55 protein-coding genes (2 of these 55 only partly in view) are annotated in these 56,507 nt (G+C 65.9%); 37 read left to right on the forward strand and 18 right to left on the reverse strand.

The window, feature by feature from the left end:
- Both FHR96_RS05955 and FHR96_RS05960 read left to right on the forward strand, forming a co-directional pair.
- Positions 1-152, forward strand: partial view of a formate--tetrahydrofolate ligase gene (locus FHR96_RS05955; RefSeq protein ID WP_221195721.1) — the end only. Its footprint begins 1,606 nt before the window's first position; only the last 152 of its 1,758 coding nucleotides appear in the window; its start codon lies beyond the left edge, outside the window; the stop codon is at positions 150-152.
- 186 nt (positions 153-338) lie between these two features.
- The gene (locus FHR96_RS05960) at positions 339-2,069 is read left to right on the forward strand and encodes an EAL domain-containing protein (RefSeq protein WP_183386746.1); all 1,731 of its coding nucleotides are present in this window, start codon (positions 339-341) and stop codon (positions 2,067-2,069) included.
- A 31-nt stretch (positions 2,070-2,100) separates the two neighbouring features.
- Here the strand turns inward: FHR96_RS05960 and FHR96_RS05965 are convergent, their stop codons facing one another.
- The 3 genes from FHR96_RS05965 to flgA all read right to left on the reverse strand — a co-directional run bounded on the left by FHR96_RS05965 (position 2,101) and on the right by flgA (position 3,607).
- The gene (locus FHR96_RS05965) at positions 2,101-2,550 is read right to left on the reverse strand and encodes a flagellar export chaperone FlgN (RefSeq protein WP_183386747.1); all 450 of its coding nucleotides are present in this window, start codon (positions 2,548-2,550) and stop codon (positions 2,101-2,103) included.
- Positions 2,547-2,837 carry a flagellar biosynthesis anti-sigma factor FlgM gene (gene flgM / locus FHR96_RS05970; RefSeq protein ID WP_343066340.1) on the reverse strand — a complete coding sequence of 97 codons (291 nt, stop codon included), beginning with the start codon at positions 2,835-2,837 and terminating at the stop codon, positions 2,547-2,549. The genes FHR96_RS05965 and flgM overlap by 4 nt, the downstream gene beginning before the upstream one ends.
- 95 nt (positions 2,838-2,932) lie before the next feature.
- Positions 2,933-3,607: a flagellar basal body P-ring formation chaperone FlgA gene (gene flgA / locus FHR96_RS05975; protein WP_183386749.1), complete on the reverse strand. Its 675-nt coding sequence runs from the start codon at positions 3,605-3,607 to the stop codon at positions 2,933-2,935.
- Positions 3,608-3,769: 162 nt separating this feature from the next.
- On the opposite strand from flgA, the gene flgB reads away from it, so the two are divergent.
- From flgB to flgL, 11 genes are all read left to right on the forward strand, one after another.
- Entirely contained in the window at positions 3,770-4,183 is a 414-nt protein-coding gene (gene flgB, locus FHR96_RS05980; protein ID WP_183386750.1) for a flagellar basal body rod protein FlgB, read from the forward strand.
- Positions 4,184-4,198: 15 nt separating this feature from the next.
- Positions 4,199-4,606: a flagellar basal body rod protein FlgC gene (flgC, locus tag FHR96_RS05985; RefSeq protein WP_183386751.1), complete on the forward strand. Its 408-nt coding sequence runs from the start codon at positions 4,199-4,201 to the stop codon at positions 4,604-4,606.
- A gap of 4 nt (positions 4,607-4,610) precedes the next feature.
- On the forward strand, positions 4,611-5,315 hold the full coding sequence (flgD, locus tag FHR96_RS05990) for a flagellar hook assembly protein FlgD (protein ID WP_183386752.1): 705 nt from the start codon (positions 4,611-4,613) through the stop codon (positions 5,313-5,315).
- A 71-nt stretch (positions 5,316-5,386) separates the two neighbouring features.
- Positions 5,387-6,688, forward strand: coding sequence for a flagellar hook protein FlgE (flgE, locus tag FHR96_RS05995; RefSeq protein WP_183386753.1), 1,302 nt, complete (start codon positions 5,387-5,389; stop codon positions 6,686-6,688).
- A gap of 16 nt (positions 6,689-6,704) precedes the next feature.
- Positions 6,705-7,460, forward strand: coding sequence for a flagellar basal body rod protein FlgF (locus tag FHR96_RS06000; RefSeq protein ID WP_183386754.1), 756 nt, complete (start codon positions 6,705-6,707; stop codon positions 7,458-7,460).
- 26 nt (positions 7,461-7,486) lie between these two features.
- Positions 7,487-8,269: a flagellar basal-body rod protein FlgG gene (flgG, locus tag FHR96_RS06005; RefSeq protein ID WP_183386755.1), complete on the forward strand. Its 783-nt coding sequence runs from the start codon at positions 7,487-7,489 to the stop codon at positions 8,267-8,269.
- Positions 8,270-8,297: 28 nt separating this feature from the next.
- On the forward strand, positions 8,298-8,981 hold the full coding sequence (locus tag FHR96_RS06010; protein ID WP_183386756.1) for a flagellar basal body L-ring protein FlgH: 684 nt from the start codon (positions 8,298-8,300) through the stop codon (positions 8,979-8,981).
- 10 nt (positions 8,982-8,991) lie between these two features.
- Complete coding sequence (locus tag FHR96_RS06015) at positions 8,992-10,128, forward strand: flagellar basal body P-ring protein FlgI (RefSeq protein WP_281378375.1); 1,137 nt, start codon at positions 8,992-8,994, stop codon at positions 10,126-10,128.
- Positions 10,128-11,147, forward strand: a complete 1,020-nt coding sequence (gene flgJ, locus FHR96_RS06020) for a flagellar assembly peptidoglycan hydrolase FlgJ (RefSeq protein ID WP_183386757.1) — start codon at positions 10,128-10,130, stop codon at positions 11,145-11,147. Before FHR96_RS06015 ends, flgJ begins: the two co-directional genes overlap by 1 nt.
- 82 nt (positions 11,148-11,229) lie before the next feature.
- Positions 11,230-12,873 carry a flagellar hook-associated protein FlgK gene (flgK, locus tag FHR96_RS06025; protein ID WP_183386758.1) on the forward strand — a complete coding sequence of 548 codons (1,644 nt, stop codon included), beginning with the start codon at positions 11,230-11,232 and terminating at the stop codon, positions 12,871-12,873.
- An 18-nt stretch (positions 12,874-12,891) separates the two neighbouring features.
- On the forward strand, positions 12,892-14,118 hold the full coding sequence (gene flgL / locus FHR96_RS06030; RefSeq protein ID WP_183386759.1) for a flagellar hook-associated protein FlgL: 1,227 nt from the start codon (positions 12,892-12,894) through the stop codon (positions 14,116-14,118).
- A 159-nt stretch (positions 14,119-14,277) separates the two neighbouring features.
- Here the strand turns inward: flgL and fliR are convergent, their stop codons facing one another.
- The 13 genes from fliR to fliF all read right to left on the reverse strand — a co-directional run bounded on the left by fliR (position 14,278) and on the right by fliF (position 25,614).
- Positions 14,278-15,072, reverse strand: coding sequence for a flagellar biosynthetic protein FliR (gene fliR, locus FHR96_RS06035; protein ID WP_183386760.1), 795 nt, complete (start codon positions 15,070-15,072; stop codon positions 14,278-14,280).
- 6 nt (positions 15,073-15,078) lie between these two features.
- Positions 15,079-15,348, reverse strand: a complete 270-nt coding sequence (gene fliQ, locus FHR96_RS06040) for a flagellar biosynthesis protein FliQ (RefSeq protein WP_183386761.1) — start codon at positions 15,346-15,348, stop codon at positions 15,079-15,081.
- Positions 15,349-15,364: 16 nt separating this feature from the next.
- A complete protein-coding gene (fliP, locus tag FHR96_RS06045; protein ID WP_183386762.1) occupies positions 15,365-16,114 on the reverse strand; it encodes a flagellar type III secretion system pore protein FliP in 750 nt (249 codons plus the stop codon).
- Positions 16,111-16,545, reverse strand: a complete 435-nt coding sequence (gene fliO, locus FHR96_RS06050; protein ID WP_183386763.1) for a flagellar biosynthetic protein FliO — start codon at positions 16,543-16,545, stop codon at positions 16,111-16,113. Before fliO ends, fliP begins: the two co-directional genes overlap by 4 nt.
- A complete protein-coding gene (gene fliN / locus FHR96_RS06055; protein WP_183386764.1) occupies positions 16,542-17,054 on the reverse strand; it encodes a flagellar motor switch protein FliN in 513 nt (170 codons plus the stop codon). The genes fliO and fliN overlap by 4 nt, the downstream gene beginning before the upstream one ends.
- Positions 17,047-18,090, reverse strand: a complete 1,044-nt coding sequence (fliM, locus tag FHR96_RS06060) for a flagellar motor switch protein FliM (RefSeq protein ID WP_183386765.1) — start codon at positions 18,088-18,090, stop codon at positions 17,047-17,049. The genes fliN and fliM overlap by 8 nt, the downstream gene beginning before the upstream one ends.
- Before the next feature lie 19 nt (positions 18,091-18,109).
- Positions 18,110-18,592: a flagellar basal body-associated protein FliL gene (gene fliL / locus FHR96_RS06065; protein ID WP_183386766.1), complete on the reverse strand. Its 483-nt coding sequence runs from the start codon at positions 18,590-18,592 to the stop codon at positions 18,110-18,112.
- Between the two features lie 239 nt (positions 18,593-18,831).
- Positions 18,832-20,220: a flagellar hook-length control protein FliK gene (locus FHR96_RS06070; RefSeq protein ID WP_183386767.1), complete on the reverse strand. Its 1,389-nt coding sequence runs from the start codon at positions 20,218-20,220 to the stop codon at positions 18,832-18,834.
- Between the two features lie 19 nt (positions 20,221-20,239).
- On the reverse strand, positions 20,240-20,695 hold the full coding sequence (gene fliJ / locus FHR96_RS06075) for a flagellar export protein FliJ (protein ID WP_183386768.1): 456 nt from the start codon (positions 20,693-20,695) through the stop codon (positions 20,240-20,242).
- Positions 20,692-22,086 (reverse strand): flagellar protein export ATPase FliI, encoded by a 1,395-nt coding sequence (fliI, locus tag FHR96_RS06080; RefSeq protein ID WP_221195722.1) that lies wholly within the window; start codon positions 22,084-22,086, stop codon positions 20,692-20,694. Before fliI ends, fliJ begins: the two co-directional genes overlap by 4 nt.
- A gap of 1 nt (position 22,087) precedes the next feature.
- A complete protein-coding gene (gene fliH / locus FHR96_RS06085; RefSeq protein WP_246392816.1) occupies positions 22,088-22,858 on the reverse strand; it encodes a flagellar assembly protein FliH in 771 nt (256 codons plus the stop codon).
- Complete coding sequence (fliG, locus tag FHR96_RS06090; RefSeq protein WP_183386769.1) at positions 22,851-23,852, reverse strand: flagellar motor switch protein FliG; 1,002 nt, start codon at positions 23,850-23,852, stop codon at positions 22,851-22,853. The genes fliH and fliG overlap by 8 nt, the downstream gene beginning before the upstream one ends.
- Entirely contained in the window at positions 23,842-25,614 is a 1,773-nt protein-coding gene (gene fliF, locus FHR96_RS06095) for a flagellar basal-body MS-ring/collar protein FliF (RefSeq protein WP_183386770.1), read from the reverse strand. Before fliF ends, fliG begins: the two co-directional genes overlap by 11 nt.
- 248 nt (positions 25,615-25,862) lie before the next feature.
- Here fliF and fliE point away from each other — a divergent pair, with 248 nt between their 5' ends.
- Positions 25,863-26,192, forward strand: a complete 330-nt coding sequence (gene fliE / locus FHR96_RS06100) for a flagellar hook-basal body complex protein FliE (RefSeq protein WP_183386771.1) — start codon at positions 25,863-25,865, stop codon at positions 26,190-26,192.
- A 241-nt stretch (positions 26,193-26,433) separates the two neighbouring features.
- Here the strand turns inward: fliE and FHR96_RS06105 are convergent, their stop codons facing one another.
- On the reverse strand, positions 26,434-26,793 hold the full coding sequence (locus FHR96_RS06105) for a flagellar protein FlaG (protein WP_183386772.1): 360 nt from the start codon (positions 26,791-26,793) through the stop codon (positions 26,434-26,436).
- Positions 26,794-27,024: 231 nt separating this feature from the next.
- On the opposite strand from FHR96_RS06105, the gene FHR96_RS06110 reads away from it, so the two are divergent.
- The 3 genes from FHR96_RS06110 (at position 27,025) to FHR96_RS06120 (ending at position 33,045) form a co-directional block, all read left to right on the forward strand.
- On the forward strand, positions 27,025-28,668 hold the full coding sequence (locus tag FHR96_RS06110; protein ID WP_183386773.1) for a methyl-accepting chemotaxis protein: 1,644 nt from the start codon (positions 27,025-27,027) through the stop codon (positions 28,666-28,668).
- Between the two features lie 10 nt (positions 28,669-28,678).
- Positions 28,679-30,448, forward strand: coding sequence for an EAL domain-containing protein (locus FHR96_RS06115; protein ID WP_343066341.1), 1,770 nt, complete (start codon positions 28,679-28,681; stop codon positions 30,446-30,448).
- Between the two features lie 125 nt (positions 30,449-30,573).
- Positions 30,574-33,045, forward strand: a complete 2,472-nt coding sequence (locus FHR96_RS06120) for an EAL domain-containing protein (RefSeq protein WP_246392818.1) — start codon at positions 30,574-30,576, stop codon at positions 33,043-33,045.
- Here FHR96_RS06120 and ftsZ read toward each other — a convergent pair.
- Positions 33,042-34,154 carry a cell division protein FtsZ gene (gene ftsZ / locus FHR96_RS06125; protein ID WP_183386775.1) on the reverse strand — a complete coding sequence of 371 codons (1,113 nt, stop codon included), beginning with the start codon at positions 34,152-34,154 and terminating at the stop codon, positions 33,042-33,044. The two genes, FHR96_RS06120 and ftsZ, sit on opposite strands and share 4 nt — an antisense overlap.
- A 209-nt stretch (positions 34,155-34,363) precedes the next feature.
- Here ftsZ and FHR96_RS06130 point away from each other — a divergent pair, with 209 nt between their 5' ends.
- From FHR96_RS06130 to cheW, 20 genes are all read left to right on the forward strand, one after another.
- Positions 34,364-36,235: a methyl-accepting chemotaxis protein gene (locus tag FHR96_RS06130; RefSeq protein ID WP_343066342.1), complete on the forward strand. Its 1,872-nt coding sequence runs from the start codon at positions 34,364-34,366 to the stop codon at positions 36,233-36,235.
- A gap of 209 nt (positions 36,236-36,444) precedes the next feature.
- Positions 36,445-36,846: an MbcA/ParS/Xre antitoxin family protein gene (locus FHR96_RS06135; protein WP_183386776.1), complete on the forward strand. Its 402-nt coding sequence runs from the start codon at positions 36,445-36,447 to the stop codon at positions 36,844-36,846.
- Positions 36,847-36,849: 3 nt separating this feature from the next.
- On the forward strand, positions 36,850-37,530 hold the full coding sequence (locus FHR96_RS06140) for an RES family NAD+ phosphorylase (protein ID WP_221195723.1): 681 nt from the start codon (positions 36,850-36,852) through the stop codon (positions 37,528-37,530).
- Between the two features lie 359 nt (positions 37,531-37,889).
- Entirely contained in the window at positions 37,890-39,257 is a 1,368-nt protein-coding gene (fliD, locus tag FHR96_RS06145) for a flagellar filament capping protein FliD (RefSeq protein ID WP_183386777.1), read from the forward strand.
- Positions 39,258-39,526: 269 nt separating this feature from the next.
- Positions 39,527-40,420: a flagellin N-terminal helical domain-containing protein gene (locus FHR96_RS06150; protein WP_183386778.1), complete on the forward strand. Its 894-nt coding sequence runs from the start codon at positions 39,527-39,529 to the stop codon at positions 40,418-40,420.
- Between the two features lie 140 nt (positions 40,421-40,560).
- Positions 40,561-41,472 (forward strand): flagellin N-terminal helical domain-containing protein, encoded by a 912-nt coding sequence (locus FHR96_RS06155; RefSeq protein WP_183386779.1) that lies wholly within the window; start codon positions 40,561-40,563, stop codon positions 41,470-41,472.
- 233 nt (positions 41,473-41,705) lie between these two features.
- On the forward strand, positions 41,706-45,215 hold the full coding sequence (locus FHR96_RS06160; protein WP_183386780.1) for an O-linked N-acetylglucosamine transferase family protein: 3,510 nt from the start codon (positions 41,706-41,708) through the stop codon (positions 45,213-45,215).
- On the forward strand, positions 45,212-45,823 hold the full coding sequence (locus tag FHR96_RS06165) for a sulfotransferase family 2 domain-containing protein (protein ID WP_183386781.1): 612 nt from the start codon (positions 45,212-45,214) through the stop codon (positions 45,821-45,823). Before FHR96_RS06160 ends, FHR96_RS06165 begins: the two co-directional genes overlap by 4 nt.
- A 179-nt stretch (positions 45,824-46,002) precedes the next feature.
- The gene (locus FHR96_RS06170; RefSeq protein WP_183386782.1) at positions 46,003-46,221 is read left to right on the forward strand and encodes a DUF2835 domain-containing protein; all 219 of its coding nucleotides are present in this window, start codon (positions 46,003-46,005) and stop codon (positions 46,219-46,221) included.
- Between the two features lie 106 nt (positions 46,222-46,327).
- Entirely contained in the window at positions 46,328-48,034 is a 1,707-nt protein-coding gene (locus tag FHR96_RS06175) for a PilZ domain-containing protein (protein WP_183386783.1), read from the forward strand.
- A gap of 231 nt (positions 48,035-48,265) precedes the next feature.
- Entirely contained in the window at positions 48,266-48,670 is a 405-nt protein-coding gene (fliS, locus tag FHR96_RS06180) for a flagellar export chaperone FliS (protein ID WP_183386784.1), read from the forward strand.
- Position 48,671: 1 nt separating this feature from the next.
- Positions 48,672-49,064: a flagellar protein FliT gene (fliT, locus tag FHR96_RS06185; RefSeq protein ID WP_183386785.1), complete on the forward strand. Its 393-nt coding sequence runs from the start codon at positions 48,672-48,674 to the stop codon at positions 49,062-49,064.
- Positions 49,061-50,338 (forward strand): flagellar hook-length control protein FliK, encoded by a 1,278-nt coding sequence (fliK, locus tag FHR96_RS22680; protein WP_183386786.1) that lies wholly within the window; start codon positions 49,061-49,063, stop codon positions 50,336-50,338. Before fliT ends, fliK begins: the two co-directional genes overlap by 4 nt.
- Positions 50,335-50,616: an EscU/YscU/HrcU family type III secretion system export apparatus switch protein gene (locus FHR96_RS06195; protein ID WP_183386787.1), complete on the forward strand. Its 282-nt coding sequence runs from the start codon at positions 50,335-50,337 to the stop codon at positions 50,614-50,616. The genes fliK and FHR96_RS06195 overlap by 4 nt, the downstream gene beginning before the upstream one ends.
- A gap of 310 nt (positions 50,617-50,926) precedes the next feature.
- Entirely contained in the window at positions 50,927-51,259 is a 333-nt protein-coding gene (gene flhD, locus FHR96_RS06200; RefSeq protein ID WP_183386788.1) for a flagellar transcriptional regulator FlhD, read from the forward strand.
- Complete coding sequence (flhC, locus tag FHR96_RS06205; RefSeq protein ID WP_183386789.1) at positions 51,249-51,818, forward strand: flagellar transcriptional regulator FlhC; 570 nt, start codon at positions 51,249-51,251, stop codon at positions 51,816-51,818. Before flhD ends, flhC begins: the two co-directional genes overlap by 11 nt.
- Positions 51,819-52,044: 226 nt before the next feature.
- On the forward strand, positions 52,045-52,917 hold the full coding sequence (motA, locus tag FHR96_RS06210) for a flagellar motor stator protein MotA (protein ID WP_183386790.1): 873 nt from the start codon (positions 52,045-52,047) through the stop codon (positions 52,915-52,917).
- Positions 52,914-53,873, forward strand: a complete 960-nt coding sequence (motB, locus tag FHR96_RS06215) for a flagellar motor protein MotB (RefSeq protein WP_183386791.1) — start codon at positions 52,914-52,916, stop codon at positions 53,871-53,873. The genes motA and motB overlap by 4 nt, the downstream gene beginning before the upstream one ends.
- A gap of 29 nt (positions 53,874-53,902) precedes the next feature.
- The gene (locus tag FHR96_RS06225) at positions 53,903-56,332 is read left to right on the forward strand and encodes a chemotaxis protein CheW (RefSeq protein ID WP_246392819.1); all 2,430 of its coding nucleotides are present in this window, start codon (positions 53,903-53,905) and stop codon (positions 56,330-56,332) included.
- On the forward strand, positions 56,329-56,507 hold the 5' end (the start) of the coding sequence (cheW, locus tag FHR96_RS06230; protein ID WP_183386792.1) for a chemotaxis protein CheW. The gene runs 319 nt beyond the window's last position; only the first 179 of its 498 coding nucleotides appear in the window; the start codon lies at positions 56,329-56,331; its stop codon lies beyond the right edge, outside the window. The genes FHR96_RS06225 and cheW overlap by 4 nt, the downstream gene beginning before the upstream one ends.

Consider the following 56,507-nt stretch of genomic DNA (forward strand, 5'->3'; position numbering starts at 1 on the left):
TGCTGCCGATCCGCGAGGCTGAGCTGGCCGCCGGGGCCGGCTTCGTGGTGGTGCTGTGCGGGGCCATCATGCGCATGCCCGGCATGCCGCGCCGTCCGGCCAGCGCCGGCATGCGGCTGGACGAGGCCGGCGAGATAGAGGGGCTTTCCTGACGCCAACTGTCGCTCAATAGAATTAGATCGCCTGATACACTGTGCATGAGAGAACCGATCCGCTGCTTGGCCGCGCCGCACGATTCCGTGGGCAGAAAGGGTGAGCTGCTGTGCGGTTCGCACTCAAGAATGTCCTGGCCCGGCCGACATCCGGAGTTCAGGCACAGACGCTTCGAGGCGGCAGCGATGACGGGCAGCGGCAGGGAACCACCAGGCAACCAGGACGAACGGCCGCCGGCGTCGGCGGTGCGCTATTTGCCTGCGGTACTGTCGCGGCTCGCCGTCGAGCACGCCCCGGTGGGGCTGGTACTGGTGGATGGCCAGGGCCTGATCCGCTGGGCCAGTGCGGGATTTCGGCGCTTGCTCGACCGGCATGATGAGGCCCTGGAAGGGCACTCGATCGAGGAGTGGTTCGACTGTCCCGGCTTTCTGGCCTTCCAGCGTGATGTCCTGGCGTCACTTGAAGGGGGATGGCAACAGGTGCGTCTCGCGAGTCAGGGGGCTGCGAGTCAGGGGGCAGACCGGGAGCCGGGGCGGTTGGTGCTGGTGTCCGTATCAGCGGTCGAGCCCGAAACGGGGGATGCCCTGCGTCTGTTGAGCGTTATCGACCCCCTGGAGGCCCCTGAGGTCGCGGCGGCGCCGGAGACGGCCCCATACCTGGCCAGCGTCTGGCGATTCGAGGATCGCCTGCGCCATGCCCTGGAGCGTGCCGACCGATTGCAGGGGCAGGTCGGCCTGCTGATGTTGCGCCTGGCACGTCCAGCGGCCCCGGACGCTGCGGATGACGACGAGCTGGGCGGGCGCGTCGGGCGGCGCCTGGCTCACACGCTGCGACGCGAGGACAGCCTCGCCAAGCTGGCGCCCGGCTGCTGGGGGGTGCTGATCGAGCCGCCGCTGTCGCCCGAAGGACTGCAGACCGCGGCGCTGCGCTGCCTCGAAGCGATGGAAGCCCCGGTGCTGGTCGACGAGCGGGCGCTCCTGCCTAGCCTATCCATCGGCATCGCGATCCATCCCGAGGACGGCGAAACGCCGGAACAGCTGTTGGCCAGCGCCGAATCGGCCTTGAGGCGTGCCGGCCCGTCGCGATATGCCTTCTTCGACGATGGCCTGCGACGGCGCCTTGCCGCGTCGCTGAATTTTCGCCAGCAGCTTCAGGCGGCGCTGCTGGAGCCCGAGGCGCATTTCCAGCTGCTCTTCCAGCCCCAGCTCGAGCTGCGCAGTGGCCGCTGCGTGGGCCTGGAGGCCCTGGTGCGTTGGCGCCATCCGCGCGACGGCCTGCTGACGCCCGAGCACTTCCTGCCGACGGTGGCCGAGCTTGGCCAGCAGGTACGCCTGGACCGCTGGGTCATCACCGAGGCGATCGCCCAGCGGACCGCCTGGCGGGCTGCCGGCTCGCGACTGGCCGAGCTCGGTGTGGCGGTCAATGCCCATGTCGACCTGCTCGACCAGGCGGTGTTCGACCGGCGCCCGCTGGATGTCTTCCTTCGACAGCAGGGCCTCGAGCCAGGATGGCTGTGCCTCGAACTGGCCCAGCAGGGGCTGATCGATCGCGCCGGGCCCCAGGCGCACCTGCTGCGCCGGCTGCAACGGCTGGGCGTCGGGCTCGCGGTCAACGATATCGGCACGGGGCCCCTGGACTTGCTCAACCTGACGAGCCTGCCGGTGTCCCGGGTCAAGCTGAGCCCGGTGCTGCTGGATTCCTTCGATGCTCTCGAAGCGGGAAACGCCCTCGAGGCGCTGCTGCGCTGCCTCGAGGTGCTGTGCCTGGAGAGCGTGCTGGTCGGTGTCGAGACGGCGCCTCAGTTGGAGGCGGCGCGTCGGCTGGGGGTGACCCTGGCTCAGGGGCGCCTGTTGGGAGCGCCGCAATCGGCAGAAGCGCTGGAAGCCTGGTGGGCGGCCCGCGCCGTCTCTGGTTGATCAGGCTCGGGGCTTGCTTGGGGAGCCCTGGTCAGGCGCGGGCGTCGAGGCGCCGTGGCTGGAGGCCGGTACGGCCGTCGGCGGCGTAGACGTCGGGATCGGCGAGGCGGTGAATGTAGTCGAGCATCTGCTGGTTGTGGCGCATGCGTAGCTCGAGCAGGCGCCCGTTGCGCTCGTTGAGACGCGCAATGTGCCGGGCCTTGTCCAGCATGGCATGCCACCTCTCGTGACAGCCCGCATCCTCGGCCGCCCGGCGCGCGCCCTCGACGCCTTCGGAATAGCCCAGCTGGCGCTGGACCCGAGCGCGTAGCGTCTCGGTGTCTTCCAGCGCCTGCTGGAGGCCGGCCTTGTCGGCGGCCAGTTCGTTGAGTCGCCGGCCATCGATGTCGCCGGCGACCAGCAGTGCCTGCTCATCCTCGAGCAGGCCGCTCAGGTCGTTCAGGCGGCTGACCTGGTCGTCGAGCAGGCGTTGCAGGCTCACTCGGTGTCGCCTCCATCGGCCAACAGGTCCTGGACGCTGGCGATCAGGCCGTCGGCAATGCGTTCCGGATTGATCTCCAGGTGTCCCTCGCGAATGGCCTCGCGCAGCTCGGCAACCCGCGCGGTATCGATATCGCGGCTGGCGTCGGTGCCGGCCTGGCGAAGGTGCGTCATGGTCGCCGATTCCGGCGCGTCCTGGCCCGCCGTCGGCGCTTCCTGGGACTTGCGGGCCGGGTCGCGTGGCTCGACCTGTCCGGGGCGCAGGGGGTGATGATTGTCGACTTTCACGGTGAATAGCCTCGTGAGCGGTGCGTTACCCGAGCTATCGGCGGATGGAGGCATAACTTTAATCCCCCGGCGGGGCCGACTTCCAGCCTGACGTCCTAGCCGTCCACGGCGAGCCGGCGTGGGCCAATGACCCTCGCCTCGAGGATGCGGCGATCGTCCAGGCGTACCCGGATGCGTTCGCCGCGCCCGCCCGGCGAAAGGGCTTCGGCCTGGCGCGTGACGCGAAAGCCCTGCCCGCCGGCCACCAGGGTGACCCGGTCGCCGCGGTGCACCAGCCGCGGGGCCTGCAGCTGATGGGCCTGGATCACTCGCCCCGCGGCCAGCGGTCGCCGGGTCACCTGGCCGATGATCTGCTCCGCTTCGCGCAGTGCCTGTCGGGGCAGGCGATTGAGCTCGCCGCGGCGTTCCACAAGGTCATCGCGGGTGAGCCGCTCGCCGGCGGCGATCTGCCGTGCGGTTTCCAGGTAGCGGCCGATCACGGCCACCTCGGCCTGCAGGTAGCGCGTCCGGCGTCCTTCCTCCCCGCAATGCACTCCTACCGAGAGTCGACCGAGCGGAGGCCGCGAGGCGTCTGGCAGGAAGGGCGCCGGCTGCCGGCAGGTCGGAAACTGGGCGGCGGGGGGGTAGAGCGTCACCTGCACCTCGTCGCCCAGCGGTGCGGCCTCGGTTTCCAGAAAGGCACGCACTCGCTCGAGCATGGCCGTATCGGCGGCCTGGCCTTGGGGCACGACCAGTATCAGCAGCAAGGCAAGCAGCAGCGATCGGGACATGGGCTCGCTCGGCGGTTTGGGTTCCTCGCTGCAGTCTAGCGCCCGCGCCCGATGGGAAGGCGGTGAAATGGCCGACCTATCGTCGGCTGTTCGGTCCTTTGGGATGACACCACCCTGGCTATTCTCCAACGTCGACGAATTTCCTTTTCCGGAGCGCACCGGATGATCGACCAGCTCGAAGCCGCCTTCAACTTCCAGCAGCAGGCCCTGAGCCTGCGGCACGAACGCCAGAAGGTCCTGGCCAGCAACATCGCCAACGCCGATACCCCCGGCTACAAGGCCCGCGACATGGATTTTGCCGGTGAGCTCGCCAAGGCGGTCCGCCACGGCCAGGGCGCATCGGGAGGGCTGCACCTGTCCCGCACCGATGCCGGCCATCTGGCCGGCCAGGCTCCGACCGCGCCGGACCGGGAGCTGCTTTACCGGGTACCGGAACAGCCGAGCCTCGACGGCAATACCGTCGACATGGATCGCGAACGCGTTGCCTTCGCGGACAATTCGGTGCGCTACCAGGCGTCGCTGAATTTCCTCACCAGTCGTATCCAGGGCCTCAAGAAGGCCATGCAACCCGAATAAGCCAGGAGCGGATCCATGTCGATGTTTTCCGTGTTCGATATCTCCGGCTCGGCGATGAGCGCCCAGTCGCAACGCATGAACGTCACCGCCAGCAACCTGGCCAACGCCGATAGCGTGGCCGGCCCCGACGGCGAGGCCTATCGCGCCAAGCAGGTGATGTTCGAGAGCCGTGCCGCCTCCCGCGACGGTATCGGCGGCGTCGGGGTTCGCGAGGTGGTCGAGGACCCGTCGGCGCTTCGCAAGGAGTACCGCCCCGAGCATCCGCTGGCCGACGAGCAGGGTTACGTGAACATGCCCAACGTCGATCCCGTGGCGGAGATGGCCAACATGATCTCCGCTTCCCGTTCCTATCAGGCCAACGTCGAGGTCATGAACACCAACAAGCAGTTGATGCTCAAGACCCTGACCCTGGGCGAGGGCTGATCCCATGGCGACGACCATCGATTCCGGCGTGCTGAACGCGCTCAATAGCGGCGCCAAGGGCGCTTCCGGCGCCGCGCTGAGCGCCGGCCAGTCGGACGAGCTGCGCAACAACTTCATGACGATGCTGGTGACGCAGCTGCAGAACCAGGATCCGCTGAGCCCGATGAAGAACGAGGAGATGACCTCGCAGCTGGCCCAGATCAATACCGTCAGCGGTATCGAGGAGCTCAACGAGTCCCTGTCGGCGATCACGGACCAGATCGATGCCGGCCAGACGCTCCAGGCCACCAGCCTGATCGGCCAGGGGGTGCTGGTGCCCGGCAATCGCGTGCTGCTCGACAAGAGCGATGAGGGCGATGTGACCACTACCCCGCTGGGCATCGAGCTCTCGGCCCCGGCCGATGACGTCACCGTAACGGTCACCAACGGCACCGGTGAGGTCATCAACCGCTATGAATTGGGTGCCCAGGATGCCGGCGTGCAGTCCTTCAACTGGGATGGCCAGACCAGCGGCGGCGAGACCGCGGCCGATGGCGCCTACCAGTTCCGCGTCGAGGCGACCCGAGACGACAAGCCGGTGACGGTCGACGCCCTCAACTATGCCGTGGTCAACCGTGTCACGCCGCCCACCGAGGGCGGTGAGGTGCAGCTCGACCTCGGCGTCGTCTATGGCCAGGTGGGGCTCGCCGATATCAAGCAGATTCTGTGATGCGCCGGGGCCGGTTCGATGGGCGGGTCGGCTCACCACATTTCATGATGCGATAACGCAGGGATAACGACATGGGTTTCTCACAAGCGCTCAGCGGCCTGAATGCCGCCTCCTCCAGCCTCGACGTGCTGGGCAACAACATCGCCAACTCCCAGACCGTGGGCTACAAGGGCTCCAGCGTCCAGTTCGCCGACGTCTTCGCCGGCAGCACCGGCCTGGGTACCAAGGTCGCCAACGTCCTGCAGGACTTCGGCGACGGCAACATCGAGAACACCGGGCGCAACCTCGACCTGGCGATCAGCGGCGAGGGCTTCTATCGCTTCCAGCAGGAAGGCGAGGTGGTCTACTCGCGTAACGGCCAGCTGAGCATGACCGCCGACGGCTTTCTGGAGAATGCCCAGGGCGCGCGGATCATGGGCTATGGGCTGAGCGATGCCAACGATCCCTTCTCTCAGGTGGTGACCGGTGGCCAGCCGGTGCCTCTGAACGTGCCGTCCGCGGACATGCCGGCCCTGGCGACCGGCACCAGCACCGGTGACAACCCGGGCGTCCAGGCGGTCTATAACCTCGATGCGAGCATCGACGAGACGGATGCCAGTAAGCTGAACACGGCCCAGGTCTTCACGGATGCGACGCAGGGCACCTCGGCAGAAGTGAGCTATCACTACTCCAACTCCTATACCGTCTACGACTCCCTGGGCACTGCGCATAACGTCACCGCCTATTTTACCAAGACCGGGGCGAATACCTGGGACGTCACGACGGCCATCAATGGCGTGGCCGGTAGCGTCGATGCCGCTGGTGCGGTCCAAGCGCAGGGAACCCTGACCTTCAATGCCGATGGCACCCTGGCTGACGACACCCCGATCAACCTGGCCTATGCCAACGCCAACGATGGCTCTGCCCAGATCGCGACAGGGGCGGACAACCTGAACTTCGATTTCGACCTGGCGGGTACCACCCAGTTTTCCAACGACTCCACCAATACATCCCTGACCCAGGATGGCTATACCTCGGGTGCCCTGGTGGGCATCACCATCGAAGACGATGGCACCGTGATGCGCAACTACACCAACGAGCAGTCGATGGCGGCGGGGCAGATCGTGCTGGCCAACTTCCGCAATCCGGAAGGGCTCGAGGCGGTGGGCGATAACGCCTGGAAGGCGACCGGTGTTTCCGGACAGGAGCTGGTGGGCGAGGCAGGCACTGGCATGCTGGGGTCTATCAACTCCGGTGCCATCGAGACTTCCAACGTGGATCTGGCCAAGCAGCTGGTGGACATGATCGTCACCCAGCGCGCCTACCAGGCCAATTCCCAGACCATCTCGACCCAGGACGAGGTCCTGCAGGCCGCCATCAACCTGAGCCGCTAAGCCCGGGAGCTGACGCATGGATCGCATTCTCTATACCGCCATGAGCGGCGCGCGGCAGAGCATGGAGCAGCAGGCGGTGGTCAGCCACAACCTGGCCAACGCCTCCACCAGCGGCTTCCGCGCCCAGCTGCAGGCCATGCGCGCGGTGCCGGTGCAGGGCGACGGGCGCCTGGACACCCGGGCCTCGGTCGCCGCCACCACGCCCGGCGCCGACTTCTCGCCGGGCCCCATGAATCGCACCGGTCGAACCCTGGACGTGGCGATGCAGGGCGATGCCTGGCTCGCCGTCCAGGCCCCCGACGGCAGCGAGGCCTATACCCGTCGCGGCGATCTCCAGGTCGACGGGGACGGCCTGCTGCGCAGCGCCGGTCGTCCGGTGATCGGCGAAGGCGGCCCCATCCAGGTGCCGCTGGGCGCCGAGCTGTCGATGGGCAGCGACGGCACGCTCAGCGCCATCGCGCCTGGGCAGAATGCCGATGGCCTGGTCACGGTGGGTCGCCTCAAGCTGGTCACGCCTGGCGAAGGGGGGCTCACGCGCGGCGAGGATGGCCTGTTCCGTGGCCCCGTCAATCAGGATGGCGTTCCCGGCGCACTGCCCGCCGATGAGGACGCGACGCTCGTCAGCGGGGCCCTGGAGGGCAGCAACGTCAACCCGGTGGACGCCATGGTGTCGATGATCGACGTGGCGCGTCGCTACGAGATGCAGACCAAGGTCATGAGCACCGTCGACGAGAATGCGCAGCGGGCCGATCGCCTGCTGTCCATGAACTGAGCCGTCGCCAACACGAGGAATTTCCGATGATCAAGTCACTATGGACGGCCAAGACCGGGCTGGAATCCCAGCAGACGCAGCTGGACGTCATTTCCAACAACCTGGCCAACGTCAACACCAACGGCTTCAAGCAGTCCCGGGCGGTGTTCGAGGATCTGCTGTACCAGAACCTGCGCCAGCCCGGCGCCCAGAACAATGCCCAGGACCGGCTGCCGTCGGGCATGCAGGTCGGCACCGGGGTGCGCCCGGTGGCCACCGAGCGGCTGCATACCCAGGGCGGGCTCGAGGAGACCGGCAACAGCCGCGATCTGGCGATCGAGGGCAAGGGCTTCTTCCAGGTGCTGATGCCGGACGGCACCACCTCCTATACCCGCGACGGCAGCTTCCAGCTCGACGCCAACGGCCAGATGGTCACCGCCAACGGCTATCCGATGGAGCCGGCAATCATCATCCCGCGCAACGCCCTCTCGGTGCATATCGGCGAGGACGGCATCGTGTCGGTGAAGGTGCCGGGCGACAGCGAACAGCAGGAGGTCGGGCAGATTACCCTCTCGAGCTTCGTCAACCCCGCTGGCCTTGAGAGCCTGGGCGGCAACCTGTATGCCGAGACGACGTCCTCCGGGCCGCGCAATGAGGACATCCCGGGCATGAACGGTACCGGAACGGTGCTGCAGAACTACGTCGAGACCTCCAACGTCAACGTGGTCAAGGAAATGGTCAGCATGATCCAGACCCAGCGCGCCTACGAGATCAACAGCAAGGCCGTGAAGACCAGCGACGAGATGCTGGCGCGCCTGGCCCAGCTGTGAACACGATGATGGACCGGAGAGTGATGGCATGAGTGGGGCGAGCCTGGCCAGGACATGGCGCTGGCTGCTGGTGGGCGCACTGGTGGTGCTGGGAGGCTGCGCGCAGATTCCCCATGCCTCGGTGGTCGGCGAGCAGGAGAGGATCGACATTCCCGAGCGGCCGATGGCCCGTGCCAACGGCGCCATCTACCAGCCCCGCAGCGGCTATCAGCCGCTGTTCGAGGACCGCCGTCCGCGCATGCGGGGCGACATCCTGACCATCGTGCTGGACGAGCAGGTCAGCGCCAGCAAGAACTCCCAGTCCAATGCCGATCGCAACGGCTCCTCCAGCCTGGAGCTCGCCCAGTTGCCGGATGCCCTCGACACCCTGGCCGAGTATGGGTTCGACGTCTCCGGCCAGAGCGACTTCGAGGGCGGAGGCGGCTCGCAGGCCAACAACTCCTTTACCGGCACCATCACGGTGACCGTGGTGGACGTAATGGGCAACGGCAATCTGCGGGTGCGCGGCGAGAAGCAGATCGCCATCAACCAGGGCACCGAGTTCATCCGCTTCGGCGGGGTCGTCAATCCGCGAGACATCACCGGCGAGAACACCGTGCCTTCCACCTCGGTGGCCGATGCGCGCATCGAGTACGTCGGCGACGGCTATATCAACGAGGCGCAGCACATGGGCTGGCTGCAGCGGTTCTTCCTCAACGTTTCGCCCTTCTGAGGTGAGTGGCATGATGACCGGCACCCGACGCGCGCGCGGCGCATTTTCCTGGCTGGCCCGTGGGCTGGCGCTGTTCCTGTTGGCCCTGGTCGCCTTGCCGGCCCAGGCCGAACGGCTGCGTGACATGGCCAGCTTCGCCGGCGTGCGCGACAACGCCCTGGTCGGCTATGGCCTGGTGGTCGGGCTCGACGGCACCGGCGACCGCACCACCCAGGCGCCCTTCACCGGCCAGAGCCTGACCAACATGCTGTCCCAGCTGGGCATCACCGTGCCGCCCGGCACCAACATGCAGCTGCGCAACGTGGCGGCGGTGATGGTCACCGCCGAGATGCCGCCCTTCGCCCGGCCGGGCCAGAACCTCGACGTGGTGGTGTCCTCGGTGGGCAACGCCGACAGCCTGCGCGGCGGCACCCTGCTGATGACCCCGCTCAAGGGGGCCGACGGCGCGACCTATGCGCTGGCCCAGGGCAACCTGCTGGTGGCCGGTGCCAGCGCGTCGGGCGGCGGTTCCAGCGTGCAGGTCAACCAGCAGAGCGGCGGGCGGATCGCCAATGGCGCCACCGTCGAGCGCGGCGTGCCCCTCGACCTGGGCGCCAAAGGTGGGCTGCTCGAGCTGCAGCTGCAGACCGACGATTTCGGCACCGCCCAGCGCGCCGTCAGCGCCATCAACCAGGAGTTTGGTCGCGTGGTGGCCTCGGCGCGCAACGCCCGGGTCATCACCCTCGACGGCCCCCGTGACGCCAACGCCCGAGTCAATTTCATGGCGCGCATCGAAAACGTCCAGGTCACGCCCACCGAGGAGCCCGCCAAGGTGGTGCTCAACTCGCGCACCGGTTCCATCGTGCTCAATGGCCAGGTGACCCTGCATCGGGCGGCGGTGGCACAGGGCAACCTGTCGATCGTCATCGACAGCAGTTTCGGCGTCAGCCAGCCCAATCCCTTCACCGACGGCGACACCGTGGTGGTGCAGGACACCCAGGTCAGCATCCAGCAGCAGCCGGGCACCCTCAAGGTCGTCGAAGGCGCCGACCTGCTCGAAGTGGTGGATGCGCTCAATTCGCTGGGCGCCACCCCGAATGACCTGATGTCGATCCTCGAGGCCCTCAAGGAAGCGGGCTCGCTGCGCGCCGAGCTGGAGATCATCTGATGAGCCTGGACACTCCTGGAGGCATGAGCGGCCAGTTCGCCCTGGATATCCAGAGCCTCGAGCGCCTCAAGCACACCGCTAGCAGAGCGCCTGGCCAGGGGCTCGAGGGCGCGGCCAAGCAGTTCGAGGCGCTGTTCGTGCAGATGATGATGAAGAGCATGCGCGATGCCGTGCCCTCATCGGGGCTGCTCGACAGCCGCCAGGGCGACTTTTATCAGGAGCTGCTCGACAAGCAGTGGTCGCAGACCGTCGCCGAACGCGGCGTGGGGCTGGCCGATCAGCTGGTCTCGCAGCTCCAGGGATCGCTTGGCGAGCGCCAGCCCTCGGGCGGCGGTCAGGATATCGAGGCGCTGATCGCCGGTATCCCGCGCGGCACGCCGCGTCCGCTGACGGATGCCCTGCGCCCGGATGCCGGCGCGGAGGCACCGGACGAGGCTGCCGCCGAGGCCGGCTTCCTGGACGCGCTCCAGACAGTGGCCGCCGATGCAGCGTCGGAGACGGTCGCGCCCGTCGACGTATCGCGCCCGGATCATGTCCAGGCCTTCGTGTCGCGGCTCTCCGCCCCGGCCCATGAGGCCAGCCGGGCCTCCGGCGTGCCGGCCGAACTGATCCTCGCCCAGGCGGCGCTGGAGACCGGCTGGGGGCGTCGCGAGATCGCCACGGCCGACGGCGGCAACAGCCATAACCTGTTCGGCATCAAGGCCGGCAGCCGCTGGCAGGGCGAGACCACCGAGATCCTGACCCACGAGGTCATCGACGGCCGGCGCCAGGCGGTGCGCGACCGCTTCCGCGTCTACGGCTCCTTCGAGGAGGCCTTCACCGACTACGCCCGGCTGATCGGCGACAACCCGCGCTATGCCGGCGTCACGGCGGCGGCGACGCCCGATCAGGCGGCGCGTGCCTTGCAGCGCGGCGGCTACGCCACCGACCCGGCCTACGCCGACAAGCTGATCGCGGTGATGGATACCCTGGGGCCGCTGGCCGGGGGCGACATGCTGGCTCGGGCCACTACGCCCTGAGCGAGGGATTCGTCGGGGCGATGGCCTCAAGTTCGGCCCGGCGTGGCCGATAGCCTGATAATCGGCATAAGGGAATACCGTCATGAGCATCTTCTCCACGGGCCTCAGCGGCCTCAACGCCGCCCAGAACGCCCTGGCCACCACCAGCAACAACATCAGCAACATCTTCACGCCGGGCTACAACCGCGAAGTGACCATGCTCGGCGAGAGCAGCACCGGCAATGGCGGTGTCCAGGTCAACGATATCCAGCGCCAGTTCAATCGCTATATCGCCGACCAGCTCAACTCGGCGACCAGCAAGACCAGCGCCCTGGAGACCTACGCTGGCCAGGTGGAGCAGATCGACAGCCTGCTGGCCGATCGCGATGCCGGCCTGTCGCCGCTGATGCAGGACTTCTTCTCCTCCATGGAAGACCTGGCCAGCGCCCCGGCCGATCCGGCGGCCCGCCAGGGGGTGCTGGGGTCGGCAGACACGCTGAGCGCCCAGTTCCGTTCCTTCGACGGCTATCTGCAGGACATGCAGGAAGGGATCAACGGCCAGATCAGGGATGAAGTCACCCAGATCAACAACACCACCGAGCAGTTGGCCGGCATCAACCGCGAGATCGCCCTGGCTCGGGCCAAGCAGGGCGAGGCGCCCAATGCCTTGCTTAACCAGCGCGACCAGTTGGTTCACGAGCTCAGCGAGCGCATGGACCTGCGGCTCAACGTGCAGGATGGCTCGTCCTACAACGTCAGCCTGCCCAACGGCCAGCCGCTGGTGCTGGGTGATCGCAGCGTCGACCTGAAGGTCATGGAATCGCCCGAGGATCCCCAGCGAATGGTGGTCGGTTACCCGGATTCCGGCGGCAACGTCATTGCCCTGGACGAAGATACCATCAGCGGCGGTTCGCTCGGCGGCCTGATGGGGTTCCGTGCCGAAACCCTGGACAAGGCCCAGAACCAGATCGGCCAGATGGCCGTGTCGCTGGCCGTGGCGATCAACCAGCAGCATGCCAACGGCATCGACCTGGACGGCGAACAGGGTGGCGATCTCTTCTCCATCGGAGAGCCCCGGGCCTTCGGCGTGGAGGGCAATGGCGGCAGTGCCCAGGTGGATGCCATCGCCTTCGATGCCGATAACATCGATCAGTTGAAGGCCACCGACTACACGGTGCGCGTCACCGATGCCGCGGCACCCTCCTTCGAGGTGATTCGCCAGGACACCGGGCAGGCGCTGGATGTCGCCGACGTCGAATATGACAGCGGAGAGCTCAGCTTCGGCGGCGTCACCCTGACGTTTGACGATGCCACCCAGCTGGCCGGCAACGACCGCTTCGTGGTCCAGCCGGTACGCCATGCGGCGGCCGACCTGAGGACGGCCATCGCCGACACCGACAAGATTGCCGCGGCGGGAGCCGGCGGAGAGGCCGGCAACAACGAGAATGCCCTGGCCCTGCAGGATCTGCAGCAGGAGAGCGTTGTCGGTGGCTCGGCGTCGCTCAGCGAGGCCTATGCCTCGATGGTCAGCGACGTCGGCAACCGGACCAATATCGTCCAGGTCAACCTCGACGCGCAGCAGGGGCTCAGCGAACAGCTACGGGCCGCCCAGCAGTCCGAATCCGGCGTCAACCTGGACGAGGAGGCGGCCAACCTGATCCGCTACCAGCAGTTCTACCAGGCCAATGCCAAGGTCATCGACGTCGGGCGCACGGTCATCGATACCGTGCTTGGCCTGGGCACTTGATAGAGGGAGCCTCGAGAGATGCGCATCAGCACCGTCACCATGTATGAGCAGAGCGTCGGCTCGCTCAACCAGCAGCAGTCGGATTTTCTCAAGGTTAGCCAGCAGCTCTCCAGCGGGCGTCGCGTGGTCAATCCTTCCGATGATCCCCAGGCGGCTTCTCGCGCCGTGGGCGTGGATCAGGCCAAGGCCATTACCCAGCAGTACACCGACTCTCGAGTCAGCGCCCGCAATTCGCTGTCCCAGTCCGAGAGCGTGCTCAACAGCGTCAGCGACGCCATCAGCAGTGCCAAGACGCTGCTGATCCAGGCCTCCAGCGATACCCTGAGCGATGCCGACCGGCAGTCGGTCGCCTCCGAGCTGCGCGGCGTCTACGAGACACTGTTCGGCCAGGCCAATGCTGCGGATGGCAACGGTAACTACCTGTTTGGAGGCTACTCCGACGACAGCGAGCCTTTCGTCAAGGGCTCTGACGGCCAAATCGGATACGTGGGTGCCAGCCAGGTTCGCGAGCAGCGCATCGACGCCTCGCGGCTGATGAAAGTCAGCGACAGCGGCGAGGCGATCTTCCAGAGCGTGCCCAGCGGCGCCGGCTACGTGGCCACCGCCGATGCGGCCAACGGCGGCAGCGTTACCTTCAAGGGACCCCAGATCGTCGACGACCAGGCCGTCACCACCGACGAGGCCTACACGCTCAGCTTCGATGGCGATGCCGCCTCAGGCTATACCTATGAGGTTGAGGACAGTGACGGCAACCCCGTCGCCTCGGGTAACTATGTCCCCGAGAATGGCGAGACGACGCGGGTCGAGTTCGGGGGGCTGGTCATGGAGCTCGACGGGGAGCCGTCGGCCGGCGACAGCATCGCGATCAATCCCGCCGACCAGGGCAACACCGATCTGTTCTCGACGCTCGAGAGCGCGCTTGGCGTGCTGGAATCTCCCGCCGGGACGCCGGCCGAAAAGGCGGCCCTTCGCAACACCTTGGATACCTCCATGCGCGAGCTGGACAATAGCCTGGACAATGTCCTGACCGTGCGGGCCTCCATGGGCGCGCGACTCAACGAGCTGGACGTGGTGGACGGGGTGAGCAGCAACCGCACCCTCAACTACGAGCAGACCCTGTCCGACCTGGTCGACCTGGACTATGCCGAGGCGATCTCCGAATACAGCCTCCGCCAGGTGGGCATGCAGGCCTCCCAGCAGACCTTTGCCAACATGAAGGGCATGTCGCTTTTCCAGTACCTCTGATATCCCGAGCCCTGCCGGTCATGGTCTATCCCGGCCATGACCCCTTGTCCCGCCCTGTCGCATCCCGTCAGGGCGGTTTTTTTGTGTCGATGATCCTGGCGACGGGCGACGGGCGACGGGCGACGGGCGACGGGCGACGGGCGACGGGCGACGGGCCGATCAGTGGGTCAGCGGAGCCAGTGTGTCGATAAAGCCCCTCAGGAAGGCCAGCCCCTGGCCGAACAGCCGCTCGAGGAAGCGGTCCAGGTCGGTCATCAGCACCATCAGCAATGCCACGCCCATGGTCAACTGTGCGGGGAAGCCGATGCTGAAGATGGTCAACTGAGGCGCCGAGCGATTGAGGATGCCCAGCGACAGGTTGATGATCATCAGCGCGGCCACCAGCGGCAGCGCCAGCAGCATGCCCGACGAGAAGATGGTGCCGCCGTAGCGGGCCAGCATCTCGAAGGCGGCGGGGTCGTAGCGTCCCAGGCCAATGGGCAGGGTCTGGAAGCTCGAGGCGAGGATCTCGATCACCACCAGATGGCCGTTGAAGGCCAGGAACATCAGCAGCGTGATCATGTAGAGGATTCTCGACAGCACCATCATGTTGGTGCCGCTCGAGGGATCGAAGAAGGTGGCGAAGGCCAGCCCCATCTTCAGGCCGATGAACTCCCCGGCGGCCTGGACCACGACCAGGGTCACGCGCATCACCAGCCCGATGGCGGCGCCGATCAGCAGCTGCTCGACGATGATGCCGAATCCCGCCCAGGACATCAGCGGAACCTCCGGCATGGCCGGCAGCACCGGCGCCACCACCACCGTAAGCGCGCCGGCCAAGCCGATCTTGGCCTGGCGTGGCACGCTGGAGTGTCCCCAGATCGGCGAGGTCATCATCAGCCCGGTGATGCGACAGAAAGGCCACAGGAAGGCGATCAGCCAGCCATGCAGCTGGGCGAAGGTGATCTCGACCATCGGCGGCTACATCACCAGGTTGGGAATATTGCTGAACAGCTCGCGGGTGAAGGTGGTGATCAGGTTCAGCAGCCAGGGGCCGGCAAGCACCAGTACGGCGAACACCGCCAGGATCTTGGGGATGAACGACAGGGTCATCTCGTTGATCTGGGTGGCGGCCTGGAACAGGCTGACCAGCAGGCCGGTGAACAGCGCGGTCAGCAGCAGCGGGCCGGCCAGCAGCAGTGTCACCCGCATGCCCTGGTAGGCGATGGTCATTACCGTCTCGGGGGTCATGGCAGTCTCCGGGCGCTCACATGTAGAAGCTTTCCGCCAGCGAGCCGATGATCAGCTGCCAGCCGTCGACCAGTACGAACAGCATCAGCTTGAAGGGCAGCGAGATGGTGATCGGCGGTACCATCATCATCCCCAGGCCCATCAGGGTGCTGGCCACCACCAGGTCGATGATCAGGAAGGGAATGAAGATGGTGAAGCCGATCTGGAAGGCGGTCTTCAGCTCGCTGGTCACGAAGGAAGGCACCAGCACCCTGAGCGGCACGTCCTCGGGCCCCTGGAGCGGGCCGATATCGGCCAGGCGTGCGAACAGCGCCAGGTCGGGCTCTCGGGTCTGGGCCAGCATGAATTCCCGGAACGGGCCCTGGGCCTGGGTCAGGAACTCGGGGAAGGCGATGTCGCCGTTGGACAGCGGTACCCAGGCCTGGTCGTACACCTCGCCGAACACCGGCGCCATGATGAAGAAGGTCAGGAACAGCGCCAGGCCCAGCAGGATCTGATTGGGCGGCGTGGCCTGGGTGCCCATGGCGGTGCGCAGCAGGCTGAGCACGATGATGATGCGGGTGAAGCTGGTCATCATCAGCAGCGCCGCCGGCAGGAAGGCCAGCGAGCTGAGCAGCAGCAAAGTCTGCAGCGACAGCGACCAGCGCTGGCCGCCGTCCTCCATGGGCTGGCTGATCAGGCCGGGGATCTGCTGGGCCAGCGCCAGGCCGGGCAACAGCAGCAGCGCGAGGACCAGCCAGCGGGCGTGACGGGGGGAGAGCGTCATGAACGCCCCCGGCCGTTGCGACCCAGGCCGGCGTTATGGCGCAGCGCCTGGGCGAAGCGGGTGGCGAAGCCGTCGTCCGGGGATACCGGCGATTCGGCATCGGGCGCCGATGACTCGGGGGCGGGCATCTCATGCAGTTTGTTGACCTGGCCGCCGCCGACGCCCAGCACCAGCCAGGTCGACTCCACCTCGACGATCACCACTCGCTCGCGGTGGCCAATGCCGGTGCTGCCGATCAGCCGCGGGCGATGTCCCTGGCCACGGCTGGCACCGCCGAGGCGCCTGAGCAGCAGGCTGCAGCCCAGGATCACCACCAGCACCAGGGCCAGTGCCGCGGCCGTCTTGCCCAGGGTGGCCATGCCCATCAGGGCTTCACCGCCGGAGGCCAGGCCGTCGACGGTGGCGCTTGCGCTGGAGGCGGTCTCGCTCATCGGTTCAGCTTCTGGACCCGCTCGGAGGGCGTGATGATCTCGGTGATGCGGATACCGTACTTGTCATCCACCACCACTACCTCGCCCTGGGCGATCAGATAGCCGTTGATCAGGATGTCCATGGGTTCGCCGGCCAGGCCCTCGAGCTCGATCACCGAGCCCTGTGCCAGCTCCAGCAGCTGCTTGATGGTCAGCTTGGTGCGGCCCAGCTCCACGGTCAGCTTGACCGGGATGTCCATGATCATCTCGAGATCGCGCGGCACCGGGCTGCCCTGGCTGTCCTGAAGCGGCCGGAAGACGCTCTCGCCGGCCGGCTGCGCCGGCGTGTCGTCAGCCTGTTCGCCCGCTGCCTCGTCGCCCTCGGTCGATTCGGAGGCGGCCTGTTCGGCCATGGCCGCCGCCCAGGGGTCCTCGTCCTCGTTGGGGGTCGCATCGCCCTCCTGTTCGGACATGGCGGCCGCCCACTCGTCGTCGAGTTTCCGATCGTCGGGCTTGTTGGGATCAGTCATGCTTGGCTTCCTTGGGTTTCGGCTGGGCCGCCCTGACGAAGGCACTGGACGGCGCATGGCCTGCGGCATGGTCGAACAGGCGCAGCACCCTCAGGGCCCGCTGCTCGTGCTGGCTGCCGTATTCGCACTCCATCACCGGCACGCCGTCCACGCTGGCATTCACCGTCGCGGGCAGCTCCAGCGGCAGCACATCGCCCGTCTTGAGGGCCAGCACCTGGGCGATGCGGGAGGGAATGTCGGCGAAATTGGCCACCAGCTCGACCTCGGACTGCCGTAGCTCGCCGGCCATGCGCTTCGACCAGGTACCGTCCTGATCCTGATGACCGTCGTTGAGCGGATTGGTCAGCAGGTCGCGCAGCGGCTCGATCATCGAGTAGGGCATGCAGATCTGGAAGCTGCTGGCCAGGTTGCCCACCTCGAGGTTGAAGCTGGTGTTGACCACGATCTCGTTGGGCGAGTTGGTGATGTTGGCGAACTTCGACTGCATCTCGCTGCGCAGGAAGTTGATCTCCAGCGGATAGACCGACTTCCAGGATTCGCCGTAGGCGTCGATGGCCAGCTGCAGCAGGCGCTGGATGATGCGCTGCTCGGTGTTGGTGAACTCGCGGCCCTCGGACTTGGTCAGGAAACGACCGTCGCCGCCGAACAGGTTGTCCACCACCATGAACACCAGGCTGGGGGGAAAGACGATCAGCGCCGAGCCCTTGAGCGGCTTCATGGCGATCATGTTGATGTTGGTGGGCACCGGCACGTTGCGCGAGAAATCGCTGTAGCTCTGGTACTTCACCGAGTCCACGGTGATGTCGGCGCTGCGCCGGATCAGGTTGAACAACCCCATTCGGAAATAGCGGGCGAAGCGCTCGTTGATCATGTCCAGGGCATGCAGGCGCTCGCGAATGATCCGGTGCTGGGAGGCCGGATCGAAGGGACGCACCTGGGGCTGGCCGTCATTGCCGGCGCTGGGCTCGTCATCCCCGCTGACACCCTTGAGCAGGGCGTCGATCTCGTCCTGGGAGAGCAGATCGTCTTGGGACATGGGTGTCGCGACCCCGGGGTTATTGCACGATGAATTCGGTGAACAGCACGTCCTCGATGGCCAGCTCCGGCTGCGTCTCGCTCATCGGGGCTTCGAGGGTGGCCTTCACCTGTTCGGCGAGGCGCTGCTTGTCTTCGGGCGTGGCCAGATCCGCGGCCTGCTGGCCGGACAACAGCATCAGCAGGCGGCTGCGCACCTCCGGCATGTGCGCCGTCAACAGCGCCTGGCTCTGCTCGTCGGGCACCTTGAGCGAGATGCCCGCGTACAGCAGGCGTGACCCGTAGTCGTCATCGGCCAGATTGACGGTGAAAGGCGCGATTTCCACGAAGATCGGCTCCTGGTACGCAGGCGCCGAGGGCTGCTGGGCAGCGACCTGCCCGTCGTCCTGCTGGTTGAAGGCCATGAACAGGGCCGCGGCCGCCGCCGAGGAGGCGAGCACGACCAGCACCACCAGCAGCCATAGCAGTTTCCGAGAGCCCGTACTGGATGTTGCCGTCGCCATTGCCTTTCCTATGCTGAGCTATCTGCCGATAGCGGTGGATTATGCCGTCCGAGAGGCCGTCACGATGATTCGAACAGGCCCGATGAACGGGCCTAACTCCGGATTTTGCGGGTCGAGTGCAGCCTGTCGGACTTAACGCTGATCTGCTGCGACACCCGGGCTTTTGGCCAATGTCATTCGATCGGACGCGTTAAATAGCGGGCTATTCGCCTGGCCCGATCGATCAAATCCGGCCACTGCTAAGCGTAGAGATCGACCCGGCCGTCGAGCGGGATGTCCCGGCCTCTGGCCGACTCGCTGACCTGGGGCGCCAACGCAGTCTCGTCGTCCTCGCCGCTGCTCGAGCCGCCGGTGCCGGCGAATGACTGGCCGTCGGCGTCGCCCTGCCGCTGCTCGCCTACCGAGGTCTCGCCAAGGGCGATGCCTTGTTCGGCCAGGGCTTCACGCAGCTGGGGAAGCGCCTGCTCGAGGGTCTGGCGAACCTGGGCATGGGCCGAGAGGAAGTGCGCCTGGGCGCCCTGGTCGCCGATCTTGAGCGTGACCGACAGCGGCCCCAGCTCGGCAGGGTGCAGCTTCATCTCGATGTGCTGTTCGCCGCCGCCGCGACCGAAGCGAATCAGCTGCTGGCCCAGCTGTCGGGGCCAGGCCGGGCTGTCGACCGGGGCGCTCAGTGTTGCCTGCTGCGGCGTGGCGGGGGCGCTGGCATTGCCGGGGGGCGTCATCGAGGCTGCCTGGTGACTGCTGCCCAGCGGGCCGGCCATGGGGGGCGGATGACCCTGGCCGCTGCCACCCTGGGGCTCGCGGCGTGCCGCGAGGGCCTCCAGCAGGGCTTGCGGTGAGGCCTGCGGCGAGGTCGTGGACGTCGCTGTCGCGTTGCCTTGGCCGCCGCTGGCCTGTTGGGTGGCCTCGGCACTGGCCAGCGCGGCCGCCGTGATGGCGGGCGCGTCGGCGCGTGCCTGGGCCGCCTGGAGCAGCGGATTGCTGGTCCCGGTGGCGGGGGCATTGGCCGCCGCCTGCCCGCCCTGCTGGGCGGTGGCGAGATCCCGGAGCGAGAGTGAGGAGGGCGCGAGCGCTGCGGCCGAGGCCGGCAGGGTCGTCGCCGTTGGCGCGCCACGGTTCCCGGACAGCGGCTGACCCGCGCCCTGGATCAGCGCCAGGCGCTGCATGACCCCCTGCAGCTCGGCCGCCATCTCGGGGGACGCGGTCTCGTCGCCGCTGTCCATGGCCGGGTGGGCCTGCGACAGCGACACGCCGGACGCCCCGGATAGCAGGTCCTGGAGCCCCTCCGGCAGCGTGTTCTCCCCGGCGGCGGAGGACAGCAGTGCCTGGAGTCGCTGCGCTAGCGCTTCGCTGTCGTCGGCCCGTGACAGCAGGGCCTGCAGCTCGTCGGGGATGGCCTGGCCACTGTCTTCCAGGGCCGTGACGGCACGCCGCAGGGCCTCGAGCGACGCCTGTGGGGCAGCCTCGGTCGGCGTGCCCTGGACCGCCTCGGCACCGGCCGCCGGCGACAGCGAGGCCAGCGCCTTGGCGAAGTCGGCGCCGGTGAGGACGCCGGCGGCTCCCTCTTTCGCGCCCTTCGATGCCGAGGCCTGGGAAGACGTCGCGGCGAGTATCTGCTGAATATCCATGAGCCTTTTCCTCGCTGTCCTAGTAGCCGCTCGGCACGGTGTTCCGGCGCAGCCAGCGCTGGGTCACCAGCTCGTCGGTGTCGCGCTGTTCGCGACGCTGTTCGGCTCGCCGCTGGGCGTCGGCCCGGCGCTCGGCGAGCGTGTCGTAGGAGCTCAGGCGGCGCTGCTCCTGCTGCCAGTGGCGCTGGCTGTGGGCCACGCGGCGGTGCTGCTCCTCCAGGGCCTGGCGGGCGCGCACCAGGGCGTCGTCCAGCGAGGCCAGGAAGCGCTGGTAGTTGTGCATGCTGGCCGGATCGATGCCTTCGCGCAGCGCTACCTGTAGCTGGGCGGCGTATTCCGCCCGGTAGCGCTGCAGGGACTCCAGCTGGGCGACGATCTGGTCGACGCTGCGGCGATCGCCGGCGAGTCTCTGGCCGGCCAGGTCGCGGGCCTCGCGGGCCAGCTCGGTGAGGTTGTCCAGTGCGGTGCGGCTCATGACTTGCCTCCAAGGGCGCCGACGAGTGCCTGGCGCGAGGCATCGAGGTCGGCGCACTCTCCGATGCCTTGTTGCAGGAAGCCTTCCAGGGCCGGGTAACGATTCACCGCCTCGTCGAGGTGAGGATCGTGGCCCGGGTGGTAGGCGCCCACGCTGATCAGGTCGCGGTTGCGCTGATAGCGCGAGAACAGGCTCTTGAAGCGGCGAGCCTGATCGAGTTGGGGGGCATCGACGATGGCGGTCATCGCGCGGCTGATCGAGGCCTCGATGTCGATGGCCGGATAGTGGCCGGCCTCGGCCAGGGTGCGCGACAGCACCACGTGCCCGTCGAGAATGGCGCGTGCCGAGTCGGCGATCGGGTCCTGCTGATCGTCGCCCTCGGTGAGCACAGTGTAGAAGGCGGTGATCGAGCCGCCGCCGCGCTCGGCGTTGCCGGCGCGTTCCACCAGGCCCGGCAGCTTGGCGAACACCGAGGGCGGATAGCCCTTGGTGGCCGGCGGCTCGCCGATGGCCAGGGCGATCTCGCGCTGGGCCATGGCGTAGCGGGTCAGCGAGTCCATGATCAGCAGCACGTTCTTGCCCTGATCGCGGAAGCCCTCGGCCAGCCGGGTGGCGTAGGCGGCGCCCTGCAGGCGCTGCAGCGGCGAGGTGTCGGCCGGCGCCGCCACCACCACGGCGCGGCGCCGGCCCTCGGCGCCGAGGATGTTGTCGATGAAGTCCTGGACCTCGCGGCCACGCTCGCCGATCAGTCCCACCACGATGACGTCGGCCCGGGTATAGCGCGCCATCATGCCGAGCAGCACTGACTTGCCGACGCCCGAGCCGGCGAACAGCCCCATGCGCTGGCCGCGGCCGACGCTGAGCAGGGCGTTGATGGCGCGAATGCCGACATCGATCTGGGTGTCGATGGGCGCCCGGGACAGCGGATTGAGCGGCGGCGTGGCCAGCGGCGCCCGGGGCGCCTCGTCCAGCGGGCCCTGGTCGTCCAGCGGAGTGCCGTTGCCATCGACCACGCGCCCCAGCAGGCGCTCGCCGAGCGGAAAGCGACGGGCGGCATCGCCGGCACCGTCGCCCAGCGGCAAGACCCGGGCGCCGGGGCGCAGGCCGCTGATCTCGGCCAGCGGCATCAGGAACAGCCGTTCGCCGTCGAAGCCGACCACTTCGGCCTCGGCGAAGCGCTGCCCCGGTCGACCCTGGTCATCGGGCAGTTCGATGCGGCAAGCGTTGCCGAGCGCCACCTGCAGGCCCACCACCTCGATCACCAGGCCGGTAGCGCGCACTACCCGGCCGCTGGCACGGCTGACCGGCAGCGGCTCGATACGGCGGCGCACGCCCTGCAGGGCACGCTGCCAGCCGGCCTGGTGACGATTGGTGAGCATGCCGTCGGTCATCTCAGTCCTCGTCGGTGGAAGACGTTGGCGGCTGGCGCCGCCGCACCTGATCCTGGATCGCCTGCCAGCGGGTCTCCCAGGTCGCGTCCAGCTCGCCTCGGGCGCTGGTCACTCGGCAGCCACCGCGGGTCAGCTGGTCGTCGGGCTGCAGCTGCCAGCCGGCGGCCTCCAGCTCCTCGCCGAGGTGCTTGGTGACCAGGCGATGATCGAGGGGATGCAGCCACAGGCGCTGCTGGCCGATCAGCGGAGGCTCGCTGTGCAGCAGGGCGCGAATCAGCTCCAGCACCTGGCGCGGGCGCGCCTTGAGGGCTTCGCCGGCGAGCTGGCGACCGGTGGCCAGGGCCAGTTCGACCAGGTCTTCGGCCACGGCCTCGTCGAGGCTTTCCAGCGCCTCGTCGAAGTGCCGGGCCAGTGGCACCAGCGGCGCCAGGGTCTCCTCGGTACGCTGCTCGAGCTCCTCCCGAGCCTGGCGGCGGCCCTCCTCGAGCCCCTGGGCCAGCCCCTCGGCGTGGCCATCCTCGCGGCCTTCGCGCAGGCCCTGCTCATAGGCCTCGCGATGGGCCTGCTGGCGCAGCGCCTCGAGGGCTTGCTGCTGACGGCGTGCCTCCTGCTGGCGAGCCTGCTTGGCGGCTTCCTCGGGCGCGGGCGGTGCGTCGGGCTCGTCGCGCCGCTCGGGCGTGCGCAGCTCGCCCATGCGCCAGCGACGCCAGGGCTTGTCGGCACCGGTGTGGTGCTTGGCATCGGGATCAGACATGGCGCCGGGATCAGACATAGGTGTCGTCTCCGCCGCTCAGCACCACCTCGCCGGCGTCGGCCAGGCGGCGCACCACCTGCAGGATCGCCTTCTGCTCGGCCTCCACCTGGGAGACGCGGATCGGCCCGCGGGCGTCCATGTCCTCGCGCAGCAGGTCGGCGGCGCGCTGGGACATGTTGCGCAGGAACTTGTCCATGAGCGCCTCGTGGGAGCCCTTGAGGGCCACCACCAGCGAGTTGGTGTCGATCTCCTTGAGCACCAGCTGGATGCTGCGGTCGTCGAGGTCGATCATGTTCTCGAACAGGAACATCTCGTCGATGATCTTCTGGGCCAGGTCCTCGCTGTGCGAGCGCACCGTCTCGATGGCGGCCTCTTCCTGGTGGCTGTTCATCAGGTTGAGGATCTCGGCCGCGGTGCGCGCGCCGCCCATCTTGCTGCGCTTGAGATTCTGACCGTCGAGCATGCTGGTCAGCACCTCGGTGAGCTCCTGCAGCGCCGCCGGCTGCACGCCGCTGAAGGTGGCGATACGCAGCACCACGTCGTTGCGCAGCTTGTCGTCGAACATCTCCAGCACGTCGGCGGCCTGGTGGCGCTCGAGGTGGATCAGGATGGTGGCGATGATCTGCGGATGCTCGTCGCGGATCAGCTCGGCCACCATCGAGGCTTCCATCAGGTTGAGGGCGTCGATGCCCGAGCTGGTGCCCGAGGTCTCCATGACGTCCTCGATCAGGCTCGAGGCACGCTCGCTGCCCAACGCCTTGGTCAGCACCGAGCGGATGTGCTCGCTGGAGTTGAGGTTCAGCGCGATGAACTCTTCGGTCTCGGTGTTGAAGTCCTGCAGCACCTGGCGCATCTCCTCGTGGGAGACCTGGGTCATCGTGGCCATCTCGATGCTCAGCTGCTGCACCTCCTTGGCCGACATGTGCTTGAAGACCTCGGCGGCGCTGTCCTCGTCCAGCGCCAGCAGCAGGATGGCACTGCGCCGCAGGCCGGTCATCGCTTTACTCGTCATGTTTGCTCATCCAGCCGCGGACGATCATGGCCACCATGCGTGGATCCTCCTGGGCCATTTCCCGCAGGTCGTTGAGGTTCTGTTCGTAGGCGGTCGCCCGGCGCTTGCGACGCCGCGGAGAGCCTTCGCCGTCCTCCGCTTCGCCGTCGCCCCCGGCCTCTCCGTCGACGTCGTCACGTTCGTCGTCGTCATCGCCGACTCGGGCCTGGAAGCCCGGGGCCGGTGGCGCGGCGGCCGGCAGCGGCCGTTCGGTGTAGCGACGGATGAAGGGCCGCAGGATCAGCAGGTAGAGCAGCAGCAAGGCGATGCCCACCAGCAGGTAGCGGCCCAGGGTGAAGGCGAGCTGCTGAACGTCCGGACGCTGCCACCAGTCCGGCTCGTTGGCCGTCGCGTCGTCCTTGGCGAAGGGGCTGTTGACCACCGCCACCTGGTCGCCGCGGGCCTCGGAGAAGCCCATGGCCTGGCGTACCAGGCGCTCGATCTGGGCCATCTCCTCGTCATCGAGCGGCGTGGGCGCGAGCTCGCCGGTCGCTTCGTCGAGGGCCTCGCGGTAGTTGACCACCACGGCCGCCGAGAGGCGTTCCACGCGCCCGCGGCGGTGCTGGACGTGCGATACCTGGCGGTCGACCTCGTAGTTGATCACGTCGTCGCGGCTCATCCGCCGGTCGGCATTGGTCGCGGCGCCGTCGCCCGCGGTGTCCTGCGTCTGGGTGTTCTGGCCCTGCGCATCCTGTCCCTGGGCCGCGTCGCCGGTGCCTGCGTCGATCGGGGAGGGCGCCGTGCCGGGCGGGGTATTGCTCAGCGCGCCGGGGATGCCGCTGGCCAGGTCGCCGGCGCCGTTGAGGTCGAGGCTGGTCTGACGGCTGCGCACCGCCGCCTCGTTGGGCGGCTGGTTGGGGCCGTAGCTCTCCGAGGTTTCCTCGCGCTGGGAGAAGTCGAGTTCGGCGGTGACCTGGGCCTCGATGTTCCGGCGGCCGAGAATCGGCGCCAGGATGGTCTCGATGCGCCGCCGGTAGGCGCGCTCCACCTCGGCGACGTAGTCCAGCTGGGTGCCGTCGAGGCCCATGCCGCCGCCGTCGGGGGTGGAGAGCAAGCGTCCGCCCTGGTCGACCACGGTGACCGCCTCGGCGGGCAGGTCGGGCACGCTGCTCGAGACCATGTGCACGATGGCGTTGACCTGCCCTTCGCCGAGGGTGCGGCCGGGGTGCAGGGTCAGCACCACCGAGGCCTTGGCCGGCTCGCGACGGCGCACGAACACCGAGTCCTTGGCCAGCGCCAGGTGGACGCGAGCCCCGGCGACCGGCCCCAGCGATTCCATGGAGCGGGCCAGCTCGCCCTCGAGGCCGCGCTGGTAGTTGACCTGTTCGGCGAACTGGCTGATCCCGAAGGCCTGGTTCTCCATCAGCTCCAGGCCGACGTTGCCGCCCTCGGGCAGGCCCTGTGCCGCCAGCTGCAGGCGCAGGGTGTGGACCTGTTCGGCGGGCACCAGCAGGGCCTGCCCGCCCTGGCTGAAGCGGTAGGGCACGTTGCGGCTGTCCAGCTCGCCGATGATGCTCCCGCCGTCGGCCTCGCTGAGGTTGCTGTAGAGCACTCGGTAGTCGGGGCTGCGCGCCCACAGCAGCAGCGCGACCGCCACGGCGATCACGGCGGCGCCGACGATCAGCAGGGCGATCAGGGGGCTGCCGCGCAGTTGCTGGGTCAGCTGCGACAAGGAGAACGACTGGGCCCTTGGGTTGCCGGTGGCGGAGGCGCCACTGCTCATGCGAGCCTCCCGGCGGCTGCTACGCCGGGGGCCGCGGAACTAGAAGAAGGCATCGACTGCTTCCCGTCAATCGCGGTTCGCCGCCCCGAGGCCAGGGCGGAACTGTGATGACGGACATTATCCGCAGGGGCTGTCACGCCAAAGGTGAGAAAAGCCGGTTTTTTGCTCGGCAATTGGCCGCATGGCCGGTGTGGCGGCGCTGCTAGCCTTGGCAGCCATCCTTATCCTTATTGTTGCAGAGGTGTTCGATGAGCTCTCCCGCCCTCGCGTCGGCACTGGCGCAGATGCAGTCGCTGGCCACCCAGGCCGGCGGCGATGCCGCCAGTGGCCAGCGGGTCGACACGGCCGTGGGCAACGGCGGCTTTGCCGGCGAGCTGCAGGCTTCCATCCAGCGCATCAACGATCTCAAGCTCCAGGCCGGGGACAGCATGCGCGCCTTCCAGTCCGGCGAGCCCGGCGTCGAACTCGACGACGTCATGGTCGACATGCAGAAGGCCAGCGTAGCGTCCGAGATGGGTATCCAGGTGCGCAACCGCCTGGTGACGGCCTATAAGGACGTGATGAACATGCAGGTCTAGGCAATGTTCGAAAAGCGTCTGCGCTCGGCTATACGGCGTTAAACATCAGCTCGTTCGCGAGCCCGAACTCGGCGTCCCCGTCAAAGTCCTCATTTACACCCCGTAAACTCGCTCGCGAGCCCGGTCCGGCTTTTCGCTGATTTTTGCCTGGCGACCCGCACGGAAGTGGGCAGTGCGTTGGCCCGTCGGGAACGGGGCTAGCCCTGGCCTTCGTTCGCCAACTTTTCCGACAATGCCTCTATCACGCCTCCAGGTTGATCAGCCGGCCCTGCAGCTCCTCCAGGTGCTCGGCGATGCGCAGTACCTCCTCGGCGGGGATCTGGCGGATCAGCTCGCCGGTCTGGCGATCCACCAGTCGGGTCACCATGCGCGTGGTGGCCTCGTCGAGTTCGAACTGCACGCCGTAGGGACGCATGACCTCGTTGATCTTCTGGACGGGAGCGATCAGTTCGCCATGCTGCGGCGGCACGTCGCGGCTTGCCTGGTCCGCGCTACCGGGCAGCCAGGTGGACAGCATCTCTTCCACGCGTCGCTGCGGTGAGAGGCCGTCGGAGAGCGATGTCGCTTGGCCGGTGCCGATCTCGTTCACGGAAGTACTCATGGGCGTTTTCCTGTTGTTCTCATGAAGGTCCGTCTCGGGACGGGATATCGGCCGCCTTCGCAGCGTCTTGAATGACCGCTTGTCGTCTCTTTTCCCTCCGCTGTCGTATGGCGTTGTTACCGTGTGCATGGCGTTCGTGCCGCGCCGCCTGCCACCGGAATGTCATAAAACGCTGATATAACGCCGCCCTGACGCCCGGCGTTTGTCTTTCATCAGCGACAGGACTTCCCCATGCGGCTTCTCGATCGAATGACCATCCGGCTCAGCTGGTTCCTGGTGCTGGTCGCCTTCGGCGCGATCATCCTCGGTACCGGTGCCCTGGGCCTCTATGCCAATCATCATGGGCGTAGCGCCTTCGAGAGCCTGCGCGAGGTCCAGGTGGCGCAGTCCCGGGCGCTCAACCAGGCCTATATCGCGACGCTTCGGGCCCAGGTGGCCATGGACCGCGCCGCCCACCTGGTGCGGGTGCCTTCCTTCGATCGCCCCGGGCCGATCATCGAGCAGGCCCAGGCCGACATGGCCGAGGCCAAGGCGGCCTTCGAACGCTTCCAGGCCATTCCCGTCGCGCCAGCCCAGCAGGAGGCGCTGGATGCCTTGGTGTCGCGCTTTCAATCGCTCTTCAGCACGGGGCTTTCGCTGCAGCTGATGCTGCTCGAGGAGGGCGATGCGGGAGGCTACGACTCCGGCAAGTCCCGCGTCAGTGGCATGAGCCAGGACTTCATGGACAGCGCCGACGCCTTCTTCGCCACCTCCGTCGAGCGCAGCGATGGCCTGGCCGAGCGCTTCTCGGCCGTGGCCGGCTGGCTCAATCTGGCCCTGGTGGCGGCCCTGGCCGGGGCGCTGGCGATCGTGCTGGTGGTGATCTGGGGCGTGCGGGCCAACGTGCTCGGGCCGCTGGCGCACATCATCGAGCACTTTCGGCGCATTGCCGACGGCGACCTGGGGACGCCGGTCACCTCGCGGGGGAGTAACGAGATCGGCCAGCTCTATCGCGAGCTCGAGGGCATGCGCGAGGCGCTGGCGGCCACCGTGGAGCGGGTGCGCGACGGCAGCGACCGGGTGCGCGACAGCGCCGCCATCATGAGTGAGGGCAACCAGGAACTGGCGGCACGCACTCAGCAGCAGGCGGCCTCCCTGGAGCAGACCGCCTCCAGCCTCGACGAGATGACGGCCTCGGTGGCCGACAACAGCGGCCATGTTCGCGAGGCCAACGAACTGGCCGACCAGGCCACCGGCAAGGCCCGACAGGGCAGTGAGGTGGTCACGGCCTTCGTCGATACCATGGGCGAGATCCACCAGCGCTCCGGCCGCATCGGCGAGATCGTCGGCCTGATCGACGACATCGCCTTCCAGACCAACCTGCTGGCGCTCAACGCCTCGGTGGAGGCGGCGCGGGCCGGCGAGCACGGCCGCGGCTTCGCGGTGGTGGCCGGCGAGGTGCGCTCCCTGGCCGGCCGCAGCGCCCAGGCGGCCCGGGAGATCCGCGAGCTGATCGAGGCCTCGCGGGCCAGCGTGGAACGCGGCAACGGCCTGTCACGGCGCGCCAGCGACGACATGGCCGCCATCGTCGCCGCCATTCAGGGGGTGGGCGAGCGGATCGATCAGATCGCCCACGCCTCCGACGAGCAGCACCGCGGCCTCGAACAGGTCAATCAGGCCATGCACCAGATGGGCAGCGTGACCCAGCGCAATACCGCCATGGTGGAGCGAGCCAACCACACGGCGGCGGCGCTGGAGGAAGAGGCCGAACGCATGCGCATGTTCACCGCGCGTTTCGCCCTGGCCGATCGGACGGCGCCCGAGGCGGCGCCGGCCGAGTCGCCCGATGCTCGAGAGGACGACGATGTCCGGGCGCTCGAGGCCCTGCCCGCCTGAGGTGCGTGATATGCCTGACGCCACTGTCGCGCCTCGCCGGGAGGCCGACGTCATGATCGATCACGAGGCGCGCGAGCTGGCACGCATCCTGGACGAAGCGCGCATCACGCCGCTGTTCCAGCCGATCGTCGATGCCGGCTGCCAGGGCATCTTCGGCTACGAGGCGCTGGCCCGCGGCCCCTCGGATTCCCCGCTGCACTCGCCGCTGACGCTGTTCGATACCGCCCGGCACACCGGCCGCCTGGTGGAGCTTGACCTGCTGTGTCGGCGCCTGGCCATCGAGGCATTCGCCCGGCTGGGGCTGCCGGGGCGGCTGTTCCTCAATGTCATGCCGACCTCGCTGCTGGAGCAAGACTTTCGGGAGGGCTTGACTCGCACCTTCCTGGACGGCGTGGGGCTGTCGCCGGAGCGGGTGGTGATCGAGCTCACCGAGCATCTGCCGATCCACGACTATGCGCTGATGCGCCAGGCGGTGGACCATTACCGGCGCATGGGCTTCCAGGTGGCGCTCGACGACCTGGGGGCCGGCTACTCCAGCCTGCGCCATTGGGCCGAGCTGCGGCCCGACTTCGTCAAGATGGATCGCCATTTCGTGCAGGATATCGACCGCGACCCGGGCAAGGGGCAGTTCCTGGGCTCGCTGCTCGAGGTGTCGAGGAGCCTCGGCTGTCGAGTCATCGCCGAGGGCATCGAGACCGCCGGCGAGCAGCGCTGCCTGTGGAGCATGAACTGTACCCTGATGCAGGGCTACCTTTTCGCCCGCCCGGCCGCGGACCCGCCGCGTAGCCTCGAGCCGCCCGTGCCGGTGCCGCCGGCGATGTCCGGCAGCTTCGGCACTCAGGCTTCCATGCTGTGTCGTCACCTGGCGCCGGTGATGCAGGGCACCCTGGTGCCCGAGGTGGTGGAGCGCTTCCGCTGCGAGCCTGAGCTGCGTTGCCTGGCGGTGCTGGATGACCAGCATCGGCCGGTGGGGCTGGTGCGCCAGCACCAGTTCCTGGGCGTGTTCACCAACCCGTTCAGCCATGCGCTGCATGCCCGTCGGGCGATCGACTCGTTGATGGACCGGCGCATGCTGGTGGCCGAGGCATCCATGCCCCTGGAGACGCTCAGCCAGCGCATTACCGGTTCGCCCAAGGGAAGTCGCGACGACTTCGTTATCGTCGACGACGCGGGGCGCTACCGGGGCATGGGGCAGGTCATCGACCTGCTGCGCGAGATCACCGCCCTGCAGGTGCGCAGCGCCCGCCAGGCCAATCCCCTCACCGGCCTGCCGGGCAACCAGGTGATCAACGATACCCTGGCCGCTCGCCTGGCCCAGGGCGATCCTTTCGTTGCGGTCTACGCTGACCTGGACCATTTCAAGGCCTACAACGATGCCTACGGCTATGCCCGGGGCGATCAGGTGATCCTGGCCCTGGGGCGCATGCTGGAGGAGGAGTGCGGCGACGATGGCTTCGTCGGTCACGTGGGGGGCGACGACTTCATGCTGGTGCTTCCGGAGGCTCGGGCTCGGCGTCGCTGCGAGGCGATCCTGGCGCGCTTCGCCCGTTTCATTCCCAGCTTCTACTCTGAGGTGGATCGCCTGGCCGGTGGCTTCTCGGGGCGCGATCGCCAGGGCGAGGCGATGTTCGTCCCCCTGATGACGCTGTCGCTGGCCTATCACGCGGTCGCGCCCGGGGCCGGGCGCACGGCCATGGATATCGCCAACGTGCTGGCCGAGCTGAAGGGGCAGGCCAAGCGCCAGGCAGGCAACAGCCTGTTCATTGATCGGCGTCAGTAGGTGGCCGGTCGGTGCTTCCTGCCTGGCGGTGCTGGATATTAGAGTGGGCTGTTTTACCCTGAGACGGTGCATGGATGGACTCGGATCAGTTTCACGACCCCCACGACCTTCCCATTGAGCGCATCATGCGGACCGGGCTGCTGAGCTGTGGTCCGGACACGCCGCTGTGCGACGCCGCCGCACGCATGGGGCGGCGGCGATGCGGGGCCATTCTGGTCGTCGAGGAGGGCCGCCCGCTCGGCATCTGGACCGAGCACGACAGCCTGGCGCTCGACTTCGATGACCCGGCCGCGGCGCGTCGACCGATCGCCGAGGCCATGAGTCGGCCGGTGGCGATGATCGATCGCCAGGCCTCGGTGGGCGAGGCGGCCATGCGCTTCGCCGCGCTGGGCTGTCGCCACCTGCTGGTGGTGGATGGCCAGGGCGGTTCCCTGGGCATGGTGTCGCAGAGCGACGTGGCACTGAACCAGGGTCTCGAGCCCTATCTGCGCTTGCGCGAGGTGCGGGCCGCCATGCAGCGTTCGCCGCTGCTGCTGCCGGGGGCGCTTGGCCTGGCCGAGGCGGCCCGGCGAATGCGCGGTGCCGGTGCCGACGCCGCCGTGGTGGAGGACGATACCAAGGGGCTTGGCATCCTCACCGAGCGTGACCTGGTGCGTTTCGTCGCCCATCACCCCGGCGCTGCGAGCGTCGGCGAACTGGCCAGCCGGCCGCTGTTGACCATCGGTGCCGATGAACCGCTGATCCGCGCTCGCGAGGTGCTGGTCAGCCAGGGCGTGCGCCACCTGGCGGTCACCGATGAGGCCGGCACGGTCACCGGCCTGCTGGGCTTCCGGGACATCCTGGCCGGCGCCGAGCACGGCTATCTACGGGATCTTCGCGAGGCGCTCGAGGCCCGCGACCAGGCCCTGGCCCAGTCGCGGGAGAGCCTGCAGCTGGCCGAAAGGGTCATCGATGCCTCCCTGGAGGGCATCATCATCACCGACCCCCAGACCCGCATCGAATTCGTCAATCCTGCCTTCACCCACATGACCGGCTATGGCCTCGAGGAAGTGGTGGGGCATACGCCGGCGCTGCTGTCCTCCGGCCGCCACGATGCCGCCTTCTATCGCGACATGTGGCAGACGCTTCAAGAGAGCGGCTTCTGGCGCGGCGAGATCTGGAACCGCCGCAAGAGCGGCGAACTCTACCTGGAGCTGCTGACCATCTCGGCGATTCACGACGATCAGGGCGAGGTCAGCCACTATGCGGCGCTGTTCACCGATATCACCCACATCCGCGAGAACGAAGAGCGGGTACGCCATCTTGCCTACTATGACCCGCTGACCGGCCTGCCCAATCGGCGCCTGCTCGACGACCGGCTGGCGCTCGCCATTCGGCATGCCCACCGTCAGGAGCGTCGCCTGGCGGTGCTGTTCCTCGACCTGGACCATTTCAAGCAGGTCAACGACTCCCTGGGGCACGCGCTGGGCGACGAGCTGCTGGTCAAGCTCACCGAGCGCCTGGTCCATCACCTGCGCGAGGATGACACCCTGGCCCGGCTAGGGGGCGATGAGTTCATCGCCCTGCTGCCCGAGGTGGTCGAGATCGACGAGGTGACCCGGGTGGCGCGTCGCCTGATCGATGCGGCGAGCGCGACCTTCGACCTGGGCGGGCGCCGCATCCGGGTCGGCTGCAGCCTGGGTATCAGCGTCTATCCGGACGACGGCGACGAGCCCGAGGTGCTGGTACAGCGGGCGGATGCCGCCATGTATCGCGCCAAGGAAGAAGGGCGGAATACCTACCGGCTCTATCGTGCCGACATGCATGCCCGGGACCATCGTGACCTGGCGCTGGAAACCGCGTTGCGCAACACCGCCGAGACCGGCGAGGGGCTCGCGGTCCACTATCAGCCACTGATCGACCGCGACAGCGGCGAGGTGCGCGGTGCCGAGGCGCTGCTGCGCTGGACCAGCCCCGAGCTGGGCGTCGTCTCGCCGGGCGATTTCATCCCCTTGGCCGAGCGCTCCGGGCTTATCCTGCCGCTGGGCCGCCGCCTGATGACACTGGTGGCCGGCCAGCTACGGGCATGGCGGAAGGCCGGGCTGGCGCCGCCCCCGGTGGCGATCAACCTCTCGGCGCGACAGTTCTGGCAGCAAGACCTGGTGGACGAGGTGCGTCGACTCTATGCCGACTTCGACCTGCCGCCGGGCCAGATCGGCTTCGAGCTCACCGAGAGCACCCTGATCGACCGGCACCAGCGGGCCGCCGCCACCCTGGAGGCGCTGCGCGAACTCGGCTGCTATATCGCCATCGACGACTTCGGCACCGGCTACTCCTCGCTGAGCTATCTCCAGGAACTGCCGGTCACCACCATCAAGATCGACCGCAGCTTCATTCGCGGGCTCGGGCAATCCCGGGGCAGCGTCGCCATCCTCGCCGCCGTGACCGGGCTGGCCCGTGAGCTTGGTCTGCGGGTGGTGGCTGAGGGCGTGGAAACCGAAGTCCAGCTCGAGGCGCTCAAGGCCTATCACGTTTCCCTGATCCAGGGCTTCCTCACCGGTAGGCCAGTAGCGGCGGACACTTTCCGAGAATGCTACCTGGTTCGCCCGCCGCGCTAGCGCTTGAGGCGATTCAGGAAGTCTCCTAGATCCAGAAGCTCGTCGGCCGGTGCTTCGGCCCCGGGGCGAGCCGGTGTCTCGGTATCCGCACGAGGCGGCGCGCCAGGGGCCTGGCTGGCGGGCGCGGGGCGTGTCTTCTCGCTGCCCTTGGCGACCTCCAGGCCGGTGGCGACGATCGAGACCCTCAGTTGGCCCTCCAGCGCAGGATCCAGGGCGGTACCGACCACCAGCATGGCGTCCTCGTCGGCGAAGGCGGCCACCTGGCGACCGACCTCGTCGAAGTCGGCCAGGCTCAGGTCCGCCCCGGCGGTGATGCTGACCAGCACGCCTGCCGCCTCGGCCAGGTCGGTGGCCTCCAGCAGCGGATGCTCCACCGCCGCCTGCACCGCCTGGGCGGCGCGGTCCTCTCCCATACCCTCGCCGGTGCCGATGCGCGCCCGCCCGGGGCGTCGCATCACCGCGGCCACGTCGGCGAAGTCGATGTTGATCATGCCCGGCCGGGTGATGACGTCGGCGATGCCAATCACGGCTTCACGCAGCACGTCGTTGACCGCGGCGAAGGCCCGCATCATCGAGGCGCCGGCGCCGAGCGTCGGCAGCAGGCGGTCGTTGGGCACCACCACCAGGCAGTCCACCCGGCCATCCAGGGTCTCGATGGCGGCCTGGGCGGCCTGGCGGCGTCGTGCTCCCTCGAAGCCGAAGGGGCGTGTCACCACGGCCACGGTCAGGATGTCCATCTCGCGGGCCAGGTCGGCGACTTCCAGGGTGGCGCCGCTGCCGGTGCCGCCCCCCATGCCGGCCATCAGGAACATCAAGTCGGCGCCGGCCAGCCGGGCGCGCAGGGCTTCGCGGCTCTCCTCGGCGGCCCGGCGTCCGGCCTCGGGATCGGCCCCGGCCCCAAGGCCGCGGGTGACGGTGCCGCCGATCGGCAGCGCCACGCCCTGGGGCAGGGCATCGAGGGCCTGGCGGTCGGTGTTCACGGCGACGGCATCGATGCCGTCCAGGGTCGTGGTCTCGAGCAGGTGGCGGATGGCGTTGCCGCCGCCGCCACCGACGCCAACCACCTTGAGGGCGGCGGGATATTCCTGAAGAAGCTGTGGGTCGCTCATGCGTCCTGTCATGGGATCGGTGAAGGGGAGTCCTGTCCTTCCCCATCATCGGCCAAACGGCGCCCTTCTTGAAAGCCGTCTCGACCCTCTGTCGTCGATGGCAACGCCTTGGCGTGGTTCAAGTTTCCGAACGCCGTGCCGATAGGGGAGTCAGCCGGTGCCTGGCACCCGGGGGCCGGCAGAGAATAAACTCCCCACCCGCGAGAGTAATGATGCTGACCTCCCTGCGACTGCGAATCCTGATTGCCACCCTGGTGGTGATCGCCGTGGCGTTGATCATCAACGGCGCGGCCAGCTACCTCACCGTTCGTTCCCACAACGACGACCAGATCGACCAGAACCTACAGGCCGTGGCCCATGGCAATGCCCAGGCCATCGAGGAGTGGGTCGATGCCCGTAGCGGCATGCTCGAGGCCCTGGACGCCGTCGCCACCAGCGATACCCCGCTGCCGGCCCTGGAGCAGCTGCGCGTCTCCGGCGACTTCATGAACACCTACCTTGCCGATACCGAGGGCGGCGTCGTGTTCTCGGCCAGCGAGACGCCGGAAGGCTATGACCCCCGCGAGCGCCCCTGGTATCGCCAGGCGGTAGATGCCGGCCACGTCGTGGTGACCGCCCCCTACGAAGATGCGACCTCGGACAAGCTGGTGGTGACCTTCGCGGCGCCCTTCTACCGCAACGGCGACCTGGTGGCCGTGGCCGGCGGTGACGTGGCCATCGACGCTATCGTCGGGATCGTCGAGCAGATCGCCCCCACGCCCTCGAGTCTGGCCTTCCTGGCCGCCGCCGACGGCACCCTGGTCGCCCATCCCGATCCCGCGTTGAGCCTCGAACCGGTCGGCGCCCTGTCGCCGGCGCTGTCCAGCGATACGCTGGCCGGCCTGGCCGCCGCCGAGAACCCGGAGCGCGTGTCCCTGGACGGTGCCGACAAGCTGCTGCTCGGCAATACCATCGACGGCACCGACTGGCAGCTGGTGGCGGCGCTCGACGAGCATGAGGCTACCGCCGGCCTGCGCGGCGTGATGAGCGCCTCGGCGATCACCCTGGTGCTGGTGGCGCTGGGCGCTGCGGTGATCCTGGGGGCGCTGCTCAAGGTCGCCTTCCGCCGGCTGCTGGCCACTCGCGACGCCATGGAAAGCGTGGCCAGCGGCCAGGCCGACCTGACCCGCCGCCTGCCCGAGGACGGCAACGACGAGGTCACGCAGCTGGCCAACGCCTTCAACCGCTTCGTCTCGCGCATGGAGTCGGTGATGCTGACCATCCGCGACAGCAGCGAATCGGTGCACGTGGCCGCCACCGAGATCGCCCAGGGTGGCCAGGACCTGTCGCGGCGCACCGAGAACGCCGCCTCCAGCCTGCAGCAGACCTCCGCTTCCATGGAGGAAATCACCAGCACCGTGGAGCACACCGCGGACTCCTCGCGGCAGGCCAACGGCCTGGCGGAGTCGGCCAGCGCGGTGGCGCGTCGCGGCGGCGAGGCGGTAGGCCAGGTGGTGAAGACCATGGACGGCATCACCGAGTCCTCGCGGCAGATCGCCGAGATCGTCACCATGATGGACAGCATCGCCTTCCAGACCAACCTGCTGGCGCTCAACGCCTCGGTGGAAGCGGCTCGAGCCGGCGAGCAGGGCCGCGGCTTCGCGGTGGTGGCCGGCGAGGTGCGCCAGCTGGCCAGCCGCAGCGCCGAGGCGGCCAAGCAGATCAAGGCACTGATCGACACCTCGGCGACCCGCACCGAGGAGGGTGCGGCCCAGGTGCGCGCGGCCGGCGAGACCATGGAGGAACTGGTGGCCAGCGTGACCCGGGTGGCCGACGTGCTGGGCGAGATCACCGCCGCCACCGGCGAACAGAGCGACGGCATCGGCCAGGTCAACGTGGCGGTCTCCGAGCTCGACCGCATGACCCAGCAGAACGCCGCGCTGGTGGAAGAGTCGACCACCGCCGCCGAGCAGCTCAAGGACCAGGCCGACCGACTGGCCGAGGCCGTGGGCGGCTTCACCCTCAGCCAGCGCGACACCGCGGCCCTGGGCGGAACCCAGGCGCGTGCCGCGCTGCCGAGCCGCGAGGCGGAGTTTGCCTGAGGCGTCTTGCCCAGGCAGTGACCTCATCCCCAGGCGATGACCTCATCGACGGAGCCCGGCCATGTGCCGGGCTTCATCGTGATGGGGGTGTCTCGGTCTGACTCGCCAGTGAGATGACCGGCATGTGGACGATGCGAAACAACGCATCGGGATAGAAAGTGATTTATAATTCGTATATGAACACCCGGTTCGACAGCGGAGAAACGGCCATGACGGCGGCACAGGCTCAGGAGCGCCCTGCGACCAATACCCCGGAAGCAGGGCGCGTCGCGCTCAAGTTCTTCTTCAACATCATGCAGGCCTGGGGGTGCTCCGTGGCTCAGCAGCGCACCCTGCTGGGCGGCATCGGCAATACCACCTACCACAAGTATCGCAAGCTGCCCGAGGTGCGCTTGCCCCGCGACACCATGGAGCGAATTTCCTACCTGATGGGCATACACAAGGCGCTGCGGATACTGTTCAGCAACAGCCCGGAGAAGGCCTACGAATGGGTTCACAAGCCCAATGATGCGGCGCCTTTCAATGGCCAGTCGGCCCTGTCGTACATGCTCCAGGGGCGAGTGGTGGATCTGGCCGATACGCGTCGGTACCTCGATGCCGTCAGGGGATGATCCTTGCGATTGCCGAGCATCCTGCCCGCCTGGGGCAACGCCTATCGCGTCATCAACAGCGCCTTTCCCCCGATCGACGTGTTCGAGGATACCCTCGATCCCGAGGACCTGGAGCTCGCCTTCGCCATCGAGGGGATGACCAACGACAGACTGCTGGAGGAGGCCGGCGAGCTGGCCCGAGTGCCACGGACCGACCGGGTCTCGGGGCCCGGTTCGACGCCGATCATGGCTGCCTTTACCCATATCGGCAGGCGGTCACGATTCAGCGATGGCACTTTCGGGGTCTACTACTGCGCCAGCCGCCTGGATACGGCCATCGCCGAGACGCGCTTCCACCTGTCCGAGTTCCTGCAGGCCACGCGAGAGGGCACCGTCGAGATCACCATGCGGAGCTACATCAACACCATCATCCGGGAGCTGGAGGATATCCGGCAGGGCCATGATGCGTTGCATGACCCCGATCCCGCTCGTTACGGCGAAGCGCAGGCCTTCGCCGTAAGACGCCGGCAAGCTGACGCTTTCGGGCTGCTCTACCGGAGCGTTCGCGATCCCGGTCATGAGTGCGCCGCTGTCTTTCGGCCACCCGCGCTCAGCCTTCCGGTGCAGGGCCCACATCTCCGCTATCTATGGGATGGCCGGCAGCAGGCGATCAGCCATGTGCTGGAAGTGTCCGAGCACCGATAAGAGGCGGATAGTCCTGCCGTTCTGGAGATGGCGATCTCAGTGGGCTGAGAGCAAGAATAAAGCCAGCCGGCCAAGGGAGTTCAGCGCGTCGAGTCTGACATACGCCGTTAGAGTGGAACTGCCGGGCAGTGTGGAAGGCCATTGCCCAGCAAAGAGCAGATGCGGCGCTGTGCCAGTACGTTTTCCCCCGGCTGGGGCTGAAGGATGGCGAGTCATGGCGGGGTGGCCGTCGGCGGCCGGAAGAGGCTTGGCCTGCGGTAAGGCCCAAGGCTGAGACGAGAGATTTTTGTTAAAGTTTTCCATCTAGCGGCCGATAAGCCTTGGCAGAATCGTTCAGTCGCTCATGGAGGGGCAAGTTCATGGCAAGTATTTCTTCACTTGGCGTTGGTTCCGGCCTCGATCTCAGCGGTCTGCTCGACCAGCTGCGTTCAGCCGAACGGCAGAAGCTCGAGCCGATCACCTCCCAGAAGACGGAGGAGCAGGCCAAGATCTCGGCGTTTGGCCGATTGCAGTCGGGCCTGAGCGAGTTTCGCGATACCGTCACTAGCCTCAATGACGACTCGCTCTATCATGGACTTTCCGCCACCGTGCTGGGAGAGGGCATGACGGCGACCACCAGCGAGGAGGCGAGTGCCGGGCGTTATGAAATCACCGTGGACCAGACTGCCCGCGCCGGCAGCCTGGCCAGCACTCGGGTGAGCGACCTGGAAGCACCCTTGACCGGCGCCAATGCCACCCTGGATCTCACGTTTGGCGATGGCAGTACCAGCACCAGCATCGATCTGGCGGAAAATGCCACCCTCGAGGATATTCGCGACGCCATCAACGATGATCCGGATATTGGTGTGGATGCCTCGATCATCAACGATGGTACCGGCCACCGCCTCGTGCTCAGCTCTCGTGAGAGTGGGGCAGACGCCGGGGTCGCCAGCATGTCCTTCACCAACCTGGCGGGTGGGGTGACCCTGGGAGAGGATTCCGCTACGTACCAGGAGGGCCTCGACGCTGAGCTCGATATCAACGGTATTGCCATCACCAGTGCCACCAATAGTGTGGAAGGCGCCATCCAGGGGGTGACGCTCGAGCTGGACCCGTCGTCGTCCGGTGAAACCTTGAGTCTGGTGGTGGAGCAGGACGATGCGTCGGTCAAGGAGGCGGTGACCGCCTTCGTCGATACCTACAACAAGCTCAAGTCCACCGTAGGCCGCATGACCGAAGCCACCGGCGATGCTTCGACAGCCGGTGAACTGGTCGGTGACCGTACGGTGCGCAACGCCGAGTCGAGCCTGAGCCGTGCCTTGGTCGACCCCGTGAGCGGCGGCGATTTCACCATGATGTCGCAGCTGGGGATCTCCCTGCAGGCCGACGGGCGCCTGGAGTTGGATGAAAGCAAGCTGGACGAGGCCCTGGCCGAGAATCCCGAGGCAGTGAGCGAGTTCTTCGCCGGCGCCAGCGAGGAAGGGGGCATGGCGGGTCGCCTGGATGAGGCGCTTGGCCAGATGCTGGGCGATGACGGCAGCATCGAGAGCGCTATCAGTGGCGCGGAGGCCCAGGTCAGCCGCCTCGATGAGCGCTACACCCGCACCGAAGAAAGCGTTGAGCGTACCGTCGAGCGCTATCGCAATCAGTTCAGCCAGCTCGACAGCATGGTGGCGCAGATGAACGCTACCAGCGCCTACCTGACGCAGCAGTTGTCTACCCTCAGCAGTCAGTCCAACCAGGGCTGATGTAGCGCCCCTTCACCCTACTCCTCTCGGCATCAGCCTGGGGCGTCGTTGACGGCGCCCCAGGCTGATGCGGTCATGACCCCTTCAAAGAGAGGGCATGGCATATGTGCCGCCTTTCCCCACTCTGCGGAAGAGAAATTGCCATCAAGGCCTAAAGTCAAGCGCCTGCCGGCCGTTAAACATCATAACGGCCTCTGGCGCCGTGGTGGCAGGCCCCGCCGAGCGGGCGGGGTGGCCGATGGAGCCCTCAACCCAGAAGGAACGATCCCATGTCTGTGATCAATACCAACATCACGGCCCTGATTGGGCAGAACAACCTGAGCAACTCGCAGTCCGCTCTGCAGAAGGCTCAGGAGCGCCTCTCTTCCGGCCTGCGCATCAACAGCGCCGCCGACGATGCCGCCGGCCAGGCCATCGCCAACCGCATGACCAGCACCGTCACAGGGCTGAACCAGGCGGCTCGCAACGCCAACGATGGTATCTCCCTGGCGCAGACCGCCGAGGGGGCCTTGAATCAGGTCAACGATAACCTGCAGCGCGTTCGCGAGCTGACCGTCCAGGCTCAGAACGATACCAATACGGCTCAGGATATCGACTCTATCCAGGAAGAAGTAAATCAGCGCCTGGCTGAAATCAATCGAGTGACTGACCAGACCGAGTTTAATGGTCGCTCGCTCTTCGGTGATGGTGCCGGCACATCGTTTAGCATCCAGGTCGGTGCCAACGACGGTGAAGCTATTAGTATTTCCATTGCTGATTCGGCTGGTGACGGCACAAGCACTACCAGCGGCGGGTGGAACATGCACACTAGCACCGGAGTCGACGTATCGGGTCAGACTGTTGGAGGAGAAGCACGTTCAGAGTCCACCTTCGGGTTCGACGTACTTGAAACAGATGCCCTCGCTATTCTGGATAATCATATCGGTAATGTCGATGAGGCCCGCAGCAATCTGGGTGCAATGCAGAATCGCTTCGAGACGGCTCTGGATAACATCGAGACTACTACTACCAACCTTCAAGAAGCTCGTTCTCGCATAGAGGATGCCGATTATGCGGAAGAAGTGTCGAACATGACGCGAGCCAATATCCTCCAGCAGGCGGGTACTTCCATGCTGGCGCAGGCCAACCAGACGCCGCAGAGCGTTCTGTCGCTGCTGGGTTAATAGTAGTAGCCGGCAGAATGGCGTGAAGCTTCTCCGTCGACAGCTGCTTCACGCTGGATGACAATGCCACCCTAAAGATTCGTCGTTGTCCGCCGTTACTCTAGATAGATCGTCAGACACTTCTTTTTTCGGAGATTGACATGTCAGTTATCAATACCAATATCACGGCCCTGATCGGTCAGAATAACCTGAGCAGTGCTCAAAGCTCCCTGCAGCAAGCCCAGGAGCGTCTCTCTTCCGGCCTGCGTATCAACAGCGCCGCCGACGATGCCGCCGGCCAGGCCATCGCCAACCGCATGACCAGCACCGTCACTGGTCTGAACCAGGCGGCGAGAAACGCCAACGATGGCATCTCCCTGGCCCAGACCGCCGAGGGTGCTCTGGATCAGATCAATGATAACCTGCAGCGTGTCCGCGAGCTGACCGTTCAGGCCCAGAACGATACTAATACGTCTCAGGACATTGACTCCATTCAGGAAGAAGTCAACCAGCGACTGGCTGAGATTGATCGTGTGACGACGCAGACGCAGTTTAACGGTCGTGACCTGTTTTCCGATGGTACTGGCACCACTGGTTTCTCAATCCAAGTGGGTGCTAACGATGGAGAAACCATTGATATCACTATTGCAGCGTCAAATGTTGCAGACGCTGCATCGCTCACCGCTGCAGGTGGGTGGAATATTTCAGGTGATGTGGCTGATGTCGCTACCGGTTCTCTAGTTGCTGCAGGTGACGGAGGCGCTCGCGCAGTGACTGCAAGTGGTTTTGATGTGCTGACTGGAAGTGCGTTGGGCATTATCGATAACCGGTTGTCTGCTGTTGATGAAGCCCGCAGCAACCTGGGTGCCATGCAGAACCGCTTTGAGACGGCCCTCGATAATATCGAGACCACCTCGACCAACCTGACCGAGGCGCGGTCGCGGATCGAGGATGCCGATTACGCGGAGGAGGTGTCGAACATGACGCGGGCCAATATCCTCCAGCAGGCGGGTACCTCCATGCTGGCCCAGGCCAACCAGACGCCGCAGAGCGTGCTCTCTCTGTTGGGCTAACCCACGACAGCCGCTGCAAAGTGAAGATAACCCGGGCTAAGGCCCGGGTTTTTTGGTGCTTGCCGGTAGCCGGGTCTTGCTAGATTGGCGGCAATCGCCAATCCGTGCCTATCCAGTTCATCGAGGGTTCCATGGCCAGGAAAAAGTCCCGCCAGAAGACGTCGACTCGCCCGTCATCCGCGAAGCGTTCTGCCCAGCATCCTGGGCGCCTGCCCCGTAACGCGGACCTGGGCGTGCCCAAGCCGGAGGTCGATCGCTTCATGGGGCTCTATGAGGCCAAACGCCTGGCCGACGCAGAACAGGCGGCCCAGTCGATGACCCAACGCTATCCGAAAAGCGCTTTCGCCTGGAAGGCGCTGGGCACCACGCTGCTCGAGGGGGGGCGCGTAGAAGAAGCTTTGGAGCATCTGCATCGCTCGGTGGAAATCAACGACGCGGATCCCCTGTCGTTGACCAGCCTGGCAGCCGTCTACTATCGACAGGGTGATCATGACCAGGCCGTGCGCTACCAGACACGCGCCGTGGAGCTGCAGCCTGACTATGCTCCGGCCCAGTACCGCCTGGCGGAGATGCTGCAATCGGCGGGTAAGCATATCAAGGCGCTGGAGCATGCCAGCAAGGCGCGAGAACAAGGATATGACGATTTCCGCAGCGGGGTTCTGGTGGGCTCCCTGCTGTACCAGACCAAATATTTCAGTCAGGCACTCGATATTTACCAGAAGCTCGAGCGAGACTATCCGGGGCATGCGCCCGTTTACAATAATCTGGGCAACCTCTACAAGGATATCGGACAGTACGAACTGGCCGAGTCTTATTACCAGCGGGCGCTGGAGCAGCAGCCTGACTATGTCATGGCTTACTCCAATATCTTCTTTGCAAAGCACTACAACCCTGATGTCAGCCAGCAGGACATTATCGACTTCGCCACGGGGTGGGATAGTCGCTTCGCTTTACCGCCGCTGCCCGCGTCTGGCAATCGGTTGGATCCGGCAAAGCCGTTGCGTGTTGGCCTGATTTCTTCCGGGTTTCGTATCCATCCGGTGGGGCAGATGATCGCCACGGCCATGGAGCATAGCCGCCCGGATATCCATCTCTATGCCTATACTACCAATGATCACGACGACTATGTGACGCAGAAGATTCGTGAGGCCACTCGCGTCTGGCGGCCGGTGCGCCATCTGGGGCAAGAAGCATTGGCCCAACAAATTCGTGACGATGCCATCGATATCCTGATCGATCTCTCGGGGCATGGGGATGGCAGCTGCCTGCAGGCCATCTCCATGCGGCCGGCGCCGCTCTGCGTCAAGTGGGTCGGAGGCTTGGTCAATACCATGGGGCTGTCTTCCATCGACTACCTGTTGTCCGATTCTATCGAGACACCCGCAGGCGTGGACGATCAATACACCGAAAAACTGATCAGGCTGCCGGATGATTACATCTGCTACATGCCCTGCCCCTATGCACCGGCTACCGCTTCCCTGCCGGCCGTCAAGAACGGCTATGTGACCCTTGGGTGTTTGAATAATCCTGCCAAGATCGGGGAGACGTTGCTGGGCGAATGGGCCAAATTGATGCACGAGCTGCCAGAGAGTCGCCTGCTACTGCGTGGTGCCCAGTATGAAAGCGAAGATTTCTGCCGATGGATCCGCGAAACTCTAGCAAGGCACGGCATCGAGGCATACCGCGTGATCCTCGAAGGACCCACCAAGCATGCAGAGTTCCTCGCAACCTACCAGCGCATTGATATTGCCCTGGACAGCTGGCCCTACTCAGGCGGCTTGACCACTTGCGAAGCCATGCTGATGGGTGTGCCGGTCGTGACTCTGCCGGGGCCGACCTTTGCGGGCCGCCATAGCGCCACTCACTTGATCAATGCCGGCATGCCGGAGCTGGTAACTGGCAGTTGGGAAGAATATCGCCAGCGGGTGCTGGAGCTCGCGAATGACCTGCCTAACCTGGCCTTGATTCGGGCCGGCCTGCGTACCGTGCTTCACTATTCTCCGGTGTGTGACGCGCCTCGCTTCGCCAATCATTTCAACAATGCCCTGAGAGCTATCTGGCAGCGGCACTGTGATGACAAGCCCCCTGAAGCGCTGACATTCAATCAGGAAGGTGAAGCCTGGTTCACTGGTGAAGATGAGCTAGTCGAGTTGGTTGAGGCTAGAGAAGAGGATGCTTCGGAAAGCGCGGCGTTCGAATGGGATTTTGATGAACCCATTACCATCATTGATAATGCGGCTGTACTACCCCGTCACCCGGATTACCCCCAATGGATGGAAAGCGGGAAGCTCGCGGTCATCAGTTTTGATCCTGCCAGCTTGCTGAATAACAGGATCGAAGAACTGAAGACGTTTGGGGAGCTGCATCACTACCCCCATGCGCTGCTTGGCGATGGCCAGCCCGCAACCCTGTACGCGACCCTTGATGCTGAGAAAGGTGGCACACTAAAGCCATTGCCAGAAGAGCAACAGCCGGAGTGTCAAAAGGATAAGCGGAAGGTGCTCGCCGAACTGCCCATCAATACTGTCGCACTCGACCAGATAGAGGGCCTTGCCAGTGTTGATATGCTGGTGCTGGACGATCAGCATGACGCGATCAAGATCCTTGAAAATGGTGAGAAAAAGCTCGAAGGAACTTTGCTTATTCAAGTAAAAGTGGCTTTTCAGGCGACACATGAGAGCCAGTCACAGTTTGGAGATCTTCAAGACTGGGCTGGCCGGAATGGGTTTAGGTTTTTTCGTTTCAAGGAGATGAATGCTGGTCGCCACTTGTTTGGAGATAGAAGTGGCGGTGGTCATGGTGTACCGAATCAATTATCTGGCGAAGCGCTCTTTATTCCTGATGAAGGGCGGTTGAAACTTTTGAGTCGTGAGAGAGAGAAGAAGTTAGAATATTTGGTCTCGAGTTTCTTTTCCGCTGCTTGTGGTTCTGACCGTAGTCTTGAAGTTCGAGGGGGGGGAGGTTTTCTCCATTCCGATTTTTGCGAAAACAAAAGCTTTGGAACATGGAGTCATCAGGGCCTAAGGGCCATCAAGAGTCGCCCTGGTTATATTGATGTGAGTGGCTATGCAAACATTACAGTGATAAATTCTTCGTCTTTCGAATTGATCCGAGAATATCCTTCTAGCAGAATTTCGATTCTCATGCCATGCATTAATTTGGAGGAAGGTAAAAGGGCTGCAAAAGCTATGGTGGATAGGGCTGGTATGAGTTGCCATGTTTTTATTCTCATGGATACATTGAGGCAGGGTTTCATAAAGACTATAAATTCTGCTTATGGGTGCTTGGATTCCAAGTATGTGGTGTATTGCGCCCAAGATGCCTTCCCTGGGATGTTGTGGCTTAAGAAAGCATATAATGATATTGAGTCATCCAACGCTGGCTTATTGTGCTTTAATGACGGTAAGTGGCGGGGGAGGATTGCTTCTTTTGGAATGGTTAGATCCAGTTGGGTTGATGAGGTCTATGGTGGAGAATTGTTGTATTCCGGCTATTCATCCCATTGCGCAGATGATGAGTTGACTTTTATCGCGCGGTCTCTTGGTGTTTATGTTTATTCCAGTGATAGTGTGCTGGTGGAGGTTGATTATAATAAAAAGCTGTCAGGGGGAGGAAATCGAAGTGATCGGGAAGTTTTTTGGGGAAGAGTGAGGTCTCGCTTTTCCGGTCGAATTTCTGTTGATCTGGTAAAAGAAATGTCAGGCGAGTATGGCGTAAATCCCGAAGAGGTTGAAATTCAATGACTGTTTTTGTGAGAGATGGAGTGTTTTTGTATTACTCCCATGTTCCGAAAACGGGAGGGACATCGGTTGAGCACTTTTTCAGAGATAATGGTTTTGGGGTGTTTGAAAAAGACCCAGGTCTTCAAGGGACTTTGAATAACCACAGGTTTTGTTCTCCTCAACATGCCGAGGCGGAGCGTGTGAAGAGAAACTTCAATATAGGGAAGTTTGATTATATTTTTGCTACTGTCAGGCACCCTGTGGATAGGGTGGTTAGTGAGTATAAATATCGATGTGGGGGGCGTGATGATGACATGAATGTCTGGATATGTAGTGCGTTGGAAGAGCAAAAGAAAAACCCGTACATATATGATAATCATTTGCGCCCTCAGTGGGAATTTATTTTGCCAGGCTCGGATGTTTTTCGGCAAGAAGAGGGGTTTGGCGATGAATGGGTTGGTAGAGTAAGTTGTGCTACAGGCTTGAGCTTTCCATTCCCCGCAAAAAAAGTTAATGTGACTGGAAGCTTGGATTTAAAATATAAGCTATGTAAAGAATCGTTGGAGATGATTGTTGAAGTATATGGTTTGGACTTTGATTTTTTTGGTTATGAAAGACCTGTTGTTTGAAATTTTGACTGGTGGCTCTCCACAAGGCTGTGAGCATTAAGCCGCTGTCGTGTTTTTATGGTAGCATGCTTTGGTTTTTTTGTTTTCCTTATAGGCAAACAGGATGAATCGTAAAAATACTATAGCCAGCCTTGCTTTAAGTGATCAGCGGCCAAGCCAATGCCGTCTCCCTACACGCCATGCCCACCATCGACATCACCCTCAATCTCTCCCCCGACGCCTGCCTGGCCCACTACGAGGGCCGGGTGGGCGTGGTGCATACCCGTAGCCTGGATGGGCGTAGCGTGGCGTTTCCGGCCGAGGCGCTGCGCCGGGTGGTGGCTCGGGATGGCGTACATGGCGTGTTCCGGCTGACCTTCTCTGCGCAGGGGCGCTTCCTGGGCATCAAGCGGCTGTAGTGGCCTCGGCGCCATTCTTTCTCCACCTCCCCAGCGGCCTCAAGATCGTTGCGCTTCGGTCGATAGTTACCCCGTTACTGAATCGGTCGATTGGGAGAGCAAGGGCATGGTGCAGGATGGTTACACCCGGGTGGAGAGCCCCGTCGAGATCGAGGCCTTGCTCGAGGCGTTGAGCGAGCCGGGTGGCGCCTCCCTGCAATTGGGCGAGGGCAGCGAGCCGCTGCCGGTGTTGCTGGCCGAACAGCGGGCCGGCGAGGAGCTCTCGCTGGATATCAGCGCCATCCGCGAGGTCGCCGGCGAACTCCAGCGGGGCAAGTCGTTCCGGCTGCTGGGCCAGGCCCAGGGCAAGATGGTGCGCACCCCCGAGCTCGCCATGCAGGAGTGCCGGCAGCAGGATGGCCGGCTGGTCTGCCGCTGCCCCTATCCCTACCACCTGGAAGTGCTGCAACGCCGCGAGACCTTTCGTGCCCGCCTCAGGCTGGGCATGGAGGTCGGGGCCATCCTGCGCGACGGAGAAGGCAAGCGCGTGCAGGGCGATCTCAAGGACCTGTCGCTCGAGGGCTGCCGGCTGGAACTGCCGCTGTCGGCCTCGAGCCTGTTGGCCGAGTCGCCGCTGCCGCTGGATATCGAACTGTGCTTCCCCGACGGCACCCGCTGCTCACTGCGTGGCAAGGCGCGTCATCGTCGCGTGGATACCGAGCGACAAGCGGTCATGGCAGGCTTCCGCTTCTCGGGCAACGGCCCCGATCAGGAGCGCAAGCTGTGGTACCTGGTGCGTGAGATCGAGCAGGAGGCGGCGCGCCATGTGGAGGGCGGCGAGGCTTCGCGTCTGCCGTCGCTGCTGTTCCAGGGGGCCGCCGCGTCCGGGCCGGAGGTGGGGCGGCGCAGCATGAAGGCCTACGCCACGCCGATGGCCAGGCGCCTCTCGCGCATCGCCGGCTATCTGGACGCCCAGATGCTGGAGCTCAGGGATGGTAACGAGGTGGATGGCGTGCAGCTCTCGCGGCATGCCGATCGCCTACTGCTGCTCCACGAGGAGGATCATGAAGCGCTGCTGTTCGCCAGCCACTGCCTGCACGACGAATCGTGGCTGGTCGGGCACGGGCTGGGGATGGCCGTGCATCTGCTCGACCTGGTGGGGCGGGTCTCCGTGCCGCATGAGCTGCGCAAGGCGCTGGTGGCCTGCGCCATGGTGCATGACCTGGGCAAGTCGCTGTTGCCGGATGACGTGTGGCAGCGAGCGAGCCCCGAGGAGGCATGGCCCGCTGAGCTGCCCGAGCATGTCGCTCGTCTGGAGAAGCGCATGGAGGGTTGCCAATGGCTGTCTTCCGCGGTGTTCGGCTCGGTGGTGCGGCGGGTCAACGAGCGCCTGGACGGCAGCGGCTATCCGGCCGGGCTCGACGGCGAGGCGCTCGGCGAACTGGAGCGTGCGGCGGCGGTGGTCGACGTCGTGGATACCCTGCGCCGTCCGCTCGGCGGGCGTCCGGCCTGGCCGGTGGGGGCCATCTATCGTTACCTGCTCGACCATGACCAGGCCTTCGATCAGCGCTGGGTCAAGCGCTACATCCGCCGCTTCGGCCTCTTTCCCGTGGGCTCGCTGGTGCGCTTTGCCGGCGGCCGGCTGGCCTGGGTGCAGGGCGTCGACGACCAGGGCCGGCCCGCGCGGGTGCAGCTCACCGAATCCATCGACCCGCCCGGCGAGGCGCTGGGCGAAGTGCTGCTCGGCGAGGTCGTTCAGCGGCTCGGCGAGCCGCTTGAGGAAGTGCGGGTCGGCCCTAAAGTGGAGTCGGAAACCGCCGATAGCCAGAAATAGTTCGCTTGGCGAAGTGTGTTTGCCTGACCCGTGGAAGCAGGATCTTGTCAGACTGGTGAGCCTCACGCCGTCAGGCAGGGCGGTGGCTTGAAGATGCCTCTGTGCCGGGGATACCGATGTATAGCGCCGATGCGACGCTCAGGCTCAAGCTCAAGGTCTGGGGGCTGGCTCGACGGTGGGATACGTCCCCGACGAGGTATATCGTCCATTGATCTAAGGAGTGGCAGAACCATGGCGGCGATGAAAGGCGCGAGCGCCTATGCGAGGGTGGGTGTCGAGAGCGGTGTAATCTCCGCCAGCCCCCATCAGTTGATCGTGATGCTGTTCGATGGCGCCAAGGCGTCCATCCGTGCAGCGCGCATTCATATTGAAGCCGGCAATATCACCCAGAAGGGCAAGTCGATCTCCAAGGCCCTGGAGATCGTCAACGGTGGCCTGGCGGCGGCGCTGGACGCCGAGCGCGGCGGCGAGGTGGCCCAGAATCTGGCCTCGCTCTACGATTACATCGCCCGGCTGCTGCTGTCGGCCAACCGTCACAACGAGGTAGCCAAGCTCGACGAGGCCGAGCAGCTGCTGGACGACATCGCCTCGGCCTGGCGCGAGATCGATCCCCAGGCCCAAGCCGCGGGAGGCTGACATGACGGACACCCCCGAGGCCTCGCAGGAAGCCGTGATCGCCGGCTACCAGGCCCTGCTGGCACGCAGCGAGCGCATGCTGGTCCTGGCGCGCGAGGCCGACTGGTCGGCGCTGGTGGACCAGGAAGCCGACTACGTCCAGCAGGTCGAGCACATCGCTGAACTGGACGCCCGGCATTCCCTGGGGAAGGCCGCCCAGGACCGCAAGGCCGAACTGCTGGAGCGGATTCTCGAGAACGATCTGGAGGTGCGTCGCCACCTCATGCAGCGTCGCGATGAGCTGGGTGAGCTGATCGGCACCTCGCGTCGCCAGCGGGACCTGCAGCGCGCCTACGGCAACGCCGGGGCGCAGGTCTTCAAGGCGGCTTCCCGCTTCGGCCAGGGCCCGATGTGAGCGGCATCACGCCCCTGATCGATACCCTTCTGCACCAGGTGCTGGGTAAGCGGGTCGACGTGCCCGCGCCCAAGCCACTCAACCAGCCGATCAAGCCCACGGCGCCTTCCGAGGCGCCGAAGGCCGTGCACAGCGATTCGCGGCTCGACGCCCGAGCGCCCGCTCCCGCGGCCGGCGAGGCGGCCAAGGGGGCCTCCCGTGGCACCCCTTCCCAGGCACCGGCCTCCCCGGGAGCCCCGCTCTCTGCCCTGACCCACTTCAGCGCCACGGCGCGCACCATCGCCGATCTGCTGGTGCGCTTTCCCGCGCCGGCCTCGGCGGTCTCGCCCGCCGCACCCTTGATGTCCGCCGATGCTACGCCAGCCCCCGAGCAGCTCGCCCAGCGCCTGGCGGGCAGCATCCGCGACAGCGGGCTCTTCTACGAGGCCCACCTGGCGCGCTGGTACAAGGGCGAGCTGTCGCGTCAGCAGCTCGATCGCGAGCCCCAGATGCTCAAGACCCTGCGCTTCGTGCCATTGCTCCAGGCCTCCACCTCGCCGTCGGGGGAAGGGCGGGCGGCCGAGGCCACGAGTCTCCTGGCCGCGCGGGTGCGTGCGGCCATGCCGCCCGTGCCCATGTTGCCCCAGGCGGGTGCGTTGTCGCGGTCGGGCGTGGAGCCGTCCGGTCCGCTTTCCGCGAATGCCGGCGCCCTGCGCTTGACGGCCATTCCGGCGACGCCTGTCACGCCGCCGCCCACCACGACGCCATCCCCCATGCAGGCTACGACGGTGCCGGCCGCGTCGGCGGAGGCCGGGCCGCCCTCGAGCGCGTCTTCCGGCCAGTCGCCATCCGCCGCCACGCTGCCGATCGATGGCCGGCGCGATGCCGTTCCCGAGAGCCTGCAGCACCTGGTGCGCCACCAGCTGGAGATGCTGGCCACGCCCAACCTGCGCTGGGAGGGCGATGTCTGGTCGGGGTTGTTCATGGCCCTGGTGATCCAACTGCCCCAGGGGCGTCGCGAGGGCCAGCCGGGGGGCGACGAGGCCTCGGGCGAGCGGCGCAACGAGTCACAGGGGTGGCGCTCAGAGCTCGACCTGGACGTGGCCGGCCTGGGGCCCATGAAGGTCTCGCTGTGGATGCGCGACGCCAGGTTGGACATCGACCTGCGAGTGAACGAGGAGGCGGCGCGTTCTCGGCTCGAAGCGGGCCTGGAGGTGCTGCGCCGTCGCCTGGCGGGGCATGGTTTCGATGATGTGCGGCTGCGGCTGGATGCGGCCTCAGGTGAGATGCCATGAACGACTCGGATCGCCAGTCCCGGCGTCAGGCGGTGGCCCTGGCCTATCAGGAGGCCAAGGGGGCGCCGCGAGTGGTGGCGCAGGGCTATGGCGAGCTGGCCGAGCGCATCGTCGAGGAGGCGCGGCGACAGGGCGTCTTCGTGCACGATGCCCCCGAGCTGGTGGGCCTGCTGATGCAGCTCGACCTGGACGAGGAAATTCCACCGCGGCTCTATCAGGTGATCGCCGAGCTGCTGGTCTGGGTGCGGGAGATGGCGGGGGACTCCGGTCAGCCGTAAAGCGCCAGGGAAGTCATCCTCAAGCATCATTTTTGTAATTAAGTGTTAAAATCTAAGTATGATTTACTTCTAGTGCGACACTCTAAGAAGATGTTTTGTGGGAAGCTTTTTCAACAAATTGATATGGATCAAGGTCGTCGCGATGCCAGCGTTGGCAGCGGTGCATTGAAAAACGGGCGACCCTGGTGACAATGTTACACAAATGACAACAAACGCCGGTATGTTGTGCATTTCGTGGTACGGGGGCTTCCCCTAAACGAGCACGGCGATAGACCGTGACGCAGGAATATGCCAATAAAAGCAGGGAATTATGAAAACCAATCCGCACGTCGACGAGATTCGGGAAATGAATCTCGCCTATCTGTTACTCGCCCAACGGTTGCTGAATGACGACCGGGTCGAAGCCATGTTCCGCCTCAAGATCGATGAGGAAATGGCCGATCTCCTGACCTCGTTGAACGCCCAGCAGCTGGCACGCCTGGCCAATACCAACCAGCTGCTGTGCCATCTGGGCTGCGAGGGGGCCGACCAGCTGCGTCAGGTGGTCGACAACCCTCGTGACCAGGGGCTCGCCCATTTCCACTCTTCGCTGCTGATGGCGTCGCGCTCCATGCTGTCGCAGGGAGGCGATCATGTCGGCTAAGAGCCTGCTGGACGAGCTGCAGCAGGTGCAGCTCGCCATCGACCTGATCGAACTGGGGGCTCGCCTCCAGGTGCTGGAAACCGAGACCGATCTCAGCCGCGCCCGGCTGATTCGGCTGTTCAAGGAAGTGCGTGGCATGTCGCCGCCCAAGGGCATGCTGCCGTTCTCCACCGACTGGTTCATCACCTGGATGCCCAACATCCATTCGTCGCTGTTCTACAACGTCTTCCGGCGCTTGCTCGAGGACCATGACTGCGGGCGCATGGAAGCCTTCATCAAGGCCTATCGCCTCTACCTGGAGCAGGTGGAGATCGATGGCGCCGAGGCGGTCTTGGGGCTGACCCGGGCCTGGACCCTGGTGCGCTTCTTCGAGAGCGACCAGCTTCAGCTTTCCGAATGCGGTCGCTGCCACGGGCATTTCGTGGCCCATGCCCATAGCCCGTCGCACGACTACGTCTGCGGCATCTGCCAGCCGCCCTCCCGGGCGGGCAAGACCCGCAAGCGTCGCGAGGCATCGGTGGCCAAACCGATGTCGGTCGAAGCGTTACGCCAGGCCTGAGTCCTGGCCGCCGACTCGGTGGCTAGCCGGCGCCTGATCAATGACGAGACCGCTTTCGGCCCTTCGGCCGGAGGCGGTCTCTTCGTCTGGGTGAAGCGCACTTCGACATTCCCGCCAGCGGCAACTTTCTCGCCCCTTTTCTCGCCCCGCACCCTCAAGCCTGCCCGGTCCCGGCCGATAGCTTCGACAGTAACGTCATTCACGTGTCGACGAGGGTCATTCGGTCGTGCTGATTCCCATTGGTTATCTGGTCGTTCTGTTGTCGGTCTTCGGTGGCTTCGTGCTGGCCGGGGGCAGCCTGGGGCCGCTCTTCCAGCCCACCGAGCTGCTGATGATCGGCGGCGCCGGCATCGGGGCCTTCGTCGCTGCCAACAACGGCAAGGCGCTCAAGGCCACCTTCCGTATCCTGCCGCGGCTGCGCCGCTCCAAGAAATACGACAAGGCGCTGTACATGGATCTGATGGCGCTGCAGTACAAGATCCTGGCCAAGATTCGCCGCGACGGCATGCTGGGCATCGAGCGCGACATCGACAACCCCTCGGAGAGCGCGCTGTTCAACGAGCACCCCAAGGTGCTGGCCGATCCGGTGATCATGGCCTTTCTCACCGACTACCTGCGCCTGATGGTCAGCGGCAGCATGGATCCCATGGAGCTCGACGAGCTGATGCTGCACGAGATCGAGGCCTTCGAGCAGGAAGCCCATATCCCCGCCGACGCCATCCACAAGGTCGGCGATGCCATGCCGGCCTTCGGCATCGTCGCCGCGGTGATGGGGGTCGTGAAGGCGCTGAGCGCCTCCGCCGCCGATCCGGAGCAGATGGGGGTGATGATCGCCCACGCCCTGGTGGGCACCTTCCTCGGCATCCTGCTCGGCTATGGCTTCATCATGCCGCTGTCCAGCCGCATCGAGCGCCAGACCAAGGAAGTCGAGAAGGTATTGCAGTGCATGCGCGTCACCCTGCTGGCCAGCCTGCACGGCTATGCCCCGCAGCTGGCCGTGGAGTTCGGCCGCAAGGCGCTGCACAGCGCCGAGCGCCCGGGGTTCAGCGAGCTCGAGGAATACGTGCGTGAAGCCAAGGCGGGTGTGGGGAGCGCATGAGTCAGGGGGACAACCGCCGGCCGATCATCATTCGGCGCAAGAAGGTCGTCAAGTCTCACCATGGCGGCAGCTGGAAGATTGCCCTGGCGGACTTCATGACCGCCTTGATGGCGCTGTTCCTGGTGATGTGGATCCTCTCCTCGGCCAGCCGCGAGCAGCGTGAAGGCGTGGCGCAGTACTTCAGCACGCCGCTGGTGGCCGCCATCACCAGCGGCGATCGCGTGGCCGTAAGCGAGAACGTGATTCCCGGCGGCGGTCCCGATCCGACCTTCAAGGAGGGCGAGCGGGCGCGCATCGACCTGCGCCAGCAGACGCGGCCCAGCGAGCGCCAGCGGCGTGCCTTCCGCGACCTGCAGGAGCGCATCGAGGCGGCCATCGAGGCCGACCCCGATCTCAAGCAGCTGCGCGACCAGCTGCGTTTCGACATGACGCCGGAAGGACTGCGCATCCAGCTGCTGGATACCGAGCAGCGGCCGATGTTCGAGCTGGGTAGCGCCCGGGTGGCGCCCTACATGCGCGACCTGCTGCGCCTGATCGCGCCGTTGCTCAACGAGCTGCCCAACGACCTGAGCATCAGCGGGCACACCGACAGCCTGGCCTATCTCAACGGCATCCGCGGCTACGGCAACTGGGAGCTGTCCACCGAGCGGGCCAATGCCTCGCGCCGCGAGCTGGTGGCCGGCGGGCTGGATGCCAGCAAGCTGCTGCGCGTGGCGGGTTTCGCCGATCAGGTGCCGATGCCCGATACCGAGCCCAGCGACCCGATGAATCGGCGCATCGAGCTGCTGGTGCTGTTCGAGGCGGTGGCCGAGCGCATTCGCTCGCCGCGGGTGGTCAACGGCCTCGGGCTGCCCTCGACGCTGGGTGGCGGCAATCGCCAGCCATCCGCCGAGACGCCGCTGGAACGCTTCAACCAACAACTCAACAAGGCCCTGGGCCCGGCATCATCGCCCTGAGGGCACCACACATCTGGGTGGGGAACTGCATGGATATCACTGATTTCTATGACACCTTCTTCGAGGAGGCTGAGGAGCTGCTCGCCGATATGGAGCGCTATCTCCTCGAGCTCGACGTCGACGACCCCGACGCCGAGCAGCTCAACGCCATCTTCCGGGCGGCGCACTCGATCAAGGGCGGCGCCGGGACCTTCGGCTTCGACGTCCTGCAGCAGACCACGCACCTGTTCGAGAACCTGCTCGATCACACCCGCCAGGGCGAGCTGACCCTGCGTCGGGACATCGTCGACACCTTTCTGGAAACCAAGGACATGCTGCACGACCAGCTGGACGCCTATCGCAACGACGAAGAACCCGACCAGGAAGCCTTCGCCCGCATCTGCGAGACCCTGCAGCGGCTGGCGCTCGAGGAGATCGGCCAGGCGCTCGATGGGGCCAATGGCGTGCCGGGCCAGTCCTCGGTGGACACGCCCGCTGCTTCCGCCCCCGAGCCCGCGCCGACTCCCGGCGAAGCGTCGCCCGGCGAAGCGTCGCCCGGCGAGCCGGCGTCCGGCGGTGGCGGCGAAAAGCGGTTGACGGTGTCGCTGCTGAACGTCGGCGACAAGGATCGCGGCCTGCTGGTGGAGGAGCTCGAGCAGCTCGGCGAGATCGAGGCCCGCGAAGGCGATTCGGCCTGCTATCGGGTGACCCTGACCACCGCGGTGGGGGCCGAGGACATCGAGGCGGTGATGTGCTTCATCGTCGAGCCGGAGCAGCTCAGGATCGAGCAGGGCGATGCCGAGGCTTCGTCCGCCGGGGCCGGAGAGCCTCGCCTGACGGTGTCGTTGATCAACGTCGGCGACAAGGATCGCGGCCTGCTGGTGGAAGAGCTTGAGCAGCTCGGCGAGATCGAGGCCCGGGAAGGCGACGCGAGCTGCTATCGGGTGACCCTGGCCACCGCGGTGAGCGCCGAGGACATCGAGGCGGTGATGGGCTTCATCGTCGAGCCGGACCAGCTTCGGATTGAGCCGGCCGGCGCTCCGGGGTCCGACGCTCCTGCCGCGGGAGAGGCGCCGGCCCCGGACGCCGACGAGCCCGTGCCCGAGAACGTTGCCGAGCCCGTCGCCGCGCCGGCTGCCGACGCCAAGGCCGAGACGCCCAAGCCGGCCGCCGACAAGCCCAAGCAAGACAAGCCCAAGCAAGACAAGCCCAAGGCCAGGAAGGCCAAGTCCGGCGGCGGCGAATCCACCTCGATCCGCGTCTCGGTGGAAAAGGTCGATCAGATCATCAACCTGGTCGGCGAGCTGATCATCACCCAGTCGATGCTCGACCAGACCGTCAGCGAACTCGACAACGTCAACCACAGCGGCCTGCACAACGGCATGAACCTGCTGCAGCGCAACGCCCGCGACCTTCAGGAAGCGGTGATGTCGGTGCGCATGATTCCCATGGACTTCGTGTTCAGCCGCTTCCCGCGCGTGGTGCGCGAGACCGCGGGCAAGCTGGGCAAGGAAATCGAGCTGGTCACCGAGGGCGAGTCCACCGAGCTCGACAAGAGCCTGACCGAACGCATCATCGACCCGCTCACCCACCTGGTGCGCAACAGCCTGGACCACGGCATCGAGGCGCCGGACGCGCGCGAGGCCGCCGGCAAGCCGCGCACCGGCAAGCTGACCCTGTCGGCCAAGCACCAGGGCGGCAACATCCTGATCGAGGTGATCGACGACGGCGGCGGCCTGAACCGCGAGAGGATCCTGGCCAAGGCGCGGGAAAACGGCCTCAACGTCTCCGACGGCATGAGCGACGACGAGGTCTGGCAAATGATCTTCGCGCCGGGCTTCTCCACTGCCCAGGAGGTCAGCGATGTCTCCGGCCGCGGCGTGGGCATGGACGTGGTCAAGCGCAACATCCAGGGCATGGGCGGCAACGTCCAGATCATGTCCCGGCCCGGCGAGGGCACCACCATCCGCATCGTGCTGCCGCTGACCCTGGCGATCCTCGACGGTATGTCGATCAAGGTCGGCAGGGAGGTCTTCATCCTGCCGCTGTCCGCGGTGCTGGAATCGCTGCAGCCCAGCCGAGACGACCTCTATGCCATGGCCGGCGACGACGTGGTGCTCAAGGTCCGCGACGAATACCTGCCGGTGGTGCCCGTCCACGAGGCGCTCGACGTGACCGACGCCAAGACCGAGCTCGACGAGATGATCGCGGTGATCGTCCAGGGCGAGGGCCGCCGCTATGCCCTGCTGGTGGACGAGCTGATCGGCCAGCAGCAGGTGGTGGTCAAGAACCTCGAGACCAACTACCGCAAGGTGCCTGGCGTCTCGGCGGCGACCATTCTCGGCGACGGCAGCGTGGCGCTGATCCTCGATATCACCGACCTGCATCGCCTCAATCGAGCCAAGAAGGAGGCGCGGCGCGGCCAGCGCGTCGATGCCGCCCCCACGACCCTTTCCCGCAAGGAGGTAGAGCCGTCATGACCACCCAGACCACCGACGCCGCCCTGGCCGCCACCGAAGAGCAGAACCGTGAGTTCCTGGTGTTCTCGCTGGGCGACGAGGAATACGCCATCGACATCCTCAAGGTGCAGGAGATCCGCGGCTACGAGAACGTCACCCGCATCGCCAACGCCCCGGACTTCATCAAGGGGGTGAC

Source organism: Halomonas organivorans, assembly GCF_014192055.1.
GTDB lineage: Bacteria > Pseudomonadota > Gammaproteobacteria > Pseudomonadales > Halomonadaceae > Halomonas > Halomonas organivorans.

Bases quoted from the DNA above. Each gene is read 5' to 3' on its own strand.
- motB (WP_183386791.1), top strand. From the start codon at position 52,914: ATGAGTCAGGGGGACAACCGCCGGCCGATCATCATTCGGCGCAAGAAG.
- FHR96_RS06070 (WP_183386767.1), bottom strand. From the start codon at position 20,220: ATGGATATTCAGCAGATACTCGCCGCGACGTCTTCCCAGGCCTCGGCA.
- FHR96_RS06105 (WP_183386772.1), bottom strand. From the start codon at position 26,793: ATGAGTACTTCCGTGAACGAGATCGGCACCGGCCAAGCGACATCGCTC.
- flgE (WP_183386753.1), top strand. From the start codon at position 5,387: ATGGGTTTCTCACAAGCGCTCAGCGGCCTGAATGCCGCCTCCTCCAGC.
- fliH (WP_246392816.1), bottom strand. From the start codon at position 22,858: ATGTCTGATCCCGGCGCCATGTCTGATCCCGATGCCAAGCACCACACC.
- fliR (WP_183386760.1), bottom strand. From the start codon at position 15,072: ATGGTCGAGATCACCTTCGCCCAGCTGCATGGCTGGCTGATCGCCTTC.
- FHR96_RS06150 (WP_183386778.1), top strand. From the start codon at position 39,527: ATGTCTGTGATCAATACCAACATCACGGCCCTGATTGGGCAGAACAAC.
- flhC (WP_183386789.1), top strand. From the start codon at position 51,249: ATGTCGGCTAAGAGCCTGCTGGACGAGCTGCAGCAGGTGCAGCTCGCC.
- fliP (WP_183386762.1), bottom strand. From the start codon at position 16,114: ATGACGCTCTCCCCCCGTCACGCCCGCTGGCTGGTCCTCGCGCTGCTG.
- FHR96_RS06195 (WP_183386787.1), top strand. From the start codon at position 50,335: ATGAACGACTCGGATCGCCAGTCCCGGCGTCAGGCGGTGGCCCTGGCC.
- FHR96_RS06130 (WP_343066342.1), top strand. From the start codon at position 34,364: ATGATGCTGACCTCCCTGCGACTGCGAATCCTGATTGCCACCCTGGTG.
- FHR96_RS06015 (WP_281378375.1), top strand. From the start codon at position 8,992: ATGATGACCGGCACCCGACGCGCGCGCGGCGCATTTTCCTGGCTGGCC.
- flgA (WP_183386749.1), bottom strand. From the start codon at position 3,607: ATGTCCCGATCGCTGCTGCTTGCCTTGCTGCTGATACTGGTCGTGCCC.
- fliN (WP_183386764.1), bottom strand. From the start codon at position 17,054: ATGACTGATCCCAACAAGCCCGACGATCGGAAACTCGACGACGAGTGG.
- fliS (WP_183386784.1), top strand. From the start codon at position 48,266: ATGGCGGCGATGAAAGGCGCGAGCGCCTATGCGAGGGTGGGTGTCGAG.
- fliM (WP_183386765.1), bottom strand. From the start codon at position 18,090: ATGTCCCAAGACGATCTGCTCTCCCAGGACGAGATCGACGCCCTGCTC.
- fliI (WP_221195722.1), bottom strand. From the start codon at position 22,086: ATGACCGACGGCATGCTCACCAATCGTCACCAGGCCGGCTGGCAGCGT.
- FHR96_RS06225 (WP_246392819.1), top strand. From the start codon at position 53,903: ATGGATATCACTGATTTCTATGACACCTTCTTCGAGGAGGCTGAGGAG.
- fliF (WP_183386770.1), bottom strand. From the start codon at position 25,614: ATGAGCAGTGGCGCCTCCGCCACCGGCAACCCAAGGGCCCAGTCGTTC.
- FHR96_RS06000 (WP_183386754.1), top strand. From the start codon at position 6,705: ATGGATCGCATTCTCTATACCGCCATGAGCGGCGCGCGGCAGAGCATG.
- flgJ (WP_183386757.1), top strand. From the start codon at position 10,128: ATGAGCCTGGACACTCCTGGAGGCATGAGCGGCCAGTTCGCCCTGGAT.
- FHR96_RS06155 (WP_183386779.1), top strand. From the start codon at position 40,561: ATGTCAGTTATCAATACCAATATCACGGCCCTGATCGGTCAGAATAAC.
- fliQ (WP_183386761.1), bottom strand. From the start codon at position 15,348: ATGACCCCCGAGACGGTAATGACCATCGCCTACCAGGGCATGCGGGTG.
- fliG (WP_183386769.1), bottom strand. From the start codon at position 23,852: ATGACGAGTAAAGCGATGACCGGCCTGCGGCGCAGTGCCATCCTGCTG.
- fliE (WP_183386771.1), top strand. From the start codon at position 25,863: ATGAGCTCTCCCGCCCTCGCGTCGGCACTGGCGCAGATGCAGTCGCTG.
- FHR96_RS06120 (WP_246392818.1), top strand. From the start codon at position 30,574: ATGCGGACCGGGCTGCTGAGCTGTGGTCCGGACACGCCGCTGTGCGAC.
- FHR96_RS06175 (WP_183386783.1), top strand. From the start codon at position 46,328: ATGGTGCAGGATGGTTACACCCGGGTGGAGAGCCCCGTCGAGATCGAG.
- FHR96_RS06170 (WP_183386782.1), top strand. From the start codon at position 46,003: ATGCCCACCATCGACATCACCCTCAATCTCTCCCCCGACGCCTGCCTG.
- FHR96_RS06115 (WP_343066341.1), top strand. From the start codon at position 28,679: ATGCCTGACGCCACTGTCGCGCCTCGCCGGGAGGCCGACGTCATGATC.
- FHR96_RS06135 (WP_183386776.1), top strand. From the start codon at position 36,445: ATGACGGCGGCACAGGCTCAGGAGCGCCCTGCGACCAATACCCCGGAA.
- flgG (WP_183386755.1), top strand. From the start codon at position 7,487: ATGATCAAGTCACTATGGACGGCCAAGACCGGGCTGGAATCCCAGCAG.
- FHR96_RS05960 (WP_183386746.1), top strand. From the start codon at position 339: ATGACGGGCAGCGGCAGGGAACCACCAGGCAACCAGGACGAACGGCCG.
- flgB (WP_183386750.1), top strand. From the start codon at position 3,770: ATGATCGACCAGCTCGAAGCCGCCTTCAACTTCCAGCAGCAGGCCCTG.
- FHR96_RS06010 (WP_183386756.1), top strand. From the start codon at position 8,298: ATGAGTGGGGCGAGCCTGGCCAGGACATGGCGCTGGCTGCTGGTGGGC.
- flgC (WP_183386751.1), top strand. From the start codon at position 4,199: ATGTCGATGTTTTCCGTGTTCGATATCTCCGGCTCGGCGATGAGCGCC.
- FHR96_RS06110 (WP_183386773.1), top strand. From the start codon at position 27,025: ATGCGGCTTCTCGATCGAATGACCATCCGGCTCAGCTGGTTCCTGGTG.
- flgL (WP_183386759.1), top strand. From the start codon at position 12,892: ATGCGCATCAGCACCGTCACCATGTATGAGCAGAGCGTCGGCTCGCTC.
- fliT (WP_183386785.1), top strand. From the start codon at position 48,672: ATGACGGACACCCCCGAGGCCTCGCAGGAAGCCGTGATCGCCGGCTAC.
- fliL (WP_183386766.1), bottom strand. From the start codon at position 18,592: ATGGCGACGGCAACATCCAGTACGGGCTCTCGGAAACTGCTATGGCTG.
- ftsZ (WP_183386775.1), bottom strand. From the start codon at position 34,154: ATGAGCGACCCACAGCTTCTTCAGGAATATCCCGCCGCCCTCAAGGTG.
- fliD (WP_183386777.1), top strand. From the start codon at position 37,890: ATGGCAAGTATTTCTTCACTTGGCGTTGGTTCCGGCCTCGATCTCAGC.
- flgD (WP_183386752.1), top strand. From the start codon at position 4,611: ATGGCGACGACCATCGATTCCGGCGTGCTGAACGCGCTCAATAGCGGC.
- fliO (WP_183386763.1), bottom strand. From the start codon at position 16,545: ATGAGCGAGACCGCCTCCAGCGCAAGCGCCACCGTCGACGGCCTGGCC.
- flgK (WP_183386758.1), top strand. From the start codon at position 11,230: ATGAGCATCTTCTCCACGGGCCTCAGCGGCCTCAACGCCGCCCAGAAC.
- fliJ (WP_183386768.1), bottom strand. From the start codon at position 20,695: ATGAGCCGCACCGCACTGGACAACCTCACCGAGCTGGCCCGCGAGGCC.
- FHR96_RS06165 (WP_183386781.1), top strand. From the start codon at position 45,212: ATGACTGTTTTTGTGAGAGATGGAGTGTTTTTGTATTACTCCCATGTT.
- flhD (WP_183386788.1), top strand. From the start codon at position 50,927: ATGAAAACCAATCCGCACGTCGACGAGATTCGGGAAATGAATCTCGCC.